This window comes from Chryseobacterium sp. MP_3.2, assembly GCF_035984805.1.
Classification (GTDB): domain Bacteria; phylum Bacteroidota; class Bacteroidia; order Flavobacteriales; family Weeksellaceae; genus Kaistella.
Genome location: NZ_JAXCHW010000015.1, coordinates 1 through 48,195, shown reverse-complemented (window position 1 = coordinate 48,195; position 48,195 = coordinate 1). Strand labels below are relative to the sequence as shown.

Here is a 48,195-nt window from a genome sequence, read left to right as displayed (position 1 = left end):
CCTACAAAAGAAAAAACACTAGCGATAACGTTATCGCTAGTGTTTAATTATTTAATTTTGTTTAATAATCTGTATCGCTTTTTTAGGACGGGACACTACCTAATATTTTTGTCAATTAATTGTCAAGAAGTTAACTGCTAAAGTTCCTATTATTTGCAATTCAAAATGTTTTATCGTAAATCTCTAATTTTTTTGATAAACATCTGTAAAGCTTGCGTCATCCTCAAAAATATCTTTGGCGAAACTGCAGGTAGCACTGATTTTCTTCTGATTATCTCGCGCATATTTTACGGCCGCATCAAGTAATTCTCTGCCATATCCTTCGCTTTCAAATTCTTTATCAACTACTGTACTGAAAATATCAAATTTCGATTTGTTCAGCCAGCGGTATTGCATTTTGCCTATCTCTTTTCCATCTTTCGAAAGGGTCCAGCGACCATTCATTTCTTTTTCTGTTCTTTCAATATTTGTCATAATTTCTATTTTTAAATCATTAAGTTTTGTTAAGATTGATCTGGTTTTTACCTGACCACTAATCGCAGTAAAACATAAAGTTACTAAAATTTAAATTGAATAGACTAGAAAGAAGCTACTCTAAAGCTTTTTTGGCAAACGTTTTATGTTTTTTAGTGTTGTTATTAAACATGCGGAAATTGAATAAAATGACCTTCAAAAATTTTTTGAAAGTCAGCTTTTTACTCCATGTTATGCTAAAAAGATATTGTGATATTCATCTTCCTTTGAATAATCACCAAGCTTTAGCCCGTGTTCGTAATTGGGAATTTGTCTGATTTTATCCAAAATTGATGATTTTAAATAATTGCATTGATTTCTTCAAATATAATTTCAGCAAACGCTAAATAAACTCGTTAGATATCATAATTTTTCATAATTACTTGATGGCCAAAATGTTGAAAAATTCCTTCAGCGATAAGATGTTTCAATTCTGGCGAATTATTTTTTTGGGCATCTTCAACTGCCGCTTTTACCAACTCTATTCCTAAACCTTTTCCACCGAATTCTGGATCAACTTCGGTCTGCATAATTTCTAAAATACCTTCTTTGTTTTTATTGTATTGCATTTATTCTTGATGTAAGATCGATAAGTTGCCGGATTATCTAAACTTCTGAACGCATATTTTCTCCATCCCGGAAGTGTAATCTTCTGAAGACAAATCCAGACAAAATCGTCAAAAATCCTACAATAAAAAAAGTATAGCGGAACGCCAAATGGGTACTGGAATTTGTTATAGCCACGTTGTTTTCAAATAATTTCAAAACAATTAAACCAAATGCAATCCCAAATCCTACAGCCAATTGCTGATTCACAGCCAACAAAGAATTTCCACTGCTGGTGTGAACTTCTCGAAGATCCGCGATGGCAATAGTATTCATGGCTGTAAATTGTATCGAATTGAAAAAACCGAGAATGGCAATAATGGGAACAAACCAATAAATAGAAGATTCAATACCGGGAATTCCCAGACAGGCAATGAGAAAACCGATAATGAAGGTATTGGTCATCAAAGTATTTCTGTAGCCATAAGAATCTAAAATTTTAATGACAAAAGATTTTCCTAGCATTGCCGAAAGTGCCATTGGTGCTACGATCCAGCCCGAAATTACGGCACTCGCACCGTAAGCAATTTGAATCATCAAGGGTAAAAGGAGTGGAATAGAGCTAATTCCTAATCTCGTTGCCAAATTGCCTAATATTCCGACGCGAAAAGTCCTCACCTGAAATAAATTCAACGGAAATATGGGATTGTCTACGCGCAAAGCATGGCGATAATAATAGTAAATCATCAAGAACCCTAAGGTGAAAATGAGTAAAACGATGGTGGTGTGTTGCGTATTTCCAAATAATTCTAAAGAGATAGAAAGTAAAAGGGAAGCAGAAGCGAATATTAAAAATCCCTTTAAATCAAATTTCATCTTCGTAGATTTATAATCAGGCATGTATTTTATGCTGAGCAAAATGCCCATTAAACCAATCGGAATATTAATGAGAAAAATCCAGTGCCATGATAAGTAATCCACCATGTAACCACCAACCAAAGGTCCCAAAACTGGCCCAATCAACGCAGGAATGATTGCAAAATTCATGGCTTTCACCAATTCATTTTTTTCAAAGGTTTTAATTAACGCGAGTCTTCCCACGGGCGTCATTAAACTCCCACCCAAACCTTGAATTACGCGGGAAATTACCAATTGATTTAAATCCTGAGACAAGGCGCAAAAAAGGGAGCCGAGACTGAAAATAATTAAAGAGAGAATAAAGATCTTTCTCGTCCCGAATTTATCGGCCAAAAATCCACTGACGGGCATAAATAAAGCCAAGGTTAAAACATAACTGATAATCGCATTCTGCATATTCAAGGGCGATTCATTAAGATCCTTAGCAATAGAAGGCAGAGAAGTATTTAGAATAGTAGAATCCAACATCTGCATGAAAATTGAAGTTGCCAGAATTAAAGGCAGAAATTTTTTTACAGAAGGAGAAGCATTTATTGGCATCCGACAAATTTAGCCAATCTGCTTGCAAAGAAGTTGCCACCGGTCCACCAATTTATATAAAGCTGTAATTGATGAAATCTTTAAAATGAACGGTTGGAGAAGAATAGAAATAGTTCGTTATCATTTTAGTGAAAAAAACAATTTAGAGGTAGTATATTTTTTAGTTTTGGCTAAAGTCAATTTTTTATTCCAAAAAAAAAACGGGCTTTAGCCCGTTCCTATTATATATTTAATGAAAAATATTTGATTAAAATATAAATTTATTGGTCGATTAAAACCATACTTAACTAGCTTTAACTTGGCTCTTTTTCCTTTTTCCTTGCCTCTTCTAATAAGAATCCTCATGAACCGATAAAACTGCTCTTCCACTTGGATCATTGGCATTTTTGAAAGCTTCATCCCATTCCAAAGCAATTGGCGTAGAACACGCAACAGAAGGAACAGATGGAACCGTTGCTGCGGCAGTTTCACTTGGGAAATGTTCTTCAAAAATAGTTCGGTAGCGGTATTCTTCTTTGTTTTGAGGTGTATTTAAAGGAAAACGGAATTTAGAATTCGTCATCATTTCATCCGTGACTTCTTTCTCCGCAACTTCTTTTAAAGAATCGATCCAGGAATAGCCAACGCCGTCAGAGAATTGTTCCTTTTGTCGCCACGTGATGCTTTCTGGCAATAAATCTTCAAAAGCTTTTCTTAAAATCCATTTTTCAATTTTCGGTTCGTGCGCAGTGACCATTTTGTCTTTCGGGTTCAGACGCATCGCAACATCCATAAATTCTTTATCTAAAAATGGAACACGACCTTCAATTCCCCAACTCATCAATGATTTATTCGCTCTTAAACAATCGTAAAGGTGAAGTTTATTAAGTTTTCTCACATTTTCTTCGTGGAATTCTTTTGCATTTGGCGCTTTGTGAAAATATAAATAGCCGCCAAAAATTTCGTCGGCACCTTCCCCAGAAAGCACCATTTTTATGCCCATCGATTTAATGACTCTTGCCAATAAATACATTGGGGTAGAAGCACGAATCGTGGTTACATCATACGTTTCTAAATGATATATAACGTCGCGAACAGCGTCTAAACCTTCTTGAACAGTAAAATGAACTTCGTGATGAATGGATCCGATATGATCAGCTACTTTTTTTGAAGCAACTAAATCCGGACTTCCTTCTAAACCAACCGCAAAACTGTGCAAACGCGGATACCAAGCTTCTTGCGTATCGCCACTTTCAATTCTGTTTCGGGCGTATTTTGCCGTAACTGCAGAAATAATGGAAGAATCCAAACCGCCGGAAAGTAAAACTCCATAAGGAACATCGCTCATTAATTGTCGGTGAACTGCGTCTTCTAGAGCTTTTCTTAGTTCAGCAATATCAGTCATATTATCTTTTACATTTTCGAAATCTTCCCAATCTCTTGTGTACCATTGCTGCATTTCATAACCATCTGGACTGTAAAGAAAATGTCCTGGTAGAAAATTCTCTATGGTTTTGCAAACGCCTTCCAAAGCTTTTAATTCCGAAGCCACATAATAATTTCCGTTTTTGTCCCAACCTTGATACAGCGGACAAATTCCCATGTGATCGCGCGCAACGAAATAAATGTCGTTTTCGATATCATAAATCGCGAAGGCAAAAATTCCGTTCAATTGATCCACGAAATTTTTTCCATATTTTTGGAATAGAGGAATAATCACTTCACAATCGGATTCGGTTTGAAAATCATAATGCGGGAATTCTTTTCTTAATTCTCTATGATTATAAATCTCGCCATTTACGGCTAAAACGAATTTTTTGTCTTTTGAAAATAAAGGTTGTTTGCCCGAAGTTGGATCCACAATCGCTAATCTTTCGTGGGAGAAAATTACTTTTTCATTCTGAAAAATGCCGCTCCAGTCTGGGCCACGGTGACGGATTTTTTTAGACATTTCTAAAACCTGAGGTCTTAGAATTTCAGTTTTTTGTTTAGCGTCAAAAAGACATACAATTCCACACATTTTTTATAGTTGGTAAGTGATTATTAATATTTGATAAAAATTATATCGCAAAAATATTATAAATGTTTATAAAACGGAAGTAAAACTTTCAAATGGCGAATATTTTACTAAAATTAATTTTATAGAAGAAAAAATTTAAGTTGAAATGGAATTTATTGGGAGATTGGTTAATTTTTTTTATTCTTAAAGTTAATATTTTTTAAGGTGAGAGAAAATTTGACTTCATTAAATTATCCATACAATATTCCGCAATCGCTGTGATCGTCACGATAGGATTCACTCCAATTGTGCCCGGAATTAAAGATCCATCGATCACATATAAATTTTCATGGCCATTTAAACGTCCGAACTGGTCTGTCGCTTTTCCCAAAACAATTCCACCCAGGGGATGATAACAAACATCCGCACCGAAACCGTTATGAAAAAGTAAGTGGGATCTTGTTCCGCCATTGGCTCTGTTCATTTTTCGGAGAAAATATTTTGCGTTGTCTTTCATGTGCGCAGTATGAGATTCATTCCAGTTTAAATCCAGTTTTTTTTCCTTTAAATCATAAGTAACTTCTCCAAATTTCTCTAATTTATTCACCATCAGATAAAGGGATGTTGCCACATTCATTCCCATCGGCAATGGTGCAATTTCCACATAAAAGGGATGTTTTTGATCTTCCCAATGATCAATTCCACCCACAGGAATGGTCGATTGCTGAATTCCAGTTCCACCCGAAAAAGCTTTGACCCAGTTTCTTCCCGTCATGAAATTCCCATTATTTCCCTACATTTTTATCGATGGGAAATTGGTTCACGGCTTCTGACTTTAATAATAACTCTAGCGAACCCATTGTTCCGGCGGAAAGAATTAATTTTTTAGTATTAATGATTTTGTGCTGAATTTCTTCCCCTTTCGTGTTGAGCACGGAAATATCCAGAGAATAAGTTTTGTCGGGATTTTGTTTCAGGTGATTTACTTGGTGCAGTTCCAGAATTTCTAATTTCCCGGTTGCGGAGGCTTTTTTCAAATACGTTTTGTCCAGAGAGTTTTTCCCGTGATTGTTTCCATAAATCATTTCGCCCGCCAAAGCAGAACGTGGAACTTCCATTTTGTATTCCTTTTCCATGTACTTAAAATCATACACATTCGGAACGCGAACGGTTTTAAAGCCAGCTTTTTTTGCTTCTTCTTCGCCAACTCTGTTGAATTTATAAAAGTCACAATCTTCCAGAAATTCTTCGGAGGCCACATTGGATTTCAGTTCTTTATTGGCTAGTGGAAAATAATGAGAATAGAATTTTTCGGTATCTAAAGTCGGGAAAATTTCCCGGAAATATTCTTTTTTCGGCGTCACAGCCATTCCGCCATTTACGAGAGAACCACCACCAACACCACGACCAACCCAGATCTTAATGGGTGCAAAATCCAAACGATCCAAAGCACCAGTAAATTTTTCTAAAGGAAAGAGATTGAAGAAAGGAGCAATTGTTTTGGTCTTTAACCAGGCTGCAGATTCTCCTGGATTAATCATACTCGAAAATTTCAAGCCAGATTTTTCCCAGTTTAATCCCATTTCCAAAAGGGTAACTGGAACATTTTTTTCACAAAGTCTTAAAGCCGCCACAGAACCGCCATAACCGGAACCCATAATGACAACGTCTTTTCTACAGTTGTAGGCGGTAATTTTTCAGAAATCCCGTGCGGATTTTTACCAAAAAAGCTGCCCATTCCTAAAAAGAAAAAGGCAGCTGTTCCTAAACCTGTCTTTTGTAAAAATTCTTTACGGTTCATAAATGAGCTCAAAAAAGAACTGTACTACATTTCAGATTAAAACTGTAATCGATGTGTGCAGCATTTGACTTTAAGGCTTTCTTTCGATTAAAGCCATATAAAATCCATCAAAACCTTCACTTGGCAACATGTTAACTTCTTTTAGCAAGGTGTACCCTTCATTATTTTTTAAGAAAGTTTCTACTTGCTCATTATTTTCACTTGGTAAAATGGAGCACGTTGCGTAAACCATTTTTCCGCCTTTTTTCAAAATCTTCGCGTAATCGTTAAGAATTTTTTCTTGCTCTTTGCGAATTCTGTCTAAAAACTCCTGATCAATTTTCCATTTAGAATCTGGGTTTCTTTTTAGAACACCCAACCCAGAACACGGGGAATCTATTAATAAACGATCAGCTTTTTCATGCAATCTTTTAATGACTTTATTATCATCAATAAATCGCGTTTCAATATTGTGCGCTCCCGCTCTTTTTGCGCGACGTCTTAATTCTGCCAACTTCCACTCGTAAATATCGAGTGCTATGATTTGACCTTTGTTCTTCATCAATGCTGCTAAATGCAAGGTTTTTCCACCCGCTCCGGCGCAAACATCAACTACGCGCATTCCTTCTTTAACTTCTAATAATTCTCCTATTTTTTGAGAGGAAGCATCTTGAACTTCGAACAATCCATCTTTAAAAGCTGAGGTTAAGAATACATTTTTTTTCTCTTCCAGCTGAACCGCATCTGGATAATTTTTTACTAAAAAACTTTCTACGTTTTCATCTTTTAAATCAGAAACCAATTCTTTCGCGGTGGTTTTTAGCGTATTCACACGGAGAATTGTGGGTGCTTTTTCATTCAGCGCCGTCATTTCTCTTTCCCATTTTGGACCCAATTCTCTTTCCAAAGTTTCCGCTAACCATTCTGGAATAGAGTATTCTATGGCTTTTGTGGGAACGGTTCCTTTTCTTAGTTTGGTGATGATATCGGCGGATTTTACACCGTCAAATTCCTCAAATTTTTTGTAGTGAATTTTTGTCCAGAGGCAATAGGCCAAAATCATTTTGTAGATATTGGTGGGTTTCACACCTTCGCCCATGTAATATTCTAGGCGTTTTTTCCATCGGATGATGTCGTAAAAAATCTGTGCAACTACGCGTCGGTCTTCGCTGCCCCATTGTCTGTGCCCTTTTAGCAATCTTTCAATTACTTTGTCCGCGTATTTTCTGTCTTCGAAAAATGTTTCTTGCAGTGCATCGTGAATTCCGATGAGTAAGTTTCTGTGTATGAGTTCCATTTAGGATTTTTTAAAGTTCATTTATCCTCGAATTTTCGGGATTAAATTTTTGCAAAAATAAGGTTTTTAAACCGAATAAAATGGTGGATATTGTGGGCGCCTTTATCCGGCTTCCGTTCTCGCTTTTTTGTTACGATGCGCCACAAAAAGAGCTCCACTCAAGCCGGGGCGCAGATTTTTACCTCTTAAGAAATTCCAGATGCCAGTGAAATGATAAGTTTCCACCATTCCATCTTTTAAATAATAATATCTTTGTAAAAATTAAAACCATGAGCGATACCGTTTGCTGCCCAAAATGCCAGTCCGAATTTACCTACAATCAAGATGATAAAATGGTGTGTTCCCAATGTTTTTATGAATGGACACCCGGGGAAACTGCAGAAGAAGACAAAATTTTTGATGCTCACGGACATGAATTGCAAAATGGAGATTCAGTGGTTGTCATTAAAGATTTACCCGTAAAAGGCGCTCCAAAACCAGTAAAGTCTGGAACGAAAGTGAAAAACATCCGTTTAAGACCGGGAAGCGATCACAATATTGATTGCAAAATTGAGGGTTTTGGCTCAATGGCTCTTAAATCGGAGTTTGTGAAGAAGTCATAAAAAAGGGAAAATCCCGTTTAGAGATTGGTTTCTGAGATGCATTGAATCATTTTATAGATTCCAACTTTGTCTTAATTCTTCAAAAGAAATTATCCCAAAATTTCCTTGTTGTAAAGAATAAAGCCACCAATTTGATTGCAAGATTATAATCTAGAGGAAAATTATTTTTACGCTATTTTCTAATTTTGAATCGGTGTTCATGATGAGAATTTTATCCTGAAACAGAACTTTCGTCCAAAAATATTCTCCCGCAAAACGGCTTTCTAAAACGTTTGCTTCTTGCCCGTTTTCATCAATCTTAATTTGGTGCGGATAATAGAAAATTTTCTTCAGCTGAAGTTTTTCTTTTTCAAGCTCAGAAAAAACATTGACTTCCCCAAAAAGTTTTGCTACATATTCATTGTAGGGAAATCGGTACGTTTCTTCGGGATCATCATTTTGAATCAATCGTCCTTCTTGCAGAACAATAATTTGGTCTAACCAGGGCATCACCTCTTGAATTTCGTGTGTAGAAATAAGGAGAGAAATATTTTTCTCTTTTACGTAATTAAAGAGTCGTTCCCGGAGTTGGATTTTTCTGGAGAAATCTAAATTACTAAAGGGTTCATCGAGCAATAAAAGTTTCGGCATCACGGAAAGCGCTCTGGCAATGGAAACGCGCTGTTGCTGACCACCACTTAAATATTTGGGTAAAGTTTCGGAAAATTCTTCCATGCCGACAACCCGCAAGAGTTCTTTTACGGTATTTGATTTTTCCTGCAAGTCTATGTTAGAGATGTATTTTCCTACATTTTCTGCAACTGTAGCATAAGGCATTAAGTCATAATTCTGCGCCACCAGTTTCATGTTTTCTTCGCCCGGCACCAAATTTTTCTTCGGTCCCAAAGTATGCTTTCCTTCAAAAATAATTTCACCCTTTTCCCAATCGAGCAAGCCATAAATTAAGCTGAGTAAAGTAGATTTACCGCAGCCACTTTCTCCTGCCAATGCAATAATTTTTCCTTCATCTACTTTTAGATTAAGATTGTGAAAAAGTTTTTTATCTGGGGAATAAGAGAAAAATAAGTTGTTAATTTTTAATAGCATTGTGCAAAAATAATATTTTGAAGCGAATAAATTTATTTTCGTTATTTTAGCGTTTAATCTAAACAAACGGAAGTAATGAAAAATGTAATTAAACTATCAATGATTTCTGCATTTATGACAGGAATGCTATTGGTTTCTTGTGGTAAAGATAAGCCATTGACAAGCGAAAGTAATGAAATTAGCACAACCACTGAGGGAAATATCTATGAAATTGATACTTTAAACAGTAGAATTGAATGGAAAGGCTTTAAAGTTGTAAAATCTGATAATACGAGTCACTTCGGAACAATTCAATTTGAGAGTGGTGATGTTACCGTAAAAGATGGAAAACTGGAGTCCGGTAAATTTGTAGCAGATATGGGAACTTTAACTTCTGTAGATTTGAAAGATGACGCAGAACAATTGGCTAAATTAAATGGACATTTAACGAGTGGCGATTTTTTTGAAGTAGAAAAGTATCCCACAGCGTCTTACGAGATCACGAAGGTGACAGAAAATACTTCGGGTGGCGATTATAATACGTTGCTTGATGGTAATTTAACCATAAAAGGAATTACAAAGCCTGTGCAGTTTAATGCCAACGTATCCATTAACGACGGTGAAGTAAGCATTGCTACAGAACCAAAAGATATCATGCGGGAAGAATTCGGTGTTAAATTCCAACTTCCAGTAGCGAACGGATTAATTAAAGATGAAGTGAATCTTCAGATGATGGTGAAAGCCTTGGAAAAGAAATAATATTATCTTCTTTATAACTATAAATAATCCGTCTCTTACTAAGGGACGGATTATTTTCTTTTAAAACTGATGTTTTACTATTTACTTGGGAGCGGATTTGCATTTCGTGCCTCTTCAAAAACAGAAAGCGGAATGTGGCAATAACCATTTGGATTAGAAATCAAGTAATCTTGGTGATAGTCTTCAGCTTTGTAGAAATTCTTTAAAGGAATGGTTTCTACAACCACTGGTTTACTATAGTTTTTCGCCAATTTCGCAACTTCATTTTTTATAATTGATTGCGTGGCTTCATCTGTACTGTAGATTCCACTTCTATAATTATCTCCTACATCATTACCTTGTCTGTCAAGAGTTGTAGGGTCAATTGATTTAAAGAATAGATTAATCAAAAGTGGTAAATCCACTTCATCTGCATCATATTGAACTTTTACCGCCTCTGCGAAACCAGTTGTATGACTTACAACCTGCTCATAAGTAGGGTTTTTAATATTACCATTCGCATAACCCGTTTCCGTGGCCGTCACACCTCTTACCAATTGAAATAAATGTTCCGTCCCCCAGAAACATCCGCCTGCGAAATAAATTTCTTTAATGTTTTTTCCTTCCGTATCCATTTCCATATTTGATTCTACTTTATTATTTTCTTCTTTTGCCTGAACTTTAGCTTTGGAACAAGAAAAACCTGTTGCGGCAAATACGCCGACTCCAAATACAAAAGCAAGGAGTGTTAAAATACTTTTCATTATATTTTTATTTTTTATCATTATACTTTGATTTATTTTTCTTGATTCACAAAAATCAGGCTGAAAATAGGAAATTTTAAAAGTAATTTTCTATCACAATCATTTTTCCTGCGTAGGGAGAATCTGCCCAATTATACTTACGAGAATTACTGTGAATTGGATTATGCTCAATTTTAAGAATAGATATAAAAAATGCAATGATTATCTTACAATAAGCCAAAACAATTGTAGAACATCATTTCAAAATCATTAAATTTGCGCATTGATAGATAAAGCAAGAGCCAACCGCTAAAAAGCAAATTAGATTATGACTTCACAAGAAATACGTCAGCAATTTTTAGATTTTTTTCAGTCCAAAGAACACCTTATTGTTCCGTCTGCGCCCATCGTTTTAAAAGATGATCCTACTTTAATGTTCTCCAATTCTGGAATGACGCAGTTTAAAGACTACTTTTTAGGTTACAAAGATCCGAAAGCACCTCGAATTGCAGATACTCAAAAATGTCTTCGCGTTTCTGGTAAGCATAATGATTTGGATGATGTTGGTCGCGATACGTATCACCACACCATGTTTGAAATGTTGGGAAACTGGTCTTTCGGAGATTATTTTAAGAAAGAAGCCATTGATTATGCCTGGGAATTATTAACTCAAGTTTATGGAATTCCAAAAGAAGATCTTTATGTTACCATTTTTGAGGGAGATGCTTCCGAAAATTTAGACCGTGATCAAGAAGCCTACAACTTCTGGAAAAATCATGTTGCAGAAGACCGAATTATCAATGGAAATAAAAAAGATAATTTCTGGGAAATGGGGGAGAGTGGACCATGTGGACCGTGCTCAGAAATTCATGTGGATATTAGAAGTGTGGAGGAAAAAGCGAAAGTATCTGCCTTGGATTTGATCAATAATGATCATCCGCAAGTAGTAGAAATCTGGAATTTGGTTTTCATGGAATTTAATAGGAAAGCAGACGGAAGTTTAGAAAAATTACCTGCACAGCATGTAGATACCGGAATGGGATTCGAACGTTTGTGTATGGCGCTGCAAGGAAAAACTTCCAATTATGATACCGATGTTTTTACCCCTTTAATTGCGAAAGTTGAAGAACTATCTGGCAAAAAATATACGGGCATTTTAGAAGACGAAAAAGATATAGCCATCCGCGTTTTAGTGGATCATATTCGTGCGGTTTCTTTTGCGATTGCAGATGGGCAGTTGCCTTCCAATGGAGGTGCAGGTTACGTAATCCGTAGAATTTTAAGAAGAGCCATTTCTTACTCTTATCGATTTTTAAATATGAAAGAACCTTTCCTTTTTGAATTGGTTGCCATTTTAAAAAATGAAATGGGCAGTTATTTCCCAGAATTGGTGAAGCAGGAAAAATTGGTCACGGAAGTCATTAAAGAAGAAGAAACCTCTTTCTTAAAAACGATTGAACATGGTTTAAAAAGAATTGATTTGGTTATTAAAGAAACCATGGCAAAAGGGGAACAAACTTTACCTGGAGTTTCCGTTTTTGAATTGTATGATACCTATGGATTTCCTGCAGATTTATCCAGAATAATTGCGGAAGAAAAAAAGTTGACGGTAGATGAAAAAGGTTTTGAAGAGGAAATGCAAAAGCAGAAACAGCGCTCCAAAAAATCTTCTGCCCAGAAAGTCTATGATTGGGTGACCTTAGAAGAAAAGCCTGAAGTTTTTGTAGGTTATGATCAAACGGAAACGGAAACCTTCATCACAAGATATCGGAAAATTGAAAATAAAGATGGTGAATTTTACCAAATTGTTTTGAGTAAATCGCCTTTTTATCCAGAAGGTGGCGGACAAATTGGCGATAAAGGAATGTTGATTCCAAGTTATACCGCAGGTTTTGATATTTCCAAACCCAGTCTTTTTGATATCTCAGATTGTACAGAAATTACAGAGGTTTTAGAAACCAGAAAAGAAAATAATCTGATTGTTTCTTTAATTAAAGACTTGCCGAAAGATCCAGGTGCAGTTTTCTACGCCAAAGTAAATGAGCAGGATAGAAATAATTCTCAGGCGAATCACTCGGTGACGCATTTGTTACATGAGGCTTTGCGTGACGTTTTAGGCGTTCATGTGGAACAAAAAGGCTCTTTTGTTGGTCCAGATTATTTGCGTTTTGACTTTTCTCATTTTTCTAAAATTAATGAGGAAGATCTAGCTCTGGTAGAGCAGAAGGTTAATTCAAAAATTAAATCGAATATTGCACTTCAGGAATTCAGAGATATTCCTATGACAGAAGCCATTGAAAAAGGTGCGATGGCATTATTCGGAGAAAAATATGGGGATAAAGTTCGCATGATTCAATTTGGCACCTCTAAAGAATTATGTGGTGGAACGCACGTGAAATTTACCGGCGAAATTGGTCATTTCAAGATTCAAAGTGAAAGTTCTACTGCCGCAGGAATTCGCCGTATTGAAGCTATTTCTGGGGATCAATCAGCGGCATATTTCATAGGATTAGAAAATCAGTTGAAGGAAGTTGCAGGACTTTTAAAATCAAAGGATTTGGTAAAATCCGTACAGAAAATCTTAGATGAAAATACCATTCTAAAATCGGAATTGGATGCTTTGAAAAAAGAAAAAGCAAAAGGTGAAACCTCCAATTGGAAAAATGATTTCCAAGAGAAAGGGGACAAAAAATTACTGGTTAAAAAAGTATCTTTAGATGCTGCAACTGTAAAAGACATTGTATTCCAATTGAAGAAAGATGTAGAAGACGCCATTATTATTATCATTTCTGATGCGGATGCAAAACCGATGATTACCGTAGCAGTTTCTGCAAACTTAGAAGGAAAATACCACGCCGGAAATATCGTGAAAGACTTGGCGAAAGAGATTCAAGGTGGCGGTGGTGGAAATCCAGGTTTTGCCACAGCTGGTGGAAAAAATTTAGAGGGAATTGAGAAAGCTTTGGAAAAAGCAAATACCCTTTAAAATTCAATTTTATTATGAATAGAAAAATCCCGAAATTAATTTTGGGATTTTTATTTTAAACTCATCGTCCGGAAAATACGAGACAAAAAAAATCCCGTAATTAATCGGGATTGATATTTATTTAAGATTTGTTACTGCCACCTCTTGCAACTAATGCAATGATTACGATTAGTATTAAAGCTCCAACTACCCAAATTAGGGGATTGCTCATCATATCACCGTCCATCATACCGCCGCCTTTGTCTACATCAACATCAACTTTTAGATCTGCTGCACCTTCTTGCGCCTTTACCATTACTACCGCAAAATTCGCGATGATCGCCATTACGAAATACTGAATTTTAGATAGTACATTTAATCGAGTCATAATTATAATTTTTTTAGGTTTGTTAAGATGAACTTACCTAAAATCATACCACAATTTGCGAAATTCACTTTAAAGTTCGAATTTCATTAAATAATCATCCATTACATATCCCTTTCCAATGTCAAATATATCTTCATTGTACACCGTAAATCCTTGGGACTCATATATTTCTTTAGCGGAATTGTTCTTATTCACGTTTAAAATAATTTGCTTGTCCCCCGCGGTGGAAACTTTTCCTTTTAAGAAATCAATTGCTTTTTTACCCAATCCTTTTCCTTTAAATTCTTCTAAAAGATAGATGCGGTGCAATTTTGTAGTTTTAGGCTCATAATGATTTTCATATCCGATAAATCCTGCAGGAGTCGAGTTTTCATTGACGATAAAATAGAAATAATTGGGATTCTGCAAATGAGAGGCAATTTCTACCGTGGAGTACATTTTGTTTAACATATATTCCACTTGCTCCAAGGAGATAATATCCAAATATGCTTTTTTCCAAGACCTCTCCGCCAAAGTCCGAATCAATTGAATATCGTTATTTTCAGCTTCTTTAAATGTAATCATTTTCCTCTCTTAACTTAATTCTAATAAGGTGATTTCTGGATCAATTCCCACCCGTCCGGGATAAGCGATTACGCCAAATCCACGGTTGACATATAAACTTTTACCTTCACTTTCATATAAATCTGCCCATTTTTTATACCTAAATTGTACAGGAGACCACCGGACATTTTTTAAATCCAAGCCAAACTGCATTCCATGCGTATGTCCAGATAGGGTAAGTTGCACATTTGAAGGATGCTTTTTCACAATCTCGTCAAAGTGTGTTGGATCATGACTCATCAAAATTTTCGCCGCTTCGGGTGGTATTCCAGCGGCAGCTTTATCTAAATCTCCATATTGTGGAAAAGGTTTTAAACCCCAGTTTTCTACGCCTAAAATATATAATTTCTCTCCATTTTTCTCAATAATTCGGTGTTCATTTCGGAGCATTTCAAAACCTGCTTCTTTCTGAAATCCAATCAAGTTAGGAACATTTCTCGCTTTCTCCACCGCATTGGGCCAATCGTAATAGTCGCCATAATCATGATTGCCAAGGATAGAAAATTTTCCATCTTTTGCTTTAATCATAGAAAATAAGGGAACGAATGATTTAAACTCCTCCGCAAGATTATTCACCATATCGCCTGTAAATAGAACCAAATCTGCATCTTGCTCATTGATAAGGTTGATGGCTTTTTGTAATTTTTCTGGATTGAAAAAACTTCCGCTATGCACATCAGAAATCTGAATAATTTTATATCCCTTGAAACTTTCTGGTAATCCCGCAATTTTCATTTTTACCCGACGTACACTGTGTCGATACTTCCCAAAAATAATTCCATCGATAAAAAGTCCCGCTAAAATGGCGGCCGAACCCAATCCGATGATGCTCAAAAATTTTCTTCGGTCTGGAAAATGATTTTCCTCGGGCGTAAAAGTGGAGAGACCATATCTTAAGATTCGAATAAAATCCTCAATCAAAAGAAAAAACAGCACGAAAAATTTTGGTAAAACAAAAATTAAAAAGACCGAGGTTACAATCTGAATTTTGTGATGATCACGATCTGTTCTTTTAAAAGTGAGCAATTCACAAATGAAAAAACCATAAACCAAAACAGTCACCACCCAATAAGCAATTCTAAGATTGGTGTTTGATGTTATGGTTTTAAACGCTTGATAAATGTAAAATTCCAGCAGAAATACAATTGCTGTGAAGATGAGAAAGTTTCTTTGAATGTTCATATTTCAATAAAAAAGCACAAAATTGATTTTGTGCTTTTTGTAATTTTTAAAGTTAGGTTTAGGGAAATCTATAAACCACCGCGTTAATGTTCATTCCTGCGCCAACAGAGGCAAAAACGATATTTGATTTTTCACTAAATTTTTGGTTTTCCATTTCTCCTTTACGGATTAAATCAAACATGGTAGGAATTGTAGCAACGGAAGAGTTTCCAAATTCTTGAATGGTCATTGGTGCAATCGCATGGTCATATTCAGTTCTGCCATAAAGTTTAAAAAGACGAGAAATCATGGCATAATCCATTTTAGCATTGGCTTGATGAATTAATATTTTGTCAATATCGTCGATGTCTAGTCCTGCTTTATCAATAGTTTCTTTGATGGCGTCTGGTACATTTTTCAAAGCGTATTCATAGATTTTTCGTCCATGCATTCTGATATAAAGCTTGCTGCGATCCTCATCCAATTTAAGGGAAGGGGAGTTTTCTAAATATCCCAATTCTACACCGCTGTCGCAAATGGTAGAGTCTGCTATAATTCCCACATTTTCTTGGTCGGTTGCCTGTACAACTACAGCACCGGCTCCATCTGCAAAAATCATTTTATTTCGGTCATAAGCATCGGTCACTCTACTCAAAGTCTCCGCTCCAACTACTAATATTAGTTTACCTTTTTTTGCTTTAATAAGCGTATCTGCCAAAACCAAGGCTTCTACCCAACCTGGACATCCGAAAATCATATCATAATTGACACATCTACGGTTTTTAATTCCTAATTTATTTTTTAAACGAGAAGAGATTGAAGGCATAAAATTGGACATTCCATTTTTATCTACATCACCAAAGTTACTGGCAAAAATAATATAATCTAAATCTTCTTGATTAATCCCGGCGTCTTCAATCGCTTTTACAGCTGCTCGGTGGCCAAGATCAGAATTAAATTCATCGTCTTCTAAATATCTTCTGTTTTCAATTTCTGTAATTTCTACAAATTTCTGAATGACTTCTTCAATGGGCTTTTCGATTTTCTCTCCTTCATCCGTGTAAAAAATGGAATCATGGAAATCTTTTCTGCCGATTATTTTTGTGGGAAGGTAACTTCCTGACCCGATAATGATAGTGTTGGGCATATTTTATTGTAAAAATTTAGCGCAAAGTTAAGAATTATAATTGTAGCAACTTAAAACAAAATTATTATTAAATTTGCACAAGTTTTTTTTCAAGCTTATGAAAATCAGTCCCTCTACCAAAGGCTTAATAATCGCCTTAATTACCGTTATTTTTGCTTTCGGTATCTATTTCCTATTTCTTTCTAAAAAGAATTATTACCTCGTAGATAATCCTACAGACAATACTTTCTACTTCAAAATTAATAATGGTGAAGAAAAAATCATTGGTGCGGGAGCAAAATTACAGATTGATTTAAATCAAGGTAAAAACGCTGTAAAAGTATATGACGGTGAGAGAAAAATGCTTTATGATTCAGGGTTTGTTGTTAATAAGAATAGAGGTTTACTCAATATCGCTCATCAGGATTATTATGTGAATGAGCAGTTTTATGGATATGGATTAAATAAAGATTCATTGATTACCGCACGCAGAATTACGGTCATTGACGGAAAAGATTTTGTGAATTCTCCTAAAAAGTTCAACAGTTTATATACCGATGATTTTTATTACAACATTGACGAAGACTACGATCAGATTGTAAAGAATGTGCAGAAAGTAGAATCCCGTACGAAAATCTTCCGAAAAGTAGATTTTCTCAATTACTATAAAGAATACTATAAATTTTAAATAAAAGAAATTGAAGCAAGTAACACCTTATAATACAGACGCTGGAAAGAAGAAAGAAGTTGAGGAAATGTTCGATAACATTGCACCGAAATATGATTTACTGAATCATGTTCTTTCGATGAAGATTGATGTTCTTTGGAGAAACACCCTTGTAAAATGGATGAATCGTGATCAGCCAAAAATTGTGCTAGATGTTGCTACAGGAACTGGTGATTTAGCGATTGCCGTACAAAAAGGTACGAAAGCTAAAGTGGTTGGTTTAGATATTTCTCAATTAATGCTTAATGTAGGAATAGACAAAATCAAGAAATTGAACTTGGAGGAAAAGATCAGCATGGAGAAAGGTGATGCAGAAAATTTACCCTTTGAAAGCAATAAATTTGACGCGGTTTCCGTTGCTTTTGGAGTTAGAAATTTCGAAAACTTAGAAAAAGGTTTAGATGAACTGAAAAGGGTAGTGAAGGAAAATAAAAGTGTTTACATCTTAGAGTTTTCTAAGGTCGAAGGATTTTTAGGACCTTTCTATATGTTTTATTTTAAAAATGTTTTGCCAAGAATTGGTAAATTGATTTCTAAAGACAGTCGCGCTTATACCTATTTACCAGATTCTGTGAACGCTTTCCCTTTCGGGGAGAAAATGAAAAATATTTTATTAGATGTTGGTTTTACCAAAGTAGAATATCAAAAAGTAACATTCGGAATTGCAACTATTTACAAGGCAACCAAATAATATGTGGAAATCATTCTTAAAATTAAATATTCTGGCAGGGCTTTGCTTCGCGCAGTTTAGTGATGCACAACTTTTCCGAACGAAAGACCGAATGGATAATTTAGAAGGTTTTGATAATCAAAAATTCAGCTACGGTTTTTTCTTGGCCGCAAACAATTTTGATTACAAATTAGTTCTGGATCCGAAATTTGGAATGGACGGTCAAAAAAGTCTTGTGCAGACAAAATCTGCATACAGCTTTGGCGCAGGACTTATCGCGAAATTTAGGCTGAATGATAATTTTGATTTAAGATTTGAACCAGGATTACAGTTTGTAGAAAGAGAAATGATTTTCGATACCCAATCCAATGATCAGTTTGCAGGTGGAACTACGGCAAATCCGCCATTTACACCTTTAGCATTAACTGATGCGGATCGCTTAAGAACGATTAAATCAACCTACGTAGATTTGCCATTACTTATTGAAATTCATGGCGACCGTTGGTATAATTCCCGTCCTTATGCTGCTGCTGGTGTTAACTGGATGATGAACTTGCAATCCAATAACAAATCTATCGATGATAATTTGCAGGGTGTTTTCCGCAGTACCGCTAGCAATTTTGCGTGGTCTGCAGAAATTGGAATGCAGTTTTATTTTGGGAGATTTAAATTAACGCCTGGTTTTCGCGGCACTTTTATGACGAATAGTGAATTGGTAGAAGATAATCCCGGAACTCCGCCTTATTGGACCGCTGCAATGGCAAGTGCAAAAACCAGAGCTTTCATGTTTGTCTTAAAATTTGAGTAATACCAATTCAACAAAAATATTAAAAGAAGAGAACTTAATCAAGTTCTCTTTTTATTTTGCTTCTAAATGCCAAAATACTTTCAAATAGTGGCCTTTTCAATTTAAAATTTTATATTTTTGCTTTTCAGTTAGAATTAAGTAAACCTGAAAATGCTCAAAGATTTAGAAAATAACTTTTCGGTTTTAGAAAAAAAGATTCAGACGATCAGTAAGAATTATCAGAATCTCACCGAAAGGCATTTAGAACTATCTCAAGAGCATGATGATTTGCAGAAAAGATATGATGAAGAAAGGAGAAAAAATCAGGTTTTAGCAGAAGAACATAAAAATATAAAACTTTACTCAGCGCTCAGTGGCAACCCAGACCATAACCGATTGATGAAAAACCACATCAATCGTTTGGTAAAAGAGGTAGACCAGTGTATTGCAGAACTTCAAAACACCGGGTTGTAATGGAAGTAAGAAGAATTACCATTAACATTGCAGGGAGAAATTATCCTTTAAATGTACCGGCGGCCGAAGAAGAAACTTTAAGAAAAGTCGGGAAGCAAATAGATGCGATGATTAAAGATTTTGAACAGAATTTTGACGTGAGAGACAAGCAGGATGCTTTAGCAATGTGCGCTTTAAAACTAGGCACCAATGCAGAAGTTGGCCAAATCACGAATGAAAATAATATTAATGCTTCCAATGAAAGATTAATGAAAATTAATCAATTTTTGGAGCAACTGGAAAAGTAGATTTTTCTTCTCCAGTACATTACTGCCTACAATAGTTCTAACACATTACAGGTGAACTCAACGCTATACAATTGCCGAACGAATGTTTATTTAATGGCGCGCCGACTTGCTCGGATTACAAAGAATAAAAAACAGTTCAAATCGTGTTGATAAGGAGTTTACTCTATATCTTGAATTATTGTAGGTTTTTTTGTGAAATAAAGCAAAGTAATATCAATTACTTTCACACCCGATAAAACACTGATTTAGAGCGATCTATCAGGTTTAAAATTATAAGTATGAACCTTAAAACTAAACATATATGACAATTACAACTATTATTATCGCGATTGTTTGCTTACTTATTGGAGCAGTTGCTGGAATTCTTTTTTCCAGAAGCGGCCTTAATGCAAAAGCAAAATTCATTATACAAGATGCTAAAAAGAACGCAGAAAATTTGGTAGAAAAAGCCGGAGTTCAGGCAGAATCTATTAAAAAGGAAAAGCATTTTCAAGCGAAAGAAAAATTTATGGAATTGAAATCTCAGCATGATGCAGATATTCAGTCTCGTGAAAAGAAAATGCAGGATTCTGAAAAGAGAATCAAAGACAAAGAAAATAAACTCAATGACGAATTGAGTAAATCTGGAAAACTAGAAAAAGATTTAGACCGACAGATTGCTGATTACAGTAAGAAGCACGAAATCTTAGAGCGAAAACAACAGGAATTAGATACGGTTACCGCGCAGAAAGTGGAAATGTTAGAACGTATCTCCGGATATTCAGCAGAGGATGCGAAAACCGAATTGGTAGAAGCTTTAAAATCTGAAGCCAAAACTAGAGCTCAAGCACATGTACAAAACATCATGGCAGAAGCGCAGTTAAATGCGAAACAGGAAGCTAAGAAAATTGTTATTCAAACCATTCAAAGAATTGGAACGGAACAGGCGATTGAAAATTCAGTATCTGTGTTCAACATTGAATCAGATGAAGTAAAAGGGAGGATTATTGGAAGAGAAGGGAGAAATATTCGGGCTTTAGAAGCTGCAACTGGAGTAGAAATTATTGTTGATGATACGCCAGAAGCAATTTTGCTGTCATGCTTTGATCCAGTTCGTCGAGAAATTGCAAGATTATCGCTGCACCGCTTGGTAACAGATGGTAGAATTCACCCGGCAAGAATTGAAGAAGTAGTAGATAAAACCAAAAAGATGATTGAAGAAGAAATCATTGAAGTTGGTAAACGTACGGTTATCGATTTAGGTGTTCACGGACTTCACCCAGAATTGGTGAAAATTATAGGACGTATGAAATTCCGTTCTTCGTATGGTCAAAATCTTTTGCAACACTCCAGAGAAGTTGCGAACATTGCAGCAACCATGGCCGCAGAATTAGGACTCAACGTGAAATTGGCGAAAAGAGCTGGTTTATTACATGATATTGGTAAAGTTCCAGAGCAAGAGTCTGAACTGCCACACGCGCTTTTAGGAATGCAGTGGGCGGAAAAATATGGCGAAAGTCCTGAAGTGGTCAATGCCATTGGAGCTCACCATGATGAAGTAGAAATGACATCTTTGCTATCACCGATTATTCAGGTTTCCGATGCGATTTCTGGAGCAAGACCAGGAGCAAGACGGCAAGTATTAGAATCATATATTCAGCGCTTAAAAGATCTTGAATCTGCAGCCTTGAGTTTTGATGGTGTCTCTAGCGCTTATGCAATTCAGGCAGGTAGAGAACTTCGGGTTATGGTAGAAAGTGGAAGAGTGAGCGATGATCAATCGGCACAACTTTCTTATGATATTTCGGAGAAAATTCAGAATGAATTAACTTATCCAGGCCAAGTTCGGGTAACAGTAATCCGGGAAACCAGAGCTGTGAATATTGCGAGATAATTTCAAAAAAATAAATCGGTCAACGATTTTCAAAATAGAAAACTCCTTTCAGCAATGAAGGGAGTTTTCTATTTTTTTTTAGGCTTTAGAATAAAGACGAAGAAAAGGTCAATTATGGTTTTTACAATTATTAAAGATTGATTGATGTTCTAAAGATATTAATCAATTCAGGTCTTTAAGATATTTTTGTTTCAAAATCATTTTTAAGTCAAATCTGTACCTCTAAATCTTTTTACTTTTATTTCTTTTAACATTCGCAAATGCAACCAAGGTCTAATGCCTACAGTTTTACATTTTATCTATTCATGCAATGAAAGTTTTAATCAAAAACTTAATTCCGATTCTTAATCGCTACATAACCCGATAATATTCTACCATCTCCAATCGTAATGTAGTACCAATAATTTCCGGTCGGCAACTTTCTGCTTAAATATTGTCCGTTCCAAGAAAAAGGTCCATTTACGGTGCGTTCTAAAACTACTGTTCCGAACCGGTCCAGCACTCGTACTTTCGAATTTGGATATTGTTCAATGCCTTCAATAATCCACTCATCATTCATTCCATCATCATTTGGGGAAAAGATATTATTCAACTTAAAAATGGTGAAATCCTTTTGCGCGATGGCACAAATTTGTGCGCCACTTCTCACAAAAGCGGTATGATTTCCATTAGGAACATTGTAGAAAAAAGGAGAAAATTGCCATTGATTTCCATCGATGGAATATTCCAAAAGACCAACTCCCGTCGCAATGATTTGCACGGTGCTGTTTTCAATTTTGATTTCATTGATCACAGGTAAATCCACATTTTTTACATTTACAGATTTTGTTGTACTGCACCCCGAACTGTTAGTCACTGTAATTTCATATGTTCCGATTGCGTGCACTTGAAGCTTTTGTTGAGTGCTCACAATATTCCCGTTGAATTTCCAAGTGTAAGAGCTTCCCACTTGTAATCCTGCATCTAATTGTATGCTTTCATTAGGACAGATTTCTTTAGTTGCAGGGGTATTAATTACGGGCGATGCATTAAGCGGCAGGATTAAAGTAACACGCGCCGAACATCCGGACGCTGTATTAATTTCTACCGTAATATTGTTTTGACCCGTTTGCAAAATGTAATTATTAGGATCAGAAATAATCTGATTATTCTGCGTGTAGTAAACGAAAGTGTAACCTCCGGGATTAGAGACAAGATTGCTTTTAAACTGGGTTAAATCTATCTTTTTAGTACCATTTTCTTCAGAGCAAAGTGGTGCTGCAGAAAAATCATTGGCTGGAATATTGGTGGTTACTAAAGATACGGTAACCGCTAATCTTTGTACACTTTCGCAATTTTGAAGGGTTTGCGTAGCGTAATAAGTCACGCCATTTTGAAGAAGCGTGTTGTTAGCAAGTGGCGTTAAACTCGAAGCACTTGAATACCATTTGACCTGAGTTCCTGCAACCGCGATATTTGCCAAAGTCCCATTCTGACTAATGCAAAAAGTTTGTGAAGAATTTCCTGTTGGTGGAGGCGTAGTGATAACATTCACACTTACTGGCGCTCGCTCACTTTCGCAAGAGTTGATTGTCTGTGTCACATAAAAAATAGCACCATTTATTAAAGGCAAAGTGGTTGAAATTGGATTTCCGCCCGTCGCATTGGCATACCATTTTATTTGGGTTCCTGCCACCTGCACATTTGCTAAAGTTGCGTTTTGCTGAACGCAAAAATCCTGCGTAGCATTGACTATTACTCTTGGGGTAGGATTATTAAAAGTTGTGATGATGACAGATTCGGAAACTGATTCGCATCCCAAAGAATTTTTAATTTTGAGTTGATAGGTTTTTGGTAAAAGTCCGCTAAAGACTTTAGAATTTTGCCAACTTAAACCATTGTCGATGCTGTATTGCGCTGCATTTTCATTGATGGTAATTTGTGCGGAAGAATGTGCGCAGTCTATTTGCTGCAGAGTAGCGGTGGGTTTCAAAGGCGTATCCGCTGGATTGTTTATTGTCACCGAAACGGGTGCAGATTCGCAACCAGCGCTGTTTCTTACTTTTAGCTGATACGTTCCGGGAGGAAGTTGTCCTGAATTCGCCGTGGAAGAATAAGTAATTCCATTGTTAAAGCTGTATTCATATTCTGTAGATGTAATTGATATTGACCCAAATGGATTTACACAAGATAAAGGCTGATTCACCGCGACTAATGGTAGCGCAGGAGCATTTGGGGGCGCATTCACGGTAGCCACTGTTGGGGGAGAAGCACAACCATTTGGAGATAGTTTAATTCTAATATAATATGTACCGGGAGAAAGATTTGAAGAAGCAGTAGCAATCCACGTCAATCCATCGTCAAAACTATAAGAACTTGCTGCAGAAATTACAGATACGGATCCCCAAGATGCGGAACAACCTGACGGTTGAGTTACAGCAATCTGTGGTGCATTTGGTGTCGTAGGCTGCACATCTACGGTCGCAATTCCAGCTAGAGAAGTACATCCAGCACTATCTTTGATCATCAAATTATAAGTTCCCGGACCTACACTTGTTTTTGTATTTGCTGAGGTGTATGTGATTCCATTATCAAAACTGTATCCCGCCGCGCCCGTTGTAATTTGAATTGAGCCTAAAGAAGTGGTACAGTTTGGTTGAGTTACGGCAAAAGCTGGAGCAGGTAAGGGAGCAGGCAAAGTAACCGTAGCTACGATGCCATCTGAAAGACAGCCTGCTGCATTTTTTATTTTTATTTTATAATTTCCAGGAAGTAAATCGGATTTCGTGTTCGCATAAACAAAGGTCAACCCATCATCAAAACTATACGTTGCAGCTGTGGTGGTTACTGTAATTGAACCCGTGGCAACACTGCAAGTTGGTTGCGTTACAGAAACGGTGGGTGCGGCAATATTGATCCCAGAATTAAGCGTTACTGCAACTGATGCAGATTCACAAGAGGCATTATTGGTTTTAGTACGAATGATGTAAGTTCCCGCGCCAATATTAGTTTTCACAGGATTGGTCGTCCAAGTTGCGCCATCATTAAAAGTATAGCTGCTTGCAACAGTGGTGATCGTTATGCTTCCGTCGGTAGAATCACAAGCAGTGGGCTGTTTGATGGTCGCTACAGGTGTTGCAGGAATTGCAGGTGCGGAATAAATGTACGCGTACGCACTCTGAGAGATACATCCGTAAGAATTTTTAATTAAAATATTATAGCTTCCAGCATTTACGTTTGTTTTAATCGGAGTGGTGACCCAAGTGACTCCATTATCAAAGCTGTACAAATCTGCAATGGTGTTAATAAAAATACTTCCTTTCGGAGTAGCACAGGTAGGTTGTATGGTGGTGATGGAAGGTTGATTCAGATAAAATTTATTGATATAAATTGAAGCTGACTGAGAAATACATCCCGCCGAATTTTTGATGATAATACTATAATATCCTGGAGCTGGATTGAGCAGAGATGGATTAGTGACCCAAGTTGTTCCATTATCAAATGAATATTGAGCCGCCTGAGAAACAACCGTTATGCTTCCATTATTTCCACAGGTTGGCTGAACTGTTTTAAGTAAAGGTCTAGGCAAATAGAACGTATTCATATTGATGCCCATATCGTAAGGACTACTAGTGCATCCTTGCGCATTCTTAATGACGATGTAATAACTACCCGAAGTTAAATTCGTTTTCTCATTAACCGTACTCCAAGTTTGACCGCCATCAAAACTGTAAGAACTTGCGGGAGTTACAATTTTAATGCTGCCTTTAACGCCACAAGTGGGTTGAATAATTAATACATCTGGCTTTGGCAAATAGAATTTTGGCAAACTCAAGGATGTACCATAATTAGTGGATTTGCAACCTTGTGCATTTTGAATCATTATATAAAAATAGCCGTCTGCTAAATTCGTAAAAGTTGGGGAAGTGCTCCAAGTTTGACCATTGTTGATGCTGTATTGCGCCGCAGTTGTGGTAATGGTAATTGTTCCTCCCACACCGCAAGTCGGCTGCGTAAAAGTATAATCAGGAGGTGGTAGATAAAAATTTTCAATAGAAACATAGGTATCTACAGAAACGCAGCTGGCATTTTTTGACCTCACATAGTAACTGCCGCTATTTAGATTGTTGAAGATAGGAGATGTTGACCATGTAGTCCCACTATCTATGCTGAAAGATGTTCCTGGACTAGTAATGGTAATTGATCCTTTGGTTCCGCACACGGGTTGCACTACTTTTACCGTAGGATTCGCGAGATTTGTCGCAGATAAATAAATATTGGTAATGGTGGATCTACAATTGGCGTTATTCTTTGTCACTAAGCCATAGTATCCTACCGCTAAATTATCGAAAACAGGATTAGTAGACCAAGTGTAACCATTATCTATACTGTAAAAAGTTGCAGGAGTGGTAAACGTAATATTGCCGACATTTCCACAACTCGGGCTTACTGCGGTATAATCTGAGCTGTCCAAAGCCACCTGATTAAAATAAACATAGTTAGCTAAGGAAACGCAATTCTGACTATTTTTTACCAATACGCTATAATTGCTGTTAGGTAAATTGGTAAATACGTTGCTTGCAGACCAAGTTGCCCCGTTATTGATACTGTAATAGCTTGCTGCCGTATTGATAGTAATACTCCCAAACGTGGTGCAAGTCGGTTGCGTTAAAGTAACCGAAGGCATCGGAAGTTTTATTTCAGAAAGATTCACGGAGGTTGGATTGCTGATACATCCAATACTATTTTTAATCAAAATCTGGTAATTTCCAGCTGGCAAAATCTTAGAATTGGTCGTAACCCAAGTTGCGCCATTATCAAAACTGTAAAAATCTGAAATGGTGTTTACAGTGACGCTTCCACTATTTCCACAGCTTGGTTGGACGGTGGATACATAGGGATAATCTAATCTTGGTGGATATAAATACGCATAAGAACTAGTAGATTGGCAACCTGCCGCATTTTTTACTCTTAAATTATACGTTCCTGCAGGTAAATCCTTCATATTACTTGTGCTCCAAGTTACCCCACTATCAAAACTGTAGAAATCGGCCTCTGTCTTTATGTAAATGGTGCCATTTTCCCCACAAGTTGGTTGAATCGTCTCATAATCTGGAGCTGTATTTTGAAAGGTTTGCATGTAAACACTTTGAAATAAAGAGGTGCAACCCAAAGAACTTTTGATCCCTATAGAGAAATTTCCCGAAATAATATTGGATAAAATATTAGAGGTTACCCAAGTTTGCCCACCATCAAACGTGTAAAAATCTGCAGGCGTATTGATCGTAATGCTTCCAGGAACACTACATGCTGGATTGACGACGGTGAATTCTGGATTTCCTAATGTATTGCTTGCAATTAAAACCACGGCGGCATTAGAAATACAGCCAGATAAATCTTTTGTTCGAATAGAGTAAAGTCCCGGTTGCAATAAATTAATCGTAGAATTATTCACCCATGTGACCCCATTATCAAAACTGTAATAGGCAGCATTGGTAGAAATAGTGATGCTTCCCGTATCACCACAAAACTTCGGTTGCTGCGAAGAATAATTTGGGGTGGAAGTAAGTGCAGGAATAATTGTCACCCTTTGAGCATAAGAAGTACACCCTTTAATGGTTTTGATCATTACCTCATAATCACCAGGATAAAGTCCAGATTTTATTGGATTGGTAGTCCAACTTGCGCCATTGTTGAAGCTATATTCCGAAGCCGTTGATGTCACTTTAATACTTCCAGTGGTCGAAAAACAAGAGGGTTGCGTAATTTCTACTGTCGGAGTTACGGCAGTTTGACTTGGCTCAATTAAGGCAGACGCGGTACTGGAACACCCAAAACTGTCTGTTACGGTTACTGAAAAAGTGCCAATATTGGTGACTGTAATGATTTGCGTAGTTTCACCAGTGCTCCACAAATAAGTCGCACCTGCGGAAGCTTTCAAATCTGTACTTCCAGAACATACATTTAAAATTCCAGAAATGGTAGCCGTTGGATTTTTAACTTCTACATTAACCGGGATAATCTTATAGCAAGTAGCATCTCGAGAAACTTTGATATAAATCACCGCAGAGGCAGAATTATAACTGCTGAAGTTGGTAATAGGATTGGTGTTGTTAAAGGCACTGTTGTAATCTTTAAAGTAAGTAAAAGTTAATCCAGTGGTAAAGGAAACTACCTGCGAATCAAAATTCGTAAGATCAAAATCTTCGAACCCATCTTTATTGGTATCACATTTAGAAATTTTCGCGGATTTTACGGTCAAATTGCAGCTTGAGGTACAATTCAGAAAACTAATGTCCCACCCATCATTCGCATCGGAGTCGTTTGCGGAGGCAAAAATGGTCGTATTTGCGCCACTTCCACATCCTGGAGGCGAACCAGAAACATCAAATTCAGCGGTGACGCCTACATTATAATTCCCGCTGTTAATATTTGGAAAATTTTGCGCCAAGAGATTAAAACAGAATTTTTTATTCGCCGTATCCAAAGTCGCAGGAGTTGTGGTCGTATAAACCACAGCTCCGGTTGCATCATACACTTTTAAAGTTAAAGTTTTAATGGACGCCGTAACTCCACCCGAATTTGGCAAAGTATAAGTTCCGCAAACATTCAGTGGCAATGCTGGGCAAACTGCATAAAGAGGATCCAAAGTTATGGAACCCACAAAATTTTCATTGGATTGAAGCGTACAAATATCATCAATGTAGGCATACCCGAAATGACCTCCTAGGCCACATCTTGAAGCCATGAATTCTACCGTGAATTCTTCATTATTCGGAATTCCAGAAATATCTAAAATTCCAGATTGCCAATTTGCCGTGTAGAGCGTAACTTGTCCATATGATCCATCTGGAACTTTCGTAAAGATGCAGTTTTGTTCATCGCCCACCAAGCAAAATTCGCTTACAACTTGTTTGTTTTTGTTGAGGATTCTCGCCTTAAAATAAGCTTGATTATCTGTGTGACTTGAATTGTAAACCGTCTGCAGAACTGCTTTGTAATTAAATTTAAAGAAGTTCTCATTATTGGTTTTAAATCTTTTTCCTTGCGCAATAACGCCATAGGTGGAAGAATTTTCAAAGTTGAGTTTCAGCGCGTATTGGTCAAAAGCTTTGATGTCACCCATAAATCGATCAATCAAATTGGCGGGAACAGAAGTCGCCATAACATAATTGTTGGTGGGATTATACTGCGGAATCGAAGTGTCACCAATTAAAGAAAGTGATCGGCATTGGGTAGGTCCCGGTGGATCGCCAATGTTATAGAGGAAATTTTTGATATAATTTTGACCCGAGATGGATTCATGCTGTTCGAAGCCTCCATTGGTACACATTTCCACGGCGGGTTGTACCGCTTTTAGCATCCCACCTTTTTCCAATGCAATTTGGCGTTCTCTGGACTGTATAAATTTTAATTTTTCAGCGTTGCTCGTAATTATTTGCCCCGATGAATTTTCGAAAATTCCATTGCGTAAATAACCAGAATCATCTGCAGGTGTTACTTGGGAAAAAATATATTGGGAAAAAGAAAGTAATAAGAGGAGGTAGATTTTCTTCATCAACAGTAATTATTATGTTTGCAGGAATGTTAAAAAATCCTTAATGGAATCTTAAAAAAAACCAAACAAATATAATTAATTATGCTAACTAATTAGGTCATCTTCACAAAATAATAAAAAACGGCTTTTTTAGCTGCTCAAAAAAAAATCCCAGTTGGTAAGAAAAGGATTTTGCTTGCTCGAATAGTTTGAAAAACCTTACATAAATGGTTTCATTTCATTTTCGATTTGTTTCCGTAAGTCCATCAATTTGATGGCGTATTGTTCCATGTGCTTTTCTTGGTCATTTTCTGGAGAGAATTTTGGAACTTCTACTGAATTTCCTTCATCATCCACCGCCACGAAAACAATAATACAATGCGTTTTCTTTTCAAAATCTTTGCGTTTAATATTCCGGGAAAAAACGTTGATGGCAATATGCATGCTTGTTTTCCCGGTATAAATAACTTCTGCTTCTACTTTTACAATATGTCCAATTTTAATAGGAGAATAAAAACGGATTCCACCCACATAAACCGTCACGCAATAACTCGAACTCCAGGAACTTGCGCAGGCATAACCCGCTTGATCAATCCATTTCATTACACTTCCGCCATGTACGTTTCCGCCATAATTGACGTCGCTCGGTTCAGAAATAAATTGGAAAATAGTTTTCTTTTGCATGCTTTTAAATTAGAGTGAAACAAATATCCGTTTTAATTAAGTCTTAGAAAAATTTTGGTTTTTTATGTTAAGGGGTTTACGTTCAACCACATTTTAAAAAATAGCATTGATTGGGCGCAGATATAATTGATTCTCTTCTCAATAATTAAGTTGATATATTCTAAAGTTGATTTCTAAAAGTTGAAATACTCAACTTCGTTTTGCCATTTCATTTCTTAGAATAATTACTAAATTTGAGCATGCAAAAAGTATTTTATCTAAAAACTTGCGGAACCTGCACGAAGATTTTAAAAATGTTTGATCTTTCAGACTGGGAACTTCGTGAAATTAAAAGCAAACCTATTACTGCCGTAGAATTAGCAGAAATGTATGCCTTTACCAATTCTTATGAAGCGCTTTTCAGCAAAAAATCCACGCAAATTAAAGCCAGAGAAATTGAGACAAAAATTTTGAAAGAAGAAGATTTTAAAAATTTAATCTTAGATCATTATTCCTTTTTGAAAAGACCAGTGTTTGTAACTGACAAAGAAATTTTTATCGGGAATGATAAAAAGAATATCGAACAATTGAAATTATTTTTCCGCGGTAATAAATGAATCGCACTTAATTTCTGTTTCCAACATCTGCCCAAATAAAAGGCGGGAAAAAATTCCGCCATATCTGCTATCTATTTAAACTTTCGCTCCAGCACATTATAAACGCCGATACTGACCAAAGCCCCAAAAATATAGTAACCCGTAGTCATCCATTTCTTTTTATCGGTATCTGTTGCGTGATTGTTCGTCAGTAATTTTTCTGCTAAACCCACACTTCCAGCCGCACCCAGAAGTCCGGTTCCTAATGTTTTGCTGATAAATTGACTCGCATTTGTTGAAGTTGCCAAAGTAGAGAACAAAACCGCATTCGTTAAGATATTTCCTCCCATAGCGGCCGCGTAAACGGCATCTTCATCTCGCGTTGGTGCATCTACTGCATCCAATGATTTTTCCAAAACAGTTTCTCCAATTTGATCTAAATGTGGAGAATCGTTCGTGTATTTTCTAAAAATTTGGTGAACTCCAGTTAGAGCCAAAGATCCCGCAAGACCTGCTATTGATTTGTTAAGTAGTGACATTGTTTTTTATTTTAATTGATTTTGGTGGGTGCAAAAATATTGCCACACAAAAAAGGCAGACCAAAAAATGATCTACTTTTCGGTAAATTTTATTATTCTTAAACAAAAGGCGTTTTTACCACCTTCGCGGGAATATTTTTATTTCTGATCTGAATAAATATTTCGGAATCTACAGCAAAATGTGGTTTGTCTACATATGCTAAACCGATTCCTACACTTTTCATGGGACTCATGGTGCCAGAAGTAACTCTGCCAATGGTATTGCCTTCTGCATCTACCACCGGATAATCATGTCTTGGAATCGCGCGTTCCTGCATTTCAAAACCAACTAATTTCTTCGTAATTCCGTCCTCTTTTTGTTTCGCAAAACGCTCTTTGTCCACAAAATCTTTATCGAATTTCGTAATCCAACCTAAACCTGCTTCTAACGGAGAGGTTGTATCATCAATGTCATTTCCATATAAACAGAAACCTTTTTCTAATCGCAAAGTATCTCTGGACGCCAATCCACAAGGAATCAGGCCAAATTCTTCTCCAGCTTCTGTCAAAGCTTCCCAGATTTTAACCGCGCTGTCATTTTTAAAATAGATTTCAAAACCACCACTTCCAGTATAACCAGTATTGCTGATAATCACATCTTTTACGCCGGCAATTTCACCAACTGTGAAATGATAATAAGGAACATCGGCCAAGTTTATGTCGGTCAGCTTTTGCAGTGTTTCGTTTGCTTTTGGACCTTGAACCGCAATTAGGGACATTTCCTGAGAGGCATTGGTCAACTTCGCGCCAAATTTTTCATTATGCTTAGAAATATGGTTCCAGTCTTTTTCAATGTTTGAGGCATTTACCACCACAAAATATTTCTCTTCGTTCATTCTGTAAACGATTAAATCATCTACAATTCCGCCATTTCCATTCGGCATACAGGTGTATTGGGCTTTTCCACTCTCTAAGGCAGTCACGTTATTGGTGCCTACAAATTGTAGCAAATCTTTTGCAGAAGGACCTTCTACAAAAAATTGACCCATATGCGAAACATCGAAAATTCCTACCTTTTCCCGCACTGCAAGATGTTCTTCCGTTACACCTGTATATTGCACAGGCATATCAAAACCTGCAAAAGGCACCATTTTCGCGCCGAGAGATACGTGTTTATCGTACAAAGCCGTTTTATTCATCTTATTTTTTTTGATTTATTTTTATTTTTTTTTTGGAGCAAAGAGACGTGTTGTTCTTTAAAGATCCCACCCGCTTTTCGCTCTATCTTTTTTTTCTTCCCATTTCCCCACCGTAAAAAAGGATGCCGCTGCATCGGGGCTAAAATTATAAGAGGTTTTTTATACCAATTTTTTTTTAAGGTTTATGAGCGAAATACATTTGAGTATTTGAGTAGTTCAGTATTTTGAGTTTTTGAGAATAAAAAGTTTTATTATAAATCACTCAATCACTCAATCACCCAACAACTTTCATCCGTCATCCTACAAATGGTCCTTATATTCTTTTAAAATAATCTTAAACCATTCCGTAAAATGTTCGGGCGTTTCTGTCATCTCCAGTTCCAATTCTTCCATAGAGATGTATTTTACTTCCGCAACTTCCTCTTTATTTAACTTAAATTCTCCTTCATACTTTCCTGTAAAAACGTGATCGAGTTCATGCTCCCAAAGATTTTGGCCTACATCTGCTTTATAAATAAAATGAAATTTTGGAGTGATGGCAGCTTGAATTCCAAGTTCCTCTTGCATTCTTCGTTCTGCACCAGATAAATAGGTTTCATTTTTGCGTGGGTGAGAACAAACAGCATTGGTCCATTGATTAGGAGAATGGTATTTGGTCGCTGCTCTTTTTTGTAAAAGAATTTCTCCTTGCTCATTAAACAAAAAAACAGAAAAAGCGCGGTGTAAAATTCCGTTTTCGTGTGCCTGCATTTTGTCCATCAAGCCTAAGACTTCGTCTTTTTCCGAGATTAAAACAACTTGTTCTTCCATAGAAGACAAAAATAAGTTTAATAAACTATGTAGTCAAATTTTTAAGAGAGTTTTATGATGCTTAGAAATTCGGTGAAAGGGTGAATATTTTTTTCTCCAACTTCAAATGTAATTGCTCCAAATTTTCTTTGCAATAGGGATAGAAGTGAAAATCCCGCGGTCTCGTCTGAAAGGACGAGACGTGGAATTGCAACGGAGAGCCCGACCCGAGAAGTGGGAAAGCGAGTTGGCGAGGGGATTGCCCCAATTCTGAAATTTAATCTGCTGTAAATCAATGAAATTTTGTAATTTTGCCCCTTAAATTTTCGAACATGGAATTAGAATATAAAGACCATTTGAGTCCGATGCTGAAAGGGGATATAAAGAATTTTTTAATTGATATTGACGGCACCATTACCGATGATGTGCCGAATGAAGAGCCAGAAAGAATGGTGGATTGTATACCATATCCAGATGCACTGGAGACTATTAATCGATGGTACGATCAAGGTCATATCATCTGTTTTTTTACCTCTAGAACAGAAAATTTAAAGCAAATTACCATTGACTGGTTAGATAAGCATGGGTTTAAATACCATAGTGTGTTATGCGGAAAGCCACGCGGTGGAAATTATCATTGGATTGATAATCACTTAGTAAAAGCCACGCGCTACAAAGGTAAATTTACAGATATGGTGGAGAAACAAGTAACGATTGAAGTTTTTAAAGATTAAGTGTATGAAAGTATTAGCAAATGACGGCTTAGACCAATCTGGTATTATCGCCCTAGAAATAAAAGGTTTTGAAGTAATTACCACGAAAGTTCCGCAAGAATTTTTGATCGATTACATTAATGAAAATAAAATCAGAACCATCTTAGTAAGAAGCGCAACGCAAGTGAGAAAAGACTTGATTGACGCTTGTCCCTCACTGGAAATTGTTGGTAGAGGTGGAGTTGGAATGGACAATATCGATGTGGATTATGCGCGCTCGAAAAATATCCATGTTTTTAATACACCATCTGCATCCTCAGAATCTGTGGCTGAATTGGTTTTTGCCCATTTATTTACAGGTGCAAGATTTCTGCAGGACTCTAATCGAAAAATGCCAATTACGGGAAATACAGAATTTGCGAAGTTGAAAAAATCCTATGAAAAAGGCATTGAACTCCGTGGGAAAACCATCGGTATCATCGGGATGGGAAGAATCGGTCAGGAAGTAGCCAGAATGGCACTAGGTTTAGGAATGCGTGTTATCGCAGCCGACAGTAATGTGGGAAGAGCAAGTGTAAAAGTTAAATTTTACAACAATCAGTTTATCAATGTCGATATAGAAACAGAACCTTTGGAAGGAGTTCTTCGTCATGCAGATTTTATTACGCTACATGTTCCTGCCCAAAATGGCGGTGCAGTAATTGGAGAAAAAGAATTTGCAATGATGAAAGATGGAGCGGCCATCGTAAACTGCTCTAGAGATGGAGTAGTAGATGAAAAAGCCCTCATTTCAGCTTTGGATTCCGGTAAAATTGCGTTCGCAGGCTTGGATGTTTTTGTGAATGAACCGACGCCTTCAACCGAAATTTTAATGCATCCCAAAATTTCTTTAACGCCTCATACTGGAGCGTCAACAGTGGAAGCACAAGATCGGATTGGACTTTCTTTGGCAGAACAAATTTGCAGCATTATGCAGATTCATTAAAATTTGAAACTTTTTAGATAAAAGACGCATTTAAAAATGCGTCTTTCTTTATTATTAAGTGAAAATTATTCTATTTACTTTGCAATAAATCTCTGATTTCAGTCAAGAGTTTTTCCTATTTACTTGGACCTACGACCACGACTTCTGCAGGAGTCATCACTTTATTTCCCGCTTTGATCAGCCAGAACAGCACCATTGCGATACAAAGAAAACTGATTACAGCCGACAAAAAATTTCCGTACGTCACGCCGTTCCAGGTCAATTTAGCAATATTTTCTACACCAGCTGCCTTTAATGCGGGGTTCAGCAAAAGTGGTGTTATTACATCTTCTACCAATGAAGAAACAATTTTGCCAAATGAAGCTCCGATAATGACTGCTACCGCCAAATCTATTACATTACCTTTGAATGCGAACGCTTTAAATTCCTGTACTAATCCCATAATCTATATTTTTCATGTTATGATTCAAAAATAGTATTTTTTTTAAAGAATGTTGACTAAAACAAGAGCAGCAAGTGTTTTTTAGTGGTGTCAATGAAATTCGTATTTTAATCTTTCCTTACATTTAAAATTAAATAAAGTATAAATGAAAATTTTCACCGCTTCTCAGATCAAAAAATGGGATGAAGTTACATTGGAAAAAGCCCCCATTAATAGTGGGCTTTTAATGGCGCGAGCTGCAGAAAGTTGTGCCGATTGGATTTTGAGACATCTTAAAAAAGATTCACCTGTTCACCTATTCTGTGGTAGAGGCAACAATGGTGGTGATGGTTTTGCACTCGCACAAATACTTTACGATAAAGGTTTGAACGTTTCTATCTTTTTGGACTCAGAAAATTTAAATTTTCCACCTGATTCTGCGGAAAATTTTAAAGCAGTTCAAAAAATTCCACTCATAAAAATTAGAGATTTTCTGGAAGCGAAAGATTATTTATTTGAAACGAATTCTGTGATCATTGATGCGATATTTGGAATTGGATTAAACCGAAAAATAGGTGGAAAGGTGGGGGAAACCATCAAAATTCTAAATATAATTGAGGCACAAAAGATTTCGATCGATATTCCCTCTGGACTTTTTGCGGACACTATTTCGGATGAAGATGCTGTAATTTTCCAGGCCGAAGATACGCTCACTTTTCAAACCTGGAAGAAAGCTTTTTTGCATCCCGAAACAGGAAAGGTTTGCTTACGGGTCCATGTTTTGGATATCGGCCTGGATAAAGATTTTGCTTTAAAAGAACCTTCGGAAAATTTTACTATTGATGATGAATTGATTTCAAGCATTTATAAAAAAAGAGATGAATTTACGCACAAAGGAAATTTTGGAAAAACACAAATTGTGGCTGGAAGTTCTGGGAAAATTGGCGCTGCAGTTTTAGCTACGAAAGCTGCCTTGCGAACCGGAAGTGGAATCACTTTTATACAGGCTCCAAAATGTGGGTATGAAATAATTCAGTCCACCTGTCCCGAAGCGATGTTTTTGAGTGGTGGAGAAAATTGGATTTCAGAATTTAATGTGGAGGAAGAAATGACTTTAGGGATCGGTCCTGGTTTAGGCACTGCGGCCGAAAGTGAAAAATCATTTTTAGACTTTTTAAAAAATTATGCAAAACCTCTGGTTTTAGATGCTGATGCTTTGAATATTTTAGCTAAAAATCCTGAAGCTTTAGAATTGATTCCAAAAAATTCTATAATCACGCCGCATCCGAAAGAATTTGAAAGACTTTTCGGAAAGACTGCAAACTCTTTCGAAAGATTACTAGTTGCGCGAAAGAAGGCGGGAAGTTTTGGAATCTATATCATTTTGAAAGATCACCACACGCAGGTCATCACTCCGGAAGGCGAGGTTTTTTATAATATCACGGGAAATTCTGGTATGGCAAAAGGTGGTAGTGGCGATGTACTATTAGGAATAATTACTTCTCTTCTCTCTCAAAAATACACTTCAAAAGATGCTGCCCTTTTTGGAGTTTGGCTTCATGGAAAAGCCGGTGATCTTGCGGCGGATAAATTGTCCAAAGAAGCGATGCTTCCCACTGATTTGATTGAGGAGATCGGGAATGTTTTTAAATCTTTAAACTAAAAAAAATCCTTCCAAATAATTTGAAAGGATTGATTTATATTGTAGCAAAATTTAGTCTGGTTGTCCGTTCTCCTCTTCCGTAATCACCCGATTTTTCGAGGTATACATAATTACAAAACCTGCCAGCATAAACGGTATCGATAAAATCTGGCCGGTATTAAGTCCTGCAAAATGAATAAATTCATCACCTTGTGGTTCTTTCAGGAATTCTACAAAGAATCGTACCGCCCAAAGCAAGATAAAAAACAATCCAAATAGCCAGCCCTGCTGGTATTTTTTCTCCGTATATCTGTATAAAACCCACAGTAATACAAACAGGAGAAAATATCCACCCGCTTCAAAAAGTTGAGTTGGATATCTTGGCACTATTGCACCGTATTCCGTACTCTGCTGCGGAAATAAAACCGCGAAAGGAGAACCTTCTGGCGCAGCTTTTCCAATAATTTCTGAATTAAAAAAGTTTCCAATTCTTACAAAAGCACCACCTAAAGCAACTGGAATCCCAATTCTATCATAAACCCAAAAAGGATTTTTCTTGATGATTTTGTAGGAATAATATAGGGTTGTAAAAATCAATGCAATGGTTGCTCCGTGACTTGCTAAACCAGAAAATCCTGTAAATTCTAAAGTCGGTTTTGTTCTAATGGGTAGAAATACAGACCAGAAATCCTCTCGGAAAAGCTCTGGCTGATAAAAAACAACGTGCCCAATTCTTGCTCCTAAGATAGTTCCCACCAAAGTCCACGTAAAAAGCGGTTCTATGTATTTATGATTCACATTATCAATAGTGTACATTTTGGTGAAAATATAATAACCCAATCCGAAAGCCAGTATAAACATTAAACTGTAGTAGTGAAGGGTAATTGGACCTAAATGTATTCCTGTAGATGGATCCCAAGTGGTGTATAAAAATGTCAACATATATTGTTTTTCAAAAATTTAAAATTATTAATTCGTTTCTAATGACTACAGCTCATTAACCTCAAAACTTATGTGGTCAATTTACTTCAATTATCCTTTGGCGGCACTGGATCATAACCATCTCCACCCCACGGGTGACATCTGGAAATTCTTTTTGCACCTAACCAAAATCCTTTAATGGGTCCATGAACCTTCAGCGCTTTAACCATATAGTGAGAGCAAGTAGGTTCATAGCGGCAATTTTTTGGCAAAATTGGGGAGATAAACCACTGATAAATCTTGATAAGAGCAACCAGCGGAAAGGTGATGATTTTATTGAACATGCAGTTGCAAAAATAAGTAAATAGTTTAAATTTGCTCAACGATTCTATTTAAACTTCAAAATCAACCGATCATGGTATGAAATTCGGTTTCAAACCAACTCAACCTTTCAAATTCCAAAATTGAATAATAACAGTCCTCTTGCCGAAAAAATGCGTCCGAAAATTTTGGATGAGGTTCTCGGGCAGGAACATTTGACCGGAGAAAATGGAACCATCCGAAAAATGCTGGAAAATGATACGTTGAACTCTTTAATTCTCTGGGGCCCACCTGGAACGGGAAAAACTACTTTAGCGGAAATTATTTCGGAACAATCTGGACGAAATTTTTTTAAACTTTCTGCAGTTTCCAGCGGTGTAAAAGATGTGCGGGAAGTGATTGATGAAGCTAAAAAACAAAATCTCTTTTCTGGCAAATCTCCAATTTTGTTTATTGATGAAATTCACCGGTTTAATAAATCACAACAGGATTCCTTGCTTCACGCGGTGGAAAAAGGTTGGATTGTTTTAATTGGTGCCACTACAGAAAATCCGAGTTTTGAAGTCGTTTCGGCACTATTGTCTAGAAGTCAGGTTTATGTGCTGAAATCTCTCACCTTTGAAAAATTAGAAGAACTGGCAGAAATTTCATTTCAAAAATACAATGAACAGGAAGGAACATCTTTTCAGTTTAAAGATAAAGAAGCTTTCATTCAATATTCTGGCGGTGATGCGAGAAAGTTAATTAATTCCGTGGAAAATGTTTTGAATCAGTTTAAAAATTCCGACAAAAAGGAAATTTCCAATGCGGATGTTTTAGTTGTTCTGCAGGAAACAATGGCGCTGTATGATAAAAATGGCGAACAACATTATGATATTATTTCGGCCTTCATCAAATCAATGCGAGGTTCTGATCCGAACGGTACCGTTTATTGGTTAGCCAGAATGCTAGTCGGTGGTGAAGATATCAAATTCATAGCACGGCGAATGGTGATTTTAGCCGCCGAAGATATAGGATTGGCAAATCCAAATGCTTTAGTGATGGCGAATAATTGTTTTCAGGCGATTAATTTAATTGGAAATCCAGAAGCGAGAATTATTTTGAGTGAAACTGCGGTTTATTTAGCCGTTTCCCCGAAAAGCAATTCCACTTACACCGCGATTAATGAAGCCATGTCTTTTGTGAAAAAAACAGGAAACTTACCAGTTCCTCTTCATTTGAGAAATGCACCCACAAAATTAATGAAGGATTTGGATTATGGAAAAGACTATGGATATGCGCATTCTTATGAAGGTAATTTTGTGGATTTAGAATTTTTACCGGAAGAAATTCAAGGAACGCAATTTTATAAACCAGGGAATAACAGCACCGAAAATAAAATTGCAGAACAACTGAAGAAAAAATGGAAAGATAAATATTGAGACATTCAGATATTCAATTTCTTCCACGCTTTTTTCCTTTTCTAATTATTTAGAACACTAAATTGATTGTCAGGTGTTTTTTTTTACCTTTATTTAAAATTAAGAGGATGAAAAATTTTTACTTTTTGGCAATGGCTGTTTTCTTTTCAGTCAATTCTTTTTCCCAATCGATTACGCATAATAAAGGATTTATCGATAATGAGCTCGCTAATTATTCCAAGATGACGGATTTTAATGTCAACCCGAATACGCTCAATTATGATTTAAAATACCAAAGAATGGAGGTCTATCTGGATCCGGCCATTGTCCAAATTTCTGGGTCTGTGACTTCTCATTTTCTTCCAAATCAAAATATGACGAGTATTTATTTTGACTTCACCGATAATATTCCTGTTTCCGAAGTTTTGTATCGTGGAAATGTGGTGAGCTTTCAGCAATTGCCGACTAAAGAATTGAAGATTGACTTTGGCGCAACCCTCTCTTCGAATACTTTGGATTCCTTAACCATCAAATATTCCGGGATTCCAGATAATTCTACCAGAACGTCTTTCTATTTTGGAACGCACGCTGGAAGTCCGGTTATCGGAACCCTTTCTGAACCTTATGGCGCGCAAAATTGGTTTCCAACCAAGCAAAGCATGAATGATAAAATTGAAGCTTTTGATTTAAAAATTACAACGCCAGAAAATTACAGTGTAGGTTCCGCCGGAAAATTAATGTCGGAGACAAGTGTTCCCGGTAATAAAAAATTGACTTTTTGGAGGACTCAATATCCAATGGCTGCTTATCTCGTTGCTTTATCTATCGGGGAATTTACCAAAACGAATGATGTCATTGGAACTGGATCATTTCCTTTTGTGAACTATTTATACACCGATACGGCCGCAAATTCCAGTGTTTTGGACACGATTGAATGGACGAAAGAATGCATGACTATTTTTGAGCAATATTTTGGACCGTACCCATTTTCCAATGAAAAATATGGACACATGGAATTTGCTGTAAATGGCGCAGCGATGGAACATCAAACCATGTCTTCTATGAGTTTTTTTGGAAAACCTGTAATCGCTCACGAATTGGCGCATCAATGGTTTGGCGATAAAATTACGTGTGGAGCTTGGAACGATATCTGGCTTAATGAGGGTTTTGCCACTTTTGCGGAGCAGCTTATTTTTGAGAAAAATGTAATGACGCAACCTCAATTTTTGACGCATTTAGCCAATCAAATTAATACCATTACAAGTTTACCCAATGGCAGCGTTTATGTGAGTGACGCCAAATTAGGAATTATTCCAGAACTCTTCAGCGGAAGATTGACTTATGTGAAAGGTGGTTTTGTGTTGCGAACGATGAAGTGGGTTTTAGGCGAGGAGGTTTTTTACCAAATGTTGAAAGAGTATGCTGCAAACCCTGCTTTCATTTACAATTATGCAAAAACGGAGGATTTTAAAAATCAGATTTTGATTTCTACTGGAAGAGATTTGACCTGGTTTTTTGCGGACTGGATTTATGGAGAAGGATATCCAACCTATCAAATAAAATGGAATCAACCTGTAGCGAATCAGGATTTAAAATTCAGTGTTTCTCAAACCCAAAGTGACGCTTCTGTTGATTTTTTTCAGCTTCCTTTGCCCATCCAAGTGAACGGAATCAATGGAGAAGTCGCGCAAATTGTTTTGGATCACACTTCAAACAATCAATTTTTTTCTCAGCCGATTAACTTTCAGGTGGCGAGTGTGGAATTCAACAAAGAATATCACATTATCGAAAAAAACTCCACGGTAAGTTTCGATCCCGCTCTAACTACTGCAAACTATGCTAATACAGACTTAATTTTATTTCCAAATCCCGTAAAAGACAAAATAGAATTCAAAGGAATTACTGGAATTGAATATTATCAAATTTTTGCAATGGATGGAAGACTGATTAAAACAGGAAAGTATGAATCTGCTCAACCCATTGATGTTTCCACCTTGAAAACTGGAGTTTATATCATTCAGATTAAAGGTAAAAATATAAAATTCACGAAGAATTAATAACTATCCTTCTAAAAGATATTCATTGTAATGTCCGAGAAATTTTACATCTGCACCAAACAACCGCAGTTCTTCTAATGCGTTTTCAGATAAAATGGGATGCCACTCATTCGCGACATTAATATAGAAAAAGTAATTCCCTAAACCAGTTTTCAGGGTGCGGCTTTCAATTTTTGAAAGGTTCATTTTTCGCCACGCAAAAACGGAGAGGATTTGATGCAAACCACCGGGATGATCATCTGGAAGCGTTACAATTAAAGAAGTTTTTTCAGAATTGGGTTCAAAAGTGAGTTCTAAGACATGTCGCTTTTTGGAAATTACAATAAACTTGGTGTGATTTTGTTCAAAATCTTGAATATCATTTTTAATGATTTTTAAACCATATAATTTGGCCGCGTAATGATTGGCAATTGCCGCCCATTTTTCGTTTGGATTTTCTGCAACCCATTTCGCTGCCGCGGAAGTAGAACTGAAATCCTGCGTTTCTATATCTTTAAAATGATCTTGACGAAAATGAAAAGTTTGTGATAAAGCCTGTGGATGAGAAATAATTCGATCAAAGTTTTCATGATTCGGATGAACCATCAAATGATGCGAAATGGGCATTACTGCTTCGGCTTCAATATAAATTTCCGAAAAGTCATAGAGATAATCGAGCGTCATGGAGACTGTTCCTTCAATGGAATTTTCTAAAGGCACAACCGCTTTGTCCACAATCCCATTTATCACAGCCCAGAAACAATCTAAAATGCTGGATTGAGGAATTATTTGATGTTGAGGAAAAATTTGGGAGCAAGCTAATTGCGTGAAACTTGCTGTAGGTCCAAGAAAGGCAATCTTCATTTTAGTAGCACTGTTTTCCTATCCTTTCCGTCTCTTTGCTGTATTTTAACTCCGCCTCTTTTAGTTACTAAATTATTACGATCTTCTTTACTGATCGTCCAAATATTGAGATATTTGCCAGAATCTACTTCCGTAATTTCAAATTCTACAATGGCTTTGTACAAAATTTGTATGGTGGGATCTTTTACCAAAACGCCGTTCACATAGATTGGATTATTTGCTGGCAAACCTTGCTCCGTGTTATGGTTTTTAAGCACGGCTGACAAATCGCTTGGATTTTTAACTTTTAATTTTAAATCAATAATTCCATCTTTTCCAAAGTTTTTCAGTCCGGCTAATGCTTCCGGGAGCTGATCAGATTTATAAACGCTGATGGTTAAAATTTGCGTGGGATCCTTTAATTTCATCTCACTTTCATTGGCGATAATACCGTCCATCAAATAAAGTGGGTAAATTCCTTTTTTGGTTTGCAACGTATTTTCTTGGGAGAAAACAAAGGTTGAAACCACAGTTAAGAGAAGCATGAAAATTTTCATAAATCAAAAATAGAAATTACTTCTGAATAGGGCGACTTTAATTTTATAAAATAACTGCAAAATCTTCTTTTGACCATAAAAAAATCCACAAGGTAATCTCGGATTTTATAATGTTGAGAAAAAGTAGAAGTAATTACGCCCTAACTTCTGTAGAAATTCCTTCACTCATTGTTATTTTGTTCATTGTAAAAGCAGGCATTGCGTAAATTTGAGATTCAGCGCGCAAAGCAACTATTCTTTTTACATAATCCAAGTTTTTCGCGTCTTCCAAAGTCATATCCTGAAATTCATAAATTTTCACCACTTCATTTTTCTCAAAAAATCTGTTAATAGTTGCTAATTCATCCTCATTTCTTGCATATACGCTTGTAATCAAACTTTGGGAGATAGGAGTTTTTGCTTCTTCTTTTTTGTAGGGTGTTTTGTGCATGATATAATCTCGATTTTCAAAACCTGATTGTTCTAAACTTGCGAAAATTTCTTTTGCGAATTCTTGCCCCGGAAATAATCCAAGTACTGTATAATTCATTTTGTGAGTATTTGTTGTTAATTTGTATGCAGAGATAAGCTTAAATTACGATATGTTTATTGATTAAAAACATATTAACACAAAGTTGATAAGTATAATCTGTATAATTGTAAATGTGATAATTTGTGGTTGACCGTTTCTATTTTGTAATATTTTTTACCTTTACCTAAATTCAACTTTTGTATATGAATATTATTTTAGCCTCTACTTCTACGCTTTTTGGCGGTGCATATTTAGATTACCTAACTGACGAAATCACTCAACTTTTTCGCGATATCGATGAGATTGTCTTCATTCCTTATGCGAGACCAGGTGGAATCTCTCACGATGACTATACGCAAAAAGTTCGCGAATTCTTTTCGGAATTCAATATCAAAGTGACAGGATTGCATGAATTTGAAAATAAAGTGGAAGCTTTAAATGCTGGAAAAGGATTTTTTACGGGTGGCGGAAATACATTTCTATTGGTAAAAACGCTCCACGAGGAAAATGTAATGATTCCGCTGAAAGAAAATATTTTGAAAGGAAAACCTTATCTCGGCACGAGTGCTGGTTCAAACATCGCGGGACTCAATATGAAAACTACGAATGATATGCCGATTGTGTATCCTGCAAGTTTTGAAACCATGGGTCTTGTTCCATTTAATTTAAATCCACATTATTTAGATGCAAATCCAGATTTAAAACATAACGGCGAAACCCGAGAAACACGGATCAAAGAATTTTTAACGCAAAATGACACGAAAGTAGTTGGTCTTCGGGAAGGAAACTGGATCAGAAGAGTAGGAGATCTCATTACAGTGGAAGGAATTGAACAAACCAGAATTTTTGAAAGAGACAAAGAGCCATACGAAATAGAAGTAGGAACGCAACTTTAGATTAAGTTTTCCAATTTCGCTCGATAATCTTCATTAAAAAGTCGGGGCATTTTACGACTTTATTAGTTTTGGAATCCAGAAAAAATAAGGTTGTTTTTGCGGTAGAAATTTTTTGTTTAGAAGGATTATAAATTTCATATTCAAATTCAATTCTCACGCCTGGAATTTTTTTGATGTAGGTGTGAATTTCCAAAAGTTCATCATACAAAGCTGGCTTCATGTATTTAATGCTGTACTCCGAAACAGGTAACCAAATTCCCTGATTTTCAATCTCATCGTACGGAATTCCAAGAGTGCGAAAAAGTTCAACTCTAGCCACTTCTAAGTATTCTGCGTAGTTGCCGTAATAGACGTATCGCATAGCGTCGGTTTCTCCGTAACGTACTCGTAATGTGTGTGTTGTATGTATCATTGAAAGTTTTAAATTAGTCATACAAATATATTTTTAAATAATCAATAGCACAATAATTTTTTTAAGACATTTAAAAATTACATCTTTGTCTTCCCTCCAAAAACAAATATTGCAGGGAAAATTGCGGATCGAAAATGGATGAAAATTTAACACTTATTTGGGAAAAATGTTTGCAGTTCATGAGGGACAACCTGAATGCAGCTGAAGACAATACGGATCTAAAAAAATTAGAGAATTCCTTTGATTTACTTTTTGATAATGTTCGTCCGGTTTCCTTAGTAAGTAATAATTTAACGCTTCTAGTTCCTAGCGATTTTTACAAAGAATATATTGAAGATAATTATTTGTCTTTGCTTTCTGCAGCCTTGAAAAAAAATATTGGAAAAGGGGTGAAGCTTTGGTATTCTGTAATGGAAAACAAACCAAGTGGTCAAGAGCAGCCCATTACGGTAAATGTAAAAGGAAAAACTATTCCTACTCCGAAAGTTCAAGAGACTTTGCCACCCTCTTTTTCTTCCAATGTCATCAATCCATTTGTGGTTCCGGGCATGAGAAAAGTGAATATTGATTCTAACCTTAAAGCGGATTTCTCTTTTGATAATTATGTAGAAGGTGAAAGCAATAAGTTTGCCTCTACTGTAGCTAAATCTATCGCGAAGAGACCAGGTTCTACGGCTTTTAATCCTTTGTTTTTACATGGGGGTTATGGAGTGGGAAAAACGCATTTGGGTCATGCTATTGGTTTAGAAGTTAAAAATTCATTTCCAGATAAGGTTGTACTATATCTTTCTTCGGAGAAATTTATCCAGCAATTTGTTTCAGCGGCAAAAGCGCACAAGCAAACAGAATTCGCGAATTTTTATCAAATGGTTGATGTTTTAATCATTGATGATATTCAGTTTCTTTCTGGTAAAAAATCTACGCAAGACAGTTTTTTCCACATTTTCGATTATCTGCACCAAAACGGAAAACAGATAATCTTAACGTCTGATAAAGCGCCGGTTGATATTTTAGATATTCAGGAACGTATTGTTTCCCGATTCAAATGGGGTTTGTCTGCGGAAATTAAATCTCCAGATTTTGACACCAGAAGAAAAATCATTGTTGATAAGTTAAGCCGTGACGGAATTGTTTTAACGGAAGATATGCTGGATTTTCTAGCAAATGAGGTGAAAACAAATGTTAGAGAACTCATTGGCGTCATCAATTCTGTGATTGCGTATTCTACCATTTATAAATCTGAACTAAGTCTAGAACTTTTAAAAGAGACCATCAATAAAATTGCGGCGAACCAGAAAAAAGTCATCAATATTCCTTATATCCAAGATGTGGTTTGTGAGTATTTCGGCATTGAAAGAGAGCAGCTTTTATCCAAAACCCGTAAAAGAGAAATCGCTTTACCACGTCAATTAGCCATGTATTTTGCGAAAGAGCTAACCAATTGCACTTTTACAAAAATCGGTGAGGAAATGGGCGGAAAAGATCACTCAACGGTAATGTATGCGTGTGACACGATTAAAGATGTTTCTAAAATTGACAAGGAATTAAAGAAATATGTAAAAGAACTCGGCGAGAAAATTAGACAATAATTTTTATCACCATTTAAAGTATACCAAAGGAATTTTTATAAGTTCCTTTTTTTATTTTGTAAATTCCCGTCGTTAAAAAAAACAACATGAAAATATTAATGGTTTGCCTCGGCAATATTTGCAGAAGTCCTTTGGCAGAAGGAATTTTACAATCAAAACTACCCGAAAACTTTCTAGTAGATTCTGCGGGAACCTTAGAGAATAACGCAGGCAAAAGTCCTGATCATCGTTCCGTAGAAATTGCTAATAAATACAATATTGATATTTCTTCTCAAAGATCGAGACGGATTACCACAGACGATTTCAAGGTTTATGATCTTATTTATGTGATGGATCGAAGTAATCTTCAAAATGTTTTAGCTTTGACCAATGATGAAGATTCCCGTAAAAAAGTTTCCTTAATCCTGGAGGATGAAGAAGTTCCAGATCCTTACTGGAGTGAATTACCAGAATTCGACCGCGTTTATCATATGCTTGATAAAGCTTCTGATAAAATTGCCTCAGAACTAAAAGATCTAAGTAAAAAGTAAAAATAGAAAAGTGACAAACTTGAGATTTTTTAGAAATCTTGGTTAATATGTTCAAATCACCGAATCACCGAATTACCGAATCACCGCAGTATCACCTCACCAAATCATCAAAATATGTTATTCCTTATTCCCGCCTATATTTCAGAAAATTCTCCCCTCGATTATTTTGCGCCTGCCGCAAAGGAATACATTATGAAAACTGATTATTTCTTCGTTGAGAATGAAAAAACAGCCAGAAAAATTATTAAATTTTTTGCGCCTGAAAAAATACAAGCTGATTTAAAATTCTTTCTTTTGAATAAAAATACGGAACGAAAAGATTTACAGGAAGCTCAAATGCTGATGAAAAAAGGTCAGGATTTTGGGTTGTTATCTGAAGCTGGTTTACCTTGTATAGCAGATCCGGGGAACGTGATGGTGGCGTGGAGCCATGAAAATGCGGTTCAAGTTGTTCCTGTAAATGGTCCCTCTTCGATTATTCTCGCGTTAATTGCGAGTGGTTTTAATGGTCAGGAATTTACCTTCCACGGTTATTTGCCCATTGATAAAACGGAAAAAAAGTTAAAAATAAAATGGCTCGAAAATCAAGTTAGTTCTACCGGATATTCGCAGATATTTATGGAAACGCCGTATCGAAATAATCCACTCTTCGAAGATTTATGCAAAACACTTGCGCCGCAAACAAAATTATGCATCGCCGCGAATATTAATGATCCAGAACATGAGTTTATAAAAACATTGACCATCAAGGATTGGCTAAAAAATAAGCCGGAATTGCATAAGATTCCCGCAGTCTTCGTTATTGGAAGATAATTTAACAACCATTAACAGCCGTTTTGCATCATTGTTGCGTGTGTTGTGGGAAATAAATTATTATGTCAGAAAAAAAATTAGCAGGAATCTGGATGGATTCAGAAAATGCAACCGTAGTGAAGAATCACGATATTGAAAGCGCTTATAAATTTTTCGTTTGTGATCCTGTAAAAAGAGATGTTCAACACGGTAATTCCAGTGAGAAAAATGCCAACAATGTTGAGCAAACCAATACGGCGAAATACTTCAAAGATTTGGAAATGTTGATCACCAATACCGAAGAATTATATTTAACGGGAACAGGACAGATCCAAGAGCAGTTTAAAAATCACTTGGCAGAAACTGCACAGTTTAAAAACTTAAAAGTGACTTTGGATACAGATCAAAAAATGAGTCCAGACCAAGTTTTAGAAAAAGTAAAAAGTCATTTCGGAGAATAAAATTCTTCTGTCCCGTCCTAAAAAAGCGATACAGATTATTAAACAAAATTAAATAATTAAACACTAGCGATAACGTTATCGCTAGTGTTTTTTCTTTTGTAGG

At 36.3% G+C, this 48,195-nt stretch carries 46 protein-coding genes; 20 read left to right on the top strand and 26 right to left on the bottom strand.

The features are described 5' to 3' along the window. Nucleotides 1-183 precede the first annotated feature (183 nt). The 8 genes from RCH13_RS13600 to RCH13_RS13565 all read right to left on the bottom strand — a co-directional run bounded on the left by RCH13_RS13600 (nt 184) and on the right by RCH13_RS13565 (nt 7,572). On the bottom strand, nt 184-474 hold the full coding sequence (locus RCH13_RS13600; RefSeq protein WP_326987798.1) for a GNAT family N-acetyltransferase: 291 nt from the start codon (nt 472-474) through the stop codon (nt 184-186). 395 nt (nt 475-869) lie between these two features. Continuing rightward, nucleotides 870-1,082: a GNAT family N-acetyltransferase gene (locus RCH13_RS13595; RefSeq protein ID WP_326987797.1), complete on the bottom strand. Its 213-nt coding sequence runs from the start codon at nt 1,080-1,082 to the stop codon at nt 870-872. A gap of 37 nt (nt 1,083-1,119) precedes the next feature. Further along, nucleotides 1,120-2,517, bottom strand: a complete 1,398-nt coding sequence (locus RCH13_RS13590) for an MFS transporter (protein WP_326987796.1) — start codon at nt 2,515-2,517, stop codon at nt 1,120-1,122. 328 nt (nt 2,518-2,845) lie between these two features. Then, nucleotides 2,846-4,516 carry an asparagine synthase B gene (gene asnB / locus RCH13_RS13585; protein ID WP_326987795.1) on the bottom strand — a complete coding sequence of 557 codons (1,671 nt, stop codon included), beginning with the start codon at nt 4,514-4,516 and terminating at the stop codon, nt 2,846-2,848. A 199-nt stretch (nt 4,517-4,715) separates the two neighbouring features. Then, a complete protein-coding gene (locus tag RCH13_RS13580; protein WP_326987794.1) occupies nt 4,716-5,270 on the bottom strand; it encodes a GMC oxidoreductase in 555 nt (184 codons plus the stop codon). 10 nt (nt 5,271-5,280) lie between these two features. Then, nucleotides 5,281-6,153 (bottom strand): GMC family oxidoreductase N-terminal domain-containing protein, encoded by an 873-nt coding sequence (locus RCH13_RS13575; protein WP_326987793.1) that lies wholly within the window; start codon nt 6,151-6,153, stop codon nt 5,281-5,283. After that, the gene (locus tag RCH13_RS13570) at nt 6,117-6,296 is read right to left on the bottom strand and encodes a hypothetical protein (RefSeq protein WP_326987792.1); all 180 of its coding nucleotides are present in this window, start codon (nt 6,294-6,296) and stop codon (nt 6,117-6,119) included. The genes RCH13_RS13575 and RCH13_RS13570 overlap by 37 nt, the downstream gene beginning before the upstream one ends. Nucleotides 6,297-6,366: 70 nt before the next feature. Further along, nucleotides 6,367-7,572 (bottom strand): RsmB/NOP family class I SAM-dependent RNA methyltransferase, encoded by a 1,206-nt coding sequence (locus RCH13_RS13565; protein WP_326987791.1) that lies wholly within the window; start codon nt 7,570-7,572, stop codon nt 6,367-6,369. Nucleotides 7,573-7,841: 269 nt separating this feature from the next. On the opposite strand from RCH13_RS13565, the gene RCH13_RS13560 reads away from it, so the two are divergent. Beyond that, nucleotides 7,842-8,174, top strand: a complete 333-nt coding sequence (locus tag RCH13_RS13560; protein WP_326987790.1) for a zinc ribbon domain-containing protein YjdM — start codon at nt 7,842-7,844, stop codon at nt 8,172-8,174. Between the two features lie 150 nt (nt 8,175-8,324). Here RCH13_RS13560 and RCH13_RS13555 read toward each other — a convergent pair whose 3' ends face one another. Continuing rightward, nucleotides 8,325-9,260: a sulfate/molybdate ABC transporter ATP-binding protein gene (locus RCH13_RS13555; RefSeq protein WP_326987789.1), complete on the bottom strand. Its 936-nt coding sequence runs from the start codon at nt 9,258-9,260 to the stop codon at nt 8,325-8,327. Nucleotides 9,261-9,335: 75 nt separating this feature from the next. Here RCH13_RS13555 and RCH13_RS13550 point away from each other — a divergent pair, with 75 nt between their 5' ends. Next, nucleotides 9,336-9,998 carry a YceI family protein gene (locus tag RCH13_RS13550; RefSeq protein WP_326987788.1) on the top strand — a complete coding sequence of 221 codons (663 nt, stop codon included), beginning with the start codon at nt 9,336-9,338 and terminating at the stop codon, nt 9,996-9,998. Nucleotides 9,999-10,075: 77 nt separating this feature from the next. Here the strand turns inward: RCH13_RS13550 and msrA are convergent, their stop codons facing one another. Beyond that, nucleotides 10,076-10,741 carry a peptide-methionine (S)-S-oxide reductase MsrA gene (gene msrA / locus RCH13_RS13545; protein ID WP_326987787.1) on the bottom strand — a complete coding sequence of 222 codons (666 nt, stop codon included), beginning with the start codon at nt 10,739-10,741 and terminating at the stop codon, nt 10,076-10,078. A gap of 307 nt (nt 10,742-11,048) precedes the next feature. Between msrA and alaS the strand changes: the two genes are divergently transcribed. Next, nucleotides 11,049-13,706 carry an alanine--tRNA ligase gene (gene alaS, locus RCH13_RS13540; RefSeq protein ID WP_326987786.1) on the top strand — a complete coding sequence of 886 codons (2,658 nt, stop codon included), beginning with the start codon at nt 11,049-11,051 and terminating at the stop codon, nt 13,704-13,706. A gap of 121 nt (nt 13,707-13,827) precedes the next feature. On the opposite strand, the gene RCH13_RS13535 is transcribed toward alaS, so the two are convergent. The 4 genes from RCH13_RS13535 to RCH13_RS13520 form a co-directional block, all read right to left on the bottom strand. Continuing rightward, nucleotides 13,828-14,073 carry a hypothetical protein gene (locus RCH13_RS13535; protein WP_326987785.1) on the bottom strand — a complete coding sequence of 82 codons (246 nt, stop codon included), beginning with the start codon at nt 14,071-14,073 and terminating at the stop codon, nt 13,828-13,830. Nucleotides 14,074-14,142: 69 nt separating this feature from the next. Beyond that, the gene (locus tag RCH13_RS13530) at nt 14,143-14,637 is read right to left on the bottom strand and encodes a GNAT family N-acetyltransferase (protein ID WP_326987784.1); all 495 of its coding nucleotides are present in this window, start codon (nt 14,635-14,637) and stop codon (nt 14,143-14,145) included. Between the two features lie 9 nt (nt 14,638-14,646). Next, a complete protein-coding gene (locus RCH13_RS13525) occupies nt 14,647-15,852 on the bottom strand; it encodes a metallophosphoesterase (protein WP_326987799.1) in 1,206 nt (401 codons plus the stop codon). Between the two features lie 64 nt (nt 15,853-15,916). After that, nucleotides 15,917-16,984 (bottom strand): 3-oxoacyl-ACP synthase III family protein, encoded by a 1,068-nt coding sequence (locus RCH13_RS13520; protein WP_326987783.1) that lies wholly within the window; start codon nt 16,982-16,984, stop codon nt 15,917-15,919. Nucleotides 16,985-17,081: 97 nt separating this feature from the next. Here RCH13_RS13520 and RCH13_RS13515 point away from each other — a divergent pair, with 97 nt between their 5' ends. From RCH13_RS13515 to rny, 6 genes are all read left to right on the top strand, one after another. Beyond that, nucleotides 17,082-17,651, top strand: a complete 570-nt coding sequence (locus RCH13_RS13515; protein WP_326987782.1) for a hypothetical protein — start codon at nt 17,082-17,084, stop codon at nt 17,649-17,651. 10 nt (nt 17,652-17,661) lie between these two features. Beyond that, nucleotides 17,662-18,381, top strand: a complete 720-nt coding sequence (gene ubiE / locus RCH13_RS13510; RefSeq protein WP_326987781.1) for a bifunctional demethylmenaquinone methyltransferase/2-methoxy-6-polyprenyl-1,4-benzoquinol methylase UbiE — start codon at nt 17,662-17,664, stop codon at nt 18,379-18,381. A gap of 1 nt (nt 18,382) precedes the next feature. Continuing rightward, the gene (gene porT / locus RCH13_RS13505) at nt 18,383-19,168 is read left to right on the top strand and encodes a type IX secretion/gliding motility protein PorT/SprT (protein ID WP_326987780.1); all 786 of its coding nucleotides are present in this window, start codon (nt 18,383-18,385) and stop codon (nt 19,166-19,168) included. A 150-nt stretch (nt 19,169-19,318) separates the two neighbouring features. Continuing rightward, entirely contained in the window at nt 19,319-19,621 is a 303-nt protein-coding gene (locus RCH13_RS13500; RefSeq protein WP_326987779.1) for a hypothetical protein, read from the top strand. Next, entirely contained in the window at nt 19,621-19,908 is a 288-nt protein-coding gene (locus RCH13_RS13495; protein ID WP_326987778.1) for a cell division protein ZapA, read from the top strand. Before RCH13_RS13500 ends, RCH13_RS13495 begins: the two co-directional genes overlap by 1 nt. Nucleotides 19,909-20,209: 301 nt before the next feature. Next, nucleotides 20,210-21,781 (top strand): ribonuclease Y, encoded by a 1,572-nt coding sequence (gene rny, locus RCH13_RS13490; protein WP_326987777.1) that lies wholly within the window; start codon nt 20,210-20,212, stop codon nt 21,779-21,781. 331 nt (nt 21,782-22,112) lie between these two features. Here rny and RCH13_RS13485 read toward each other — a convergent pair whose 3' ends face one another. Both RCH13_RS13485 and RCH13_RS13480 read right to left on the bottom strand, forming a co-directional pair. Continuing rightward, the gene (locus tag RCH13_RS13485) at nt 22,113-29,318 is read right to left on the bottom strand and encodes a T9SS type B sorting domain-containing protein (protein WP_326987776.1); all 7,206 of its coding nucleotides are present in this window, start codon (nt 29,316-29,318) and stop codon (nt 22,113-22,115) included. A 198-nt stretch (nt 29,319-29,516) separates the two neighbouring features. Continuing rightward, on the bottom strand, nt 29,517-29,981 hold the full coding sequence (locus tag RCH13_RS13480; RefSeq protein ID WP_326987775.1) for an acyl-CoA thioesterase: 465 nt from the start codon (nt 29,979-29,981) through the stop codon (nt 29,517-29,519). Between the two features lie 239 nt (nt 29,982-30,220). Between RCH13_RS13480 and RCH13_RS13475 the strand changes: the two genes are divergently transcribed. Next, nucleotides 30,221-30,577: an arsenate reductase family protein gene (locus RCH13_RS13475; RefSeq protein WP_326987774.1), complete on the top strand. Its 357-nt coding sequence runs from the start codon at nt 30,221-30,223 to the stop codon at nt 30,575-30,577. Between the two features lie 71 nt (nt 30,578-30,648). Here RCH13_RS13475 and RCH13_RS13470 read toward each other — a convergent pair whose 3' ends face one another. The 3 genes from RCH13_RS13470 to idi form a co-directional block, all read right to left on the bottom strand. Beyond that, nucleotides 30,649-31,095: a hypothetical protein gene (locus RCH13_RS13470; protein ID WP_326987773.1), complete on the bottom strand. Its 447-nt coding sequence runs from the start codon at nt 31,093-31,095 to the stop codon at nt 30,649-30,651. A gap of 98 nt (nt 31,096-31,193) precedes the next feature. Continuing rightward, the gene (gcvT, locus tag RCH13_RS13465) at nt 31,194-32,273 is read right to left on the bottom strand and encodes a glycine cleavage system aminomethyltransferase GcvT (RefSeq protein ID WP_326987772.1); all 1,080 of its coding nucleotides are present in this window, start codon (nt 32,271-32,273) and stop codon (nt 31,194-31,196) included. A gap of 300 nt (nt 32,274-32,573) precedes the next feature. After that, nucleotides 32,574-33,083, bottom strand: coding sequence for an isopentenyl-diphosphate Delta-isomerase (gene idi, locus RCH13_RS13460; RefSeq protein ID WP_326987771.1), 510 nt, complete (start codon nt 33,081-33,083; stop codon nt 32,574-32,576). A 311-nt stretch (nt 33,084-33,394) separates the two neighbouring features. On the opposite strand from idi, the gene RCH13_RS13455 reads away from it, so the two are divergent. Together RCH13_RS13455 and RCH13_RS13450 are read left to right on the top strand one after the other, a co-directional pair. Further along, complete coding sequence (locus tag RCH13_RS13455) at nt 33,395-33,796, top strand: LNS2 domain-containing protein (protein WP_326987770.1); 402 nt, start codon at nt 33,395-33,397, stop codon at nt 33,794-33,796. A 4-nt stretch (nt 33,797-33,800) separates the two neighbouring features. Further along, nucleotides 33,801-34,760 carry a D-2-hydroxyacid dehydrogenase gene (locus tag RCH13_RS13450; RefSeq protein ID WP_326987769.1) on the top strand — a complete coding sequence of 320 codons (960 nt, stop codon included), beginning with the start codon at nt 33,801-33,803 and terminating at the stop codon, nt 34,758-34,760. A 115-nt stretch (nt 34,761-34,875) separates the two neighbouring features. Here RCH13_RS13450 and mscL read toward each other — a convergent pair whose 3' ends face one another. Further along, a complete protein-coding gene (mscL, locus tag RCH13_RS13445; RefSeq protein ID WP_326987768.1) occupies nt 34,876-35,202 on the bottom strand; it encodes a large conductance mechanosensitive channel protein MscL in 327 nt (108 codons plus the stop codon). Between the two features lie 145 nt (nt 35,203-35,347). Here mscL and RCH13_RS13440 point away from each other — a divergent pair, with 145 nt between their 5' ends. Beyond that, nucleotides 35,348-36,844, top strand: coding sequence for an NAD(P)H-hydrate dehydratase (locus tag RCH13_RS13440; RefSeq protein WP_326987767.1), 1,497 nt, complete (start codon nt 35,348-35,350; stop codon nt 36,842-36,844). Nucleotides 36,845-36,895: 51 nt separating this feature from the next. Here RCH13_RS13440 and lgt read toward each other — a convergent pair whose 3' ends face one another. Together lgt and yidD are read right to left on the bottom strand one after the other, a co-directional pair. Next, nucleotides 36,896-37,765, bottom strand: a complete 870-nt coding sequence (lgt, locus tag RCH13_RS13435) for a prolipoprotein diacylglyceryl transferase (RefSeq protein WP_326987766.1) — start codon at nt 37,763-37,765, stop codon at nt 36,896-36,898. Nucleotides 37,766-37,851: 86 nt separating this feature from the next. Beyond that, nucleotides 37,852-38,088, bottom strand: coding sequence for a membrane protein insertion efficiency factor YidD (yidD, locus tag RCH13_RS13430; RefSeq protein WP_326987765.1), 237 nt, complete (start codon nt 38,086-38,088; stop codon nt 37,852-37,854). Nucleotides 38,089-38,208: 120 nt separating this feature from the next. Here yidD and RCH13_RS13425 point away from each other — a divergent pair, with 120 nt between their 5' ends. Next, a complete protein-coding gene (locus RCH13_RS13425) occupies nt 38,209-39,486 on the top strand; it encodes a replication-associated recombination protein A (RefSeq protein WP_326987764.1) in 1,278 nt (425 codons plus the stop codon). Nucleotides 39,487-39,593: 107 nt separating this feature from the next. Then, nucleotides 39,594-41,522 carry a M1 family aminopeptidase gene (locus RCH13_RS13420; protein ID WP_326987763.1) on the top strand — a complete coding sequence of 643 codons (1,929 nt, stop codon included), beginning with the start codon at nt 39,594-39,596 and terminating at the stop codon, nt 41,520-41,522. A gap of 3 nt (nt 41,523-41,525) precedes the next feature. Here the strand turns inward: RCH13_RS13420 and pheA are convergent, their stop codons facing one another. The 3 genes from pheA to RCH13_RS13405 all read right to left on the bottom strand — a co-directional run bounded on the left by pheA (nt 41,526) and on the right by RCH13_RS13405 (nt 43,430). Beyond that, on the bottom strand, nt 41,526-42,365 hold the full coding sequence (gene pheA / locus RCH13_RS13415; RefSeq protein ID WP_326987762.1) for a prephenate dehydratase: 840 nt from the start codon (nt 42,363-42,365) through the stop codon (nt 41,526-41,528). Further along, nucleotides 42,362-42,889, bottom strand: a complete 528-nt coding sequence (locus RCH13_RS13410; protein ID WP_326987761.1) for a hypothetical protein — start codon at nt 42,887-42,889, stop codon at nt 42,362-42,364. The genes pheA and RCH13_RS13410 overlap by 4 nt, the downstream gene beginning before the upstream one ends. A 145-nt stretch (nt 42,890-43,034) precedes the next feature. Then, the gene (locus tag RCH13_RS13405; protein WP_326987760.1) at nt 43,035-43,430 is read right to left on the bottom strand and encodes a hypothetical protein; all 396 of its coding nucleotides are present in this window, start codon (nt 43,428-43,430) and stop codon (nt 43,035-43,037) included. A 185-nt stretch (nt 43,431-43,615) separates the two neighbouring features. Between RCH13_RS13405 and pepE the strand changes: the two genes are divergently transcribed. Next, nucleotides 43,616-44,308: a dipeptidase PepE gene (pepE, locus tag RCH13_RS13400; protein ID WP_326987759.1), complete on the top strand. Its 693-nt coding sequence runs from the start codon at nt 43,616-43,618 to the stop codon at nt 44,306-44,308. A 1-nt stretch (nt 44,309) separates the two neighbouring features. Here the strand turns inward: pepE and RCH13_RS13395 are convergent, their stop codons facing one another. Next, the gene (locus RCH13_RS13395) at nt 44,310-44,720 is read right to left on the bottom strand and encodes an acyl-CoA thioesterase (RefSeq protein ID WP_326987758.1); all 411 of its coding nucleotides are present in this window, start codon (nt 44,718-44,720) and stop codon (nt 44,310-44,312) included. A 134-nt stretch (nt 44,721-44,854) separates the two neighbouring features. On the opposite strand from RCH13_RS13395, the gene dnaA reads away from it, so the two are divergent. From dnaA to RCH13_RS13375, 4 genes are all read left to right on the top strand, one after another. Further along, nucleotides 44,855-46,309, top strand: a complete 1,455-nt coding sequence (gene dnaA / locus RCH13_RS13390) for a chromosomal replication initiator protein DnaA (protein WP_326987757.1) — start codon at nt 44,855-44,857, stop codon at nt 46,307-46,309. An 86-nt stretch (nt 46,310-46,395) separates the two neighbouring features. Next, on the top strand, nt 46,396-46,839 hold the full coding sequence (locus RCH13_RS13385; protein WP_326987756.1) for a low molecular weight protein-tyrosine-phosphatase: 444 nt from the start codon (nt 46,396-46,398) through the stop codon (nt 46,837-46,839). Nucleotides 46,840-46,953: 114 nt separating this feature from the next. Next, a complete protein-coding gene (locus RCH13_RS13380; protein WP_326987755.1) occupies nt 46,954-47,652 on the top strand; it encodes an SAM-dependent methyltransferase in 699 nt (232 codons plus the stop codon). A gap of 62 nt (nt 47,653-47,714) precedes the next feature. Then, a complete protein-coding gene (locus RCH13_RS13375) occupies nt 47,715-48,092 on the top strand; it encodes a hypothetical protein (protein WP_326987754.1) in 378 nt (125 codons plus the stop codon). Nucleotides 48,093-48,195 lie beyond the last annotated feature (103 nt).

Bases quoted from the DNA above. Each gene is read 5' to 3' on its own strand.
- RCH13_RS13480 (WP_326987775.1), bottom strand. From the start codon at position 29,981: ATGCAAAAGAAAACTATTTTCCAATTTATTTCTGAACCGAGCGACGTC.
- RCH13_RS13555 (WP_326987789.1), bottom strand. From the start codon at position 9,260: ATGCTATTAAAAATTAACAACTTATTTTTCTCTTATTCCCCAGATAAA.
- yidD (WP_326987765.1), bottom strand. From the start codon at position 38,088: ATGTTCAATAAAATCATCACCTTTCCGCTGGTTGCTCTTATCAAGATT.
- RCH13_RS13440 (WP_326987767.1), top strand. From the start codon at position 35,348: ATGAAAATTTTCACCGCTTCTCAGATCAAAAAATGGGATGAAGTTACA.
- mscL (WP_326987768.1), bottom strand. From the start codon at position 35,202: ATGGGATTAGTACAGGAATTTAAAGCGTTCGCATTCAAAGGTAATGTA.
- pepE (WP_326987759.1), top strand. From the start codon at position 43,616: ATGAATATTATTTTAGCCTCTACTTCTACGCTTTTTGGCGGTGCATAT.
- pheA (WP_326987762.1), bottom strand. From the start codon at position 42,365: ATGAAGATTGCCTTTCTTGGACCTACAGCAAGTTTCACGCAATTAGCT.
- RCH13_RS13420 (WP_326987763.1), top strand. From the start codon at position 39,594: ATGAAAAATTTTTACTTTTTGGCAATGGCTGTTTTCTTTTCAGTCAAT.
- dnaA (WP_326987757.1), top strand. From the start codon at position 44,855: ATGGATGAAAATTTAACACTTATTTGGGAAAAATGTTTGCAGTTCATG.
- RCH13_RS13450 (WP_326987769.1), top strand. From the start codon at position 33,801: ATGAAAGTATTAGCAAATGACGGCTTAGACCAATCTGGTATTATCGCC.
- RCH13_RS13595 (WP_326987797.1), bottom strand. From the start codon at position 1,082: ATGCAATACAATAAAAACAAAGAAGGTATTTTAGAAATTATGCAGACC.
- RCH13_RS13560 (WP_326987790.1), top strand. From the start codon at position 7,842: ATGAGCGATACCGTTTGCTGCCCAAAATGCCAGTCCGAATTTACCTAC.
- RCH13_RS13385 (WP_326987756.1), top strand. From the start codon at position 46,396: ATGAAAATATTAATGGTTTGCCTCGGCAATATTTGCAGAAGTCCTTTG.
- RCH13_RS13485 (WP_326987776.1), bottom strand. From the start codon at position 29,318: ATGAAGAAAATCTACCTCCTCTTATTACTTTCTTTTTCCCAATATATT.
- msrA (WP_326987787.1), bottom strand. From the start codon at position 10,741: ATGAAAAGTATTTTAACACTCCTTGCTTTTGTATTTGGAGTCGGCGTA.
- rny (WP_326987777.1), top strand. From the start codon at position 20,210: ATGACAATTACAACTATTATTATCGCGATTGTTTGCTTACTTATTGGA.
- RCH13_RS13380 (WP_326987755.1), top strand. From the start codon at position 46,954: ATGTTATTCCTTATTCCCGCCTATATTTCAGAAAATTCTCCCCTCGAT.
- RCH13_RS13530 (WP_326987784.1), bottom strand. From the start codon at position 14,637: ATGATTACATTTAAAGAAGCTGAAAATAACGATATTCAATTGATTCGG.
- RCH13_RS13475 (WP_326987774.1), top strand. From the start codon at position 30,221: ATGCAAAAAGTATTTTATCTAAAAACTTGCGGAACCTGCACGAAGATT.
- RCH13_RS13580 (WP_326987794.1), bottom strand. From the start codon at position 5,270: ATGACGGGAAGAAACTGGGTCAAAGCTTTTTCGGGTGGAACTGGAATT.
- porT (WP_326987780.1), top strand. From the start codon at position 18,383: ATGTGGAAATCATTCTTAAAATTAAATATTCTGGCAGGGCTTTGCTTC.
- gcvT (WP_326987772.1), bottom strand. From the start codon at position 32,273: ATGAATAAAACGGCTTTGTACGATAAACACGTATCTCTCGGCGCGAAA.
- RCH13_RS13470 (WP_326987773.1), bottom strand. From the start codon at position 31,095: ATGTCACTACTTAACAAATCAATAGCAGGTCTTGCGGGATCTTTGGCT.
- RCH13_RS13570 (WP_326987792.1), bottom strand. From the start codon at position 6,296: ATGAACCGTAAAGAATTTTTACAAAAGACAGGTTTAGGAACAGCTGCC.
- RCH13_RS13500 (WP_326987779.1), top strand. From the start codon at position 19,319: ATGCTCAAAGATTTAGAAAATAACTTTTCGGTTTTAGAAAAAAAGATT.
- RCH13_RS13410 (WP_326987761.1), bottom strand. From the start codon at position 42,889: ATGCTTCTCTTAACTGTGGTTTCAACCTTTGTTTTCTCCCAAGAAAAT.
- RCH13_RS13535 (WP_326987785.1), bottom strand. From the start codon at position 14,073: ATGACTCGATTAAATGTACTATCTAAAATTCAGTATTTCGTAATGGCG.
- RCH13_RS13515 (WP_326987782.1), top strand. From the start codon at position 17,082: ATGAAAATCAGTCCCTCTACCAAAGGCTTAATAATCGCCTTAATTACC.
- RCH13_RS13550 (WP_326987788.1), top strand. From the start codon at position 9,336: ATGAAAAATGTAATTAAACTATCAATGATTTCTGCATTTATGACAGGA.
- RCH13_RS13590 (WP_326987796.1), bottom strand. From the start codon at position 2,517: ATGCCAATAAATGCTTCTCCTTCTGTAAAAAAATTTCTGCCTTTAATT.
- asnB (WP_326987795.1), bottom strand. From the start codon at position 4,516: ATGTGTGGAATTGTATGTCTTTTTGACGCTAAACAAAAAACTGAAATT.
- RCH13_RS13520 (WP_326987783.1), bottom strand. From the start codon at position 16,984: ATGCCCAACACTATCATTATCGGGTCAGGAAGTTACCTTCCCACAAAA.
- RCH13_RS13395 (WP_326987758.1), bottom strand. From the start codon at position 44,720: ATGATACATACAACACACACATTACGAGTACGTTACGGAGAAACCGAC.
- alaS (WP_326987786.1), top strand. From the start codon at position 11,049: ATGACTTCACAAGAAATACGTCAGCAATTTTTAGATTTTTTTCAGTCC.
- lgt (WP_326987766.1), bottom strand. From the start codon at position 37,765: ATGTTGACATTTTTATACACCACTTGGGATCCATCTACAGGAATACAT.
- RCH13_RS13575 (WP_326987793.1), bottom strand. From the start codon at position 6,153: ATGGGTTCCGGTTATGGCGGTTCTGTGGCGGCTTTAAGACTTTGTGAA.
- idi (WP_326987771.1), bottom strand. From the start codon at position 33,083: ATGGAAGAACAAGTTGTTTTAATCTCGGAAAAAGACGAAGTCTTAGGC.
- RCH13_RS13600 (WP_326987798.1), bottom strand. From the start codon at position 474: ATGACAAATATTGAAAGAACAGAAAAAGAAATGAATGGTCGCTGGACC.
- RCH13_RS13495 (WP_326987778.1), top strand. From the start codon at position 19,621: ATGGAAGTAAGAAGAATTACCATTAACATTGCAGGGAGAAATTATCCT.
- RCH13_RS13375 (WP_326987754.1), top strand. From the start codon at position 47,715: ATGTCAGAAAAAAAATTAGCAGGAATCTGGATGGATTCAGAAAATGCA.
- RCH13_RS13405 (WP_326987760.1), bottom strand. From the start codon at position 43,430: ATGAATTATACAGTACTTGGATTATTTCCGGGGCAAGAATTCGCAAAA.
- RCH13_RS13455 (WP_326987770.1), top strand. From the start codon at position 33,395: ATGGAATTAGAATATAAAGACCATTTGAGTCCGATGCTGAAAGGGGAT.
- RCH13_RS13565 (WP_326987791.1), bottom strand. From the start codon at position 7,572: ATGGAACTCATACACAGAAACTTACTCATCGGAATTCACGATGCACTG.